The organism is Lysobacter tyrosinilyticus, from assembly GCF_054779815.1.
In genome coordinates this window covers 1-57,300 of record NZ_BAAGXN010000005.1, presented here as the reverse complement: position 1 = coordinate 57,300, position 57,300 = coordinate 1, and the positions used below count along the sequence as shown (strand labels likewise).

The 57,300-nt window shown below is 65.0% G+C and carries 50 protein-coding genes; 16 read left to right on the top strand and 34 right to left on the bottom strand.

What is annotated here, in order from left to right; all coding sequences use genetic code 11:
* Positions 1–112: 112 nt before the first annotated feature.
* Positions 113–511, top strand: a complete 399-nt coding sequence (locus ACYVGK_RS13500) for a type IV pilin protein (RefSeq protein ID WP_460734557.1) — start codon at positions 113–115, stop codon at positions 509–511.
* A 42-nt stretch (positions 512–553) separates the two neighbouring features.
* Here ACYVGK_RS13500 and ppnN read toward each other — a convergent pair whose 3' ends face one another.
* The 5 genes from ppnN to grxD form a co-directional block, all read right to left on the bottom strand.
* The gene (ppnN, locus tag ACYVGK_RS13495) at positions 554–1,945 is read right to left on the bottom strand and encodes a nucleotide 5'-monophosphate nucleosidase PpnN (protein ID WP_460734555.1); all 1,392 of its coding nucleotides are present in this window, start codon (positions 1,943–1,945) and stop codon (positions 554–556) included.
* 111 nt (positions 1,946–2,056) lie between these two features.
* Positions 2,057–5,479, bottom strand: a complete 3,423-nt coding sequence (locus tag ACYVGK_RS13490; protein WP_460734553.1) for a TonB-dependent receptor — start codon at positions 5,477–5,479, stop codon at positions 2,057–2,059.
* A 228-nt stretch (positions 5,480–5,707) separates the two neighbouring features.
* The gene (locus ACYVGK_RS13485) at positions 5,708–6,307 is read right to left on the bottom strand and encodes a MarC family protein (RefSeq protein ID WP_460734551.1); all 600 of its coding nucleotides are present in this window, start codon (positions 6,305–6,307) and stop codon (positions 5,708–5,710) included.
* A complete protein-coding gene (locus ACYVGK_RS13480) occupies positions 6,304–7,047 on the bottom strand; it encodes an SDR family NAD(P)-dependent oxidoreductase (RefSeq protein ID WP_460734549.1) in 744 nt (247 codons plus the stop codon). The genes ACYVGK_RS13485 and ACYVGK_RS13480 overlap by 4 nt, the downstream gene beginning before the upstream one ends.
* Positions 7,044–7,364, bottom strand: coding sequence for a Grx4 family monothiol glutaredoxin (gene grxD / locus ACYVGK_RS13475; RefSeq protein ID WP_460734547.1), 321 nt, complete (start codon positions 7,362–7,364; stop codon positions 7,044–7,046). Before grxD ends, ACYVGK_RS13480 begins: the two co-directional genes overlap by 4 nt.
* Before the next feature lie 158 nt (positions 7,365–7,522).
* On the opposite strand from grxD, the gene sodB reads away from it, so the two are divergent.
* Positions 7,523–8,101, top strand: a complete 579-nt coding sequence (sodB, locus tag ACYVGK_RS13470) for a superoxide dismutase [Fe] (protein WP_460734545.1) — start codon at positions 7,523–7,525, stop codon at positions 8,099–8,101.
* 79 nt (positions 8,102–8,180) lie between these two features.
* Here the strand turns inward: sodB and ACYVGK_RS13465 are convergent, their stop codons facing one another.
* Positions 8,181–8,765, bottom strand: a complete 585-nt coding sequence (locus ACYVGK_RS13465; RefSeq protein WP_460734543.1) for a urate hydroxylase PuuD — start codon at positions 8,763–8,765, stop codon at positions 8,181–8,183.
* A 198-nt stretch (positions 8,766–8,963) separates the two neighbouring features.
* On the opposite strand from ACYVGK_RS13465, the gene ACYVGK_RS13460 reads away from it, so the two are divergent.
* Positions 8,964–9,434 (top strand): hypothetical protein, encoded by a 471-nt coding sequence (locus tag ACYVGK_RS13460; RefSeq protein ID WP_460734541.1) that lies wholly within the window; start codon positions 8,964–8,966, stop codon positions 9,432–9,434.
* Between the two features lie 59 nt (positions 9,435–9,493).
* Here the strand turns inward: ACYVGK_RS13460 and ACYVGK_RS13455 are convergent, their stop codons facing one another.
* Positions 9,494–10,633, bottom strand: a complete 1,140-nt coding sequence (locus tag ACYVGK_RS13455) for a 5-(carboxyamino)imidazole ribonucleotide synthase (protein ID WP_460734539.1) — start codon at positions 10,631–10,633, stop codon at positions 9,494–9,496.
* Positions 10,634–11,137, bottom strand: coding sequence for a 5-(carboxyamino)imidazole ribonucleotide mutase (gene purE, locus ACYVGK_RS13450; RefSeq protein WP_460734537.1), 504 nt, complete (start codon positions 11,135–11,137; stop codon positions 10,634–10,636).
* A gap of 58 nt (positions 11,138–11,195) precedes the next feature.
* Here purE and ACYVGK_RS13445 point away from each other — a divergent pair, with 58 nt between their 5' ends.
* Together ACYVGK_RS13445 and nadC are read left to right on the top strand one after the other, a co-directional pair.
* The gene (locus ACYVGK_RS13445) at positions 11,196–11,465 is read left to right on the top strand and encodes a Trm112 family protein (RefSeq protein ID WP_460734581.1); all 270 of its coding nucleotides are present in this window, start codon (positions 11,196–11,198) and stop codon (positions 11,463–11,465) included.
* On the top strand, positions 11,462–12,343 hold the full coding sequence (nadC, locus tag ACYVGK_RS13440; protein ID WP_460734535.1) for a carboxylating nicotinate-nucleotide diphosphorylase: 882 nt from the start codon (positions 11,462–11,464) through the stop codon (positions 12,341–12,343). Before ACYVGK_RS13445 ends, nadC begins: the two co-directional genes overlap by 4 nt.
* Before the next feature lie 87 nt (positions 12,344–12,430).
* Here nadC and ACYVGK_RS13435 read toward each other — a convergent pair whose 3' ends face one another.
* The gene (locus ACYVGK_RS13435) at positions 12,431–13,213 is read right to left on the bottom strand and encodes an FHA domain-containing protein (RefSeq protein ID WP_460734534.1); all 783 of its coding nucleotides are present in this window, start codon (positions 13,211–13,213) and stop codon (positions 12,431–12,433) included.
* Positions 13,214–13,281: 68 nt separating this feature from the next.
* Here ACYVGK_RS13435 and ACYVGK_RS13430 point away from each other — a divergent pair, with 68 nt between their 5' ends.
* Entirely contained in the window at positions 13,282–13,605 is a 324-nt protein-coding gene (locus tag ACYVGK_RS13430; protein ID WP_460734533.1) for a DUF3301 domain-containing protein, read from the top strand.
* Positions 13,606–13,830: 225 nt separating this feature from the next.
* On the opposite strand, the gene ACYVGK_RS13425 is transcribed toward ACYVGK_RS13430, so the two are convergent.
* The 6 genes from ACYVGK_RS13425 to ACYVGK_RS13400 form a co-directional block, all read right to left on the bottom strand.
* The gene (locus tag ACYVGK_RS13425) at positions 13,831–14,319 is read right to left on the bottom strand and encodes a ClpXP protease specificity-enhancing factor (protein WP_460734531.1); all 489 of its coding nucleotides are present in this window, start codon (positions 14,317–14,319) and stop codon (positions 13,831–13,833) included.
* 82 nt (positions 14,320–14,401) lie between these two features.
* Positions 14,402–15,037 (bottom strand): glutathione S-transferase N-terminal domain-containing protein, encoded by a 636-nt coding sequence (locus ACYVGK_RS13420; protein WP_460734529.1) that lies wholly within the window; start codon positions 15,035–15,037, stop codon positions 14,402–14,404.
* 178 nt (positions 15,038–15,215) lie between these two features.
* Positions 15,216–15,965 carry a cytochrome c1 gene (locus tag ACYVGK_RS13415; protein ID WP_460734527.1) on the bottom strand — a complete coding sequence of 250 codons (750 nt, stop codon included), beginning with the start codon at positions 15,963–15,965 and terminating at the stop codon, positions 15,216–15,218.
* Complete coding sequence (locus ACYVGK_RS13410) at positions 15,958–17,238, bottom strand: cytochrome b (protein WP_460734525.1); 1,281 nt, start codon at positions 17,236–17,238, stop codon at positions 15,958–15,960. The genes ACYVGK_RS13415 and ACYVGK_RS13410 overlap by 8 nt, the downstream gene beginning before the upstream one ends.
* Before the next feature lie 3 nt (positions 17,239–17,241).
* On the bottom strand, positions 17,242–17,847 hold the full coding sequence (petA, locus tag ACYVGK_RS13405) for a ubiquinol-cytochrome c reductase iron-sulfur subunit (protein ID WP_460734523.1): 606 nt from the start codon (positions 17,845–17,847) through the stop codon (positions 17,242–17,244).
* 169 nt (positions 17,848–18,016) lie between these two features.
* Positions 18,017–18,955: a lytic transglycosylase domain-containing protein gene (locus ACYVGK_RS13400; protein ID WP_460734522.1), complete on the bottom strand. Its 939-nt coding sequence runs from the start codon at positions 18,953–18,955 to the stop codon at positions 18,017–18,019.
* A 168-nt stretch (positions 18,956–19,123) separates the two neighbouring features.
* Here ACYVGK_RS13400 and miaB point away from each other — a divergent pair, with 168 nt between their 5' ends.
* Together miaB and ACYVGK_RS13390 are read left to right on the top strand one after the other, a co-directional pair.
* Positions 19,124–20,578, top strand: a complete 1,455-nt coding sequence (gene miaB / locus ACYVGK_RS13395) for a tRNA (N6-isopentenyl adenosine(37)-C2)-methylthiotransferase MiaB (RefSeq protein ID WP_460734520.1) — start codon at positions 19,124–19,126, stop codon at positions 20,576–20,578.
* Positions 20,571–21,233, top strand: a complete 663-nt coding sequence (locus tag ACYVGK_RS13390; RefSeq protein WP_460734518.1) for a phosphatase PAP2 family protein — start codon at positions 20,571–20,573, stop codon at positions 21,231–21,233. The genes miaB and ACYVGK_RS13390 overlap by 8 nt, the downstream gene beginning before the upstream one ends.
* 26 nt (positions 21,234–21,259) lie before the next feature.
* On the opposite strand, the gene ACYVGK_RS13385 is transcribed toward ACYVGK_RS13390, so the two are convergent.
* The 4 genes from ACYVGK_RS13385 to ACYVGK_RS13370 are packed head-to-tail and all read right to left on the bottom strand — an operon-like array spanning position 21,260 to position 24,960.
* Positions 21,260–22,369 (bottom strand): ABC transporter permease, encoded by a 1,110-nt coding sequence (locus ACYVGK_RS13385; RefSeq protein ID WP_460734516.1) that lies wholly within the window; start codon positions 22,367–22,369, stop codon positions 21,260–21,262.
* Positions 22,366–23,319 carry an ABC transporter ATP-binding protein gene (locus ACYVGK_RS13380; protein WP_460734514.1) on the bottom strand — a complete coding sequence of 318 codons (954 nt, stop codon included), beginning with the start codon at positions 23,317–23,319 and terminating at the stop codon, positions 22,366–22,368. Before ACYVGK_RS13380 ends, ACYVGK_RS13385 begins: the two co-directional genes overlap by 4 nt.
* A gap of 7 nt (positions 23,320–23,326) precedes the next feature.
* Positions 23,327–24,277: an HlyD family secretion protein gene (locus ACYVGK_RS13375; RefSeq protein WP_460734512.1), complete on the bottom strand. Its 951-nt coding sequence runs from the start codon at positions 24,275–24,277 to the stop codon at positions 23,327–23,329.
* Entirely contained in the window at positions 24,274–24,960 is a 687-nt protein-coding gene (locus ACYVGK_RS13370; protein ID WP_460734510.1) for a TetR/AcrR family transcriptional regulator, read from the bottom strand. The genes ACYVGK_RS13375 and ACYVGK_RS13370 overlap by 4 nt, the downstream gene beginning before the upstream one ends.
* Positions 24,961–25,197: 237 nt before the next feature.
* On the opposite strand from ACYVGK_RS13370, the gene ACYVGK_RS13365 reads away from it, so the two are divergent.
* From ACYVGK_RS13365 to ACYVGK_RS13335, 7 genes are all read left to right on the top strand, one after another.
* Positions 25,198–26,184 (top strand): PhoH family protein, encoded by a 987-nt coding sequence (locus tag ACYVGK_RS13365; protein WP_460734508.1) that lies wholly within the window; start codon positions 25,198–25,200, stop codon positions 26,182–26,184.
* Between the two features lie 39 nt (positions 26,185–26,223).
* Complete coding sequence (gene ybeY / locus ACYVGK_RS13360) at positions 26,224–26,706, top strand: rRNA maturation RNase YbeY (protein WP_460734506.1); 483 nt, start codon at positions 26,224–26,226, stop codon at positions 26,704–26,706.
* Between the two features lie 103 nt (positions 26,707–26,809).
* Entirely contained in the window at positions 26,810–27,673 is an 864-nt protein-coding gene (locus ACYVGK_RS13355; protein ID WP_460734504.1) for an HlyC/CorC family transporter, read from the top strand.
* 43 nt (positions 27,674–27,716) lie between these two features.
* Entirely contained in the window at positions 27,717–28,949 is a 1,233-nt protein-coding gene (locus ACYVGK_RS13350) for a lipoprotein N-acyltransferase Lnb domain-containing protein (protein WP_460734502.1), read from the top strand.
* A 122-nt stretch (positions 28,950–29,071) separates the two neighbouring features.
* Entirely contained in the window at positions 29,072–30,094 is a 1,023-nt protein-coding gene (gene corA, locus ACYVGK_RS13345) for a magnesium/cobalt transporter CorA (RefSeq protein WP_460734500.1), read from the top strand.
* A gap of 266 nt (positions 30,095–30,360) precedes the next feature.
* Positions 30,361–32,433, top strand: coding sequence for a carbon starvation CstA family protein (locus ACYVGK_RS13340; protein WP_460734498.1), 2,073 nt, complete (start codon positions 30,361–30,363; stop codon positions 32,431–32,433).
* 8 nt (positions 32,434–32,441) lie between these two features.
* A complete protein-coding gene (locus ACYVGK_RS13335) occupies positions 32,442–32,636 on the top strand; it encodes a YbdD/YjiX family protein (RefSeq protein ID WP_460734496.1) in 195 nt (64 codons plus the stop codon).
* A 37-nt stretch (positions 32,637–32,673) separates the two neighbouring features.
* On the opposite strand, the gene ACYVGK_RS13330 is transcribed toward ACYVGK_RS13335, so the two are convergent.
* The 3 genes from ACYVGK_RS13330 to ACYVGK_RS13320 all read right to left on the bottom strand — a co-directional run bounded on the left by ACYVGK_RS13330 (position 32,674) and on the right by ACYVGK_RS13320 (position 37,203).
* Complete coding sequence (locus tag ACYVGK_RS13330) at positions 32,674–32,853, bottom strand: hypothetical protein (RefSeq protein ID WP_460734494.1); 180 nt, start codon at positions 32,851–32,853, stop codon at positions 32,674–32,676.
* A gap of 163 nt (positions 32,854–33,016) precedes the next feature.
* On the bottom strand, positions 33,017–35,092 hold the full coding sequence (locus ACYVGK_RS13325) for a S9 family peptidase (RefSeq protein ID WP_460734492.1): 2,076 nt from the start codon (positions 35,090–35,092) through the stop codon (positions 33,017–33,019).
* A gap of 107 nt (positions 35,093–35,199) precedes the next feature.
* On the bottom strand, positions 35,200–37,203 hold the full coding sequence (locus tag ACYVGK_RS13320) for an OPT family oligopeptide transporter (RefSeq protein ID WP_460734490.1): 2,004 nt from the start codon (positions 37,201–37,203) through the stop codon (positions 35,200–35,202).
* 136 nt (positions 37,204–37,339) lie between these two features.
* Between ACYVGK_RS13320 and ACYVGK_RS13315 the strand changes: the two genes are divergently transcribed.
* Entirely contained in the window at positions 37,340–39,298 is a 1,959-nt protein-coding gene (locus ACYVGK_RS13315) for a peptide MFS transporter (protein ID WP_460734488.1), read from the top strand.
* Positions 39,299–39,460: 162 nt separating this feature from the next.
* On the opposite strand, the gene ACYVGK_RS13310 is transcribed toward ACYVGK_RS13315, so the two are convergent.
* From ACYVGK_RS13310 to ACYVGK_RS13255, 12 genes are all read right to left on the bottom strand, one after another.
* Complete coding sequence (locus ACYVGK_RS13310; protein WP_460734486.1) at positions 39,461–41,443, bottom strand: alpha/beta hydrolase family protein; 1,983 nt, start codon at positions 41,441–41,443, stop codon at positions 39,461–39,463.
* Between the two features lie 105 nt (positions 41,444–41,548).
* Positions 41,549–42,433: a dTDP-4-dehydrorhamnose reductase gene (gene rfbD, locus ACYVGK_RS13305; RefSeq protein WP_460734484.1), complete on the bottom strand. Its 885-nt coding sequence runs from the start codon at positions 42,431–42,433 to the stop codon at positions 41,549–41,551.
* 5 nt (positions 42,434–42,438) lie between these two features.
* Positions 42,439–42,996 (bottom strand): dTDP-4-dehydrorhamnose 3,5-epimerase, encoded by a 558-nt coding sequence (gene rfbC / locus ACYVGK_RS13300; protein WP_460734482.1) that lies wholly within the window; start codon positions 42,994–42,996, stop codon positions 42,439–42,441.
* Positions 42,993–43,880, bottom strand: a complete 888-nt coding sequence (gene rfbA, locus ACYVGK_RS13295; protein ID WP_460734480.1) for a glucose-1-phosphate thymidylyltransferase RfbA — start codon at positions 43,878–43,880, stop codon at positions 42,993–42,995. The genes rfbC and rfbA overlap by 4 nt, the downstream gene beginning before the upstream one ends.
* 44 nt (positions 43,881–43,924) lie before the next feature.
* Complete coding sequence (gene rfbB / locus ACYVGK_RS13290; RefSeq protein WP_460734478.1) at positions 43,925–44,980, bottom strand: dTDP-glucose 4,6-dehydratase; 1,056 nt, start codon at positions 44,978–44,980, stop codon at positions 43,925–43,927.
* 69 nt (positions 44,981–45,049) lie between these two features.
* Positions 45,050–45,541, bottom strand: coding sequence for a single-stranded DNA-binding protein (ssb, locus tag ACYVGK_RS13285; protein ID WP_460734476.1), 492 nt, complete (start codon positions 45,539–45,541; stop codon positions 45,050–45,052).
* 533 nt (positions 45,542–46,074) lie between these two features.
* Positions 46,075–49,191, bottom strand: a complete 3,117-nt coding sequence (locus ACYVGK_RS13280) for an efflux RND transporter permease subunit (RefSeq protein ID WP_460734474.1) — start codon at positions 49,189–49,191, stop codon at positions 46,075–46,077.
* Position 49,192: 1 nt separating this feature from the next.
* Positions 49,193–50,380: an efflux RND transporter periplasmic adaptor subunit gene (locus tag ACYVGK_RS13275; protein ID WP_460734472.1), complete on the bottom strand. Its 1,188-nt coding sequence runs from the start codon at positions 50,378–50,380 to the stop codon at positions 49,193–49,195.
* Between the two features lie 24 nt (positions 50,381–50,404).
* Positions 50,405–51,367: a TauD/TfdA family dioxygenase gene (locus ACYVGK_RS13270; RefSeq protein ID WP_460734470.1), complete on the bottom strand. Its 963-nt coding sequence runs from the start codon at positions 51,365–51,367 to the stop codon at positions 50,405–50,407.
* A gap of 94 nt (positions 51,368–51,461) precedes the next feature.
* A complete protein-coding gene (locus ACYVGK_RS13265; RefSeq protein ID WP_460734468.1) occupies positions 51,462–53,240 on the bottom strand; it encodes an ABC transporter ATP-binding protein in 1,779 nt (592 codons plus the stop codon).
* Positions 53,237–54,829: an MBL fold metallo-hydrolase gene (locus tag ACYVGK_RS13260; protein ID WP_460734466.1), complete on the bottom strand. Its 1,593-nt coding sequence runs from the start codon at positions 54,827–54,829 to the stop codon at positions 53,237–53,239. Before ACYVGK_RS13260 ends, ACYVGK_RS13265 begins: the two co-directional genes overlap by 4 nt.
* Positions 54,830–54,838: 9 nt before the next feature.
* A partial coding sequence (locus ACYVGK_RS13255; RefSeq protein WP_460734464.1) for a non-ribosomal peptide synthetase occupies positions 54,839–57,300 on the bottom strand: 2,462 nt, incomplete at its 5' end.

Here is a 57,300-nt window from a genome sequence, read left to right as displayed (position 1 = left end):
TGGATGGCGTCGGCAAACGGCGCATTTTCCCCGCCGGTGATAGCATTCACCGAAAACGCCATCGGGGGCCAGTGATATGCGTTTCCAGCGGGGATTTACCTTAATTGAACTTGTGATCGTCGTCGCAATGGTGGCGATCCTGGCGACGATCGCGTTGCCTGCGTTTAACGAGCAGGTGCGCAAGGGCCGTCGTTCGGAAGCCATGCAAGCCCTTTCCGATCTGCAGCTGCGGCAAGAGCGCTACCGCGCCAATCACGCGACTTACACCACCACGTTTGGCGTAGGCGGTCTCGAAACCACCAACACCATTCCCAGTGGGTACTACACCTTTACAGCCACTACTCCAGCGGGTGCCGGCGGCTGTACTTGCACCACGGGCTCCTGCTACGAATTCACCGCGACTGCGGCCGGCGCCCAGGCCAGCGATGCGAAGTGCGCCACCATGGTTCTCACGAACAGGTGCGGCGTGACCGCAAAATCCTCGACCGGCGGCGGTGAGTGCTGGCGCTAAACGTATTGACGGGCGGGCGTCATGCCCGCCCGTCATGATCCTTCAGCCGGTCACGCGATAGCAGGGCTTGTATTCGCCTGCGATCTTCATCCTTCGCTGCTCCACGAACGCACGCAGCAGCGCATCCAGCGAATGCATGATGTCCGGGTCGCCGTGGATCTCGAACGGTCCGCGCTCCTCGATCCGGCGCATGCCGTCTTCCTTGACGTTGCCCGCAACGATGCCTGAAAAGGCGCGACGCAGATCGGCGGCCAGTTCGTGGGGCTTGCGACCATGATGCAGATCCAACGAAGCCATGGCTTCGTGAGTCGGAACGAAGGGTCGCTGGAACGCCTCGGGAATTTCGATCGACCAGTTGAAGAAGAACGAATCCTTCTGCGCGATCCGGTATTCGCGGACCTTGCGGACGCCGGCCGTCATGCGCTTCGCGACCTCGGCACTGTCGCCGGTAATGATCTGGTAGCGACGCGTGGCTTCTTCGCCGAGCGTCAGACGGATGAAACGATCGATCTGCTCGAAATAAGGCGCCGAAGTCGACGGGCCGGTAAACACCAGCGGGAACGGCACATCGGCGTTTTCTTCGCGCAGCAGGATGCCGAGCAGATACAGGATTTCTTCCGCGGTACCCACGCCACCCGGGAATACGATGATGCCGTGGCCGAGGCGCACGAACGCTTCCAGGCGCTTTTCGATATCCGGCATGATCACCAGATGATTGACGATCGGGTTCGGTGATTCGGCCGCGATGATGCCCGGCTCTGTGATGCCGATGTAGCGCGTATTGCGCTTGCGTTGCTTGGCGTGAGCGATGGTGGCGCCCTTCATCGGCCCCTTCATCGCGCCGGGGCCGCAGCCGGTGCAGATATCCAGGCCGCGCAGGCCCAGCTCATAACCGACCTGCTTGGTGTAGACGTACTCTTCGCGCGAAATCGAATGCCCGCCCCAGCAGACCACCAGGTTTGGATCGGCTGGACGCAGCAGACGCGCATTGCGCAGCAAGCCGAAAACCGAATCGGTGATGCCGTCGCTGCTCAGCAAGTCACGACCGGCCTCCTCGCCCAGCTCGATGGCGATGTAGGCCAGATCGCGAACCGCCGCGAACAGCAACTCGGCGACACCATGAATGATTTCACCATCCACGAATGCCATCGCCGGCGCGTTGCGCAGATCGATGCGCACTCCGCGATCCTGCTGCTGCACTTCGATGTCGAAATCCGGATACAGCTCGCGCGCGGCGCGCGGATCGTCGGACGCGCTGCCGCTGGTCAGCACGGCCAGCGCGCAGCGGCGCAACAGGTCGTGCATGCCGCCGGCGGAAGCGTCGCGCAGGCGCGCCACTTCCGAGCGCGACAACACGTCCAGCCCACCGCGCGGGTAAATGTGGGTATTCACCGTCGGCAGACGGGTATCGATCGCTTCCAGGTTCGTCTTCATTCCAATCTCTGTCTTCTTCATTGTCCGCCCCGACTCTAGCGCAGCGGCGCCCACAAAAAAACGGCCGGGTTTCCCCGGCCGTTTTTGGTCTTGCGCAGATCCGATGACGGATCAGAACTCGTACTTGAAGCCCACCTGCAGCGACCACTGCGAAACGCCGTTGGTCTGGTTGTCGGAGTTGGTCGGAAGGCCCTGGGCGGTGGTCTGTCCGAACTCCGGCGTGCCGGAAGGCGAGTTGCCACGGTAGCTGTACACGTACTTGCCGCCGTTGATACCGACCAGGGTGGCTACCGGGTTGTTCGCAAAGAAACCGTAGTCGATGACATGACCCCAGTCCTTGTTGAGCAGATTGCCGACGTTCTGGATATCCACCCAGACCTTCGACTTGTGACCATTGAAGAAGCCCGGCAGTTCCTGGCTGATGCGCAGATCGAACGTGTTGACCCAGGCAGAGCGGAAGCCGTTTTCAGGTGCGAACTGGCCGCGGTAACGCTGCAGATCGGGGTGGGCGTCCATGAAGCGCCAGAAGTCCGCTTCCATCTGCGCGTTCGGCGTGAATACACCGGTGGCGCTGATGGTGCCGAACTTCACGTCGCCCGGGCCGGCCGGCACGTAGAACAGATCATTGAGGGTACGGTTGTCGCCGTTGGCGTCGCCGCTGAAGATGTAGCTGTACGGACGGCCGCTGCGGCCTTCGTAGACCAAGCCCACCTGGGTGTTGTAAGAACCGAAGAACGCGTGCTTCCAATCCAGCGAGCCGCTGAAGCGGTCCTTGATCTCGTAGCGGGCGGTGCTGCTGGTCGGCTCGTTGATGTTGAAGCCCAGCTGCGAACCGAAGCCCGAGCCGGCCGTCGAGCTGGTCAGGGCGGCCACTTCCTCGGCGTTGGTGTAGGTGTAGCCCAGCGTCCACGACCAATCGCTGTTGTTGTCGAACGGCTTGGTCAGCGAGACCGTGAGCTGCTGGCCCTTGCCCTTGTTGGTGTTCTCGATCAGGAACACGTCGCCGAAGTAGGCGTTGCGGCCGAAGCGCGCACCGTTAGCCGGAATGCCGCCGGTGGCGGTGGTGTTGCCGAACGGACGCGGGCTGTTCGGATTCCAGTACAGGGTGCGGCCGTACGCATCGGTGTAGCCCGGGCCCACGTTGAGTGTGCGGTAGAACAGGCCGTTCTTGACATCGGTCAGCAGCACTTCGGCCGAAGCGACGATGCCGTACCACGGCAGTTCGTGATCGAACGCCAGGTTGGCCTTCCACACCGACGGCAGCTCGAAGTCGTCGGCGATCGCGTTGACGTTACGCACGCCAGTACCCGCCGCCGGAATCGACGGATTGAGGCCGTCCGCGGTGAACTGCACGCCATTGTCGCAGCGACCGTCGGCAGGCGTCGTGTCCACGCAGACCAGGTTCTGGAACGACGTGTAGTTCATGCCGGTGCTGCTGTAGGCATTGCCGACCCACACCTGAGGCGCATCGCCCTGGAACAGGCCGACGCCACCGCGCAGCTGCGTGGGGCGTTCGCTGTCGAAGGTGTAGTTGAAGCCGAAGCGCGGCTGGACGATGAAGCTGTCGCTGTAGGTGCGCGTGTTGTCGATACCGAAGCCGCCCGTGTAACCCGCGCCACACGCCGCGTTGGCGGTGCCCGGAGCCGCCGCGAAGCAGGCGTTATACGGCGGGGCCGGAGACGCTTCCGGACGATCCGCACGCACGCCCATGGTCAGGGTCAGGTTGGAGTTGACATACCAGGTGTCTTGCAGGAACAGGCCGAGGTTCTTGCTGGTGTAGCGCGCCGCGATCGCGTTCGGATTGGTCGGATTGGTCTGCAGGTCGTAGTCGAAGTAACGGCCGTTGATCAGGTTGGCGAAATTCGACGTGCCCGTCGGACCAGCAGGATTGTTCGGCACGTAGAAGCTGTAGTTGCCCCACGCGTCCTGCAGGAAGAAGTTGTAGACGTCGTTGTCGCTGTACTCGCCGCCGAACTTGACGTCGTGGTCACCCAGCGTCCAGGTGCCCGAAGCGAAGTAGTTCCAGGTCTTGGTCGTCAGCGCGTTGCCCATCGAGCTGCGCTCGGTGCCGATGCGGATGAAGTCAAGGCCGGAGGTACTGTTGTTGTTGGTGCCGACCGGATTGTCGTTGCCGTTGCCGACGATGCCGTCGTCAAAGAAGATCTGGATGGTCGGCGCGTGGGTCGGGTTGACGCGGATCGCGGAGTAGTCGCGGTACGAGACCTTGAACTCGGTCGAGAAGTTGTCGGACCAGTCGCTGAACAGCTGGCCGACGTAGCTTTCCACGGTCTTCTCGTGGTTGAACCAATTGGAGCTCAGCGACAGGCCGCTGGCGCTGGAAGCTTCCGGACGCACGCGGGTCTGGTCCAGCTTGCTGTAGCGCAGGCTGGCACGGTGGTTGTCGTTGATGTTCCAGTCGACCTTCAGCGCCTTCTCTTCAAGCTCGGTGTCGCCACCGGTCAGGCCACCTGCGTCGAAACCCCACACGTCGCGCGCGATGCGCTGCACTTCGGCCACGTCCGCGGCGTTGAAGTCGGCGCCCGCCGACAGCGGATTGGTGCCCGTGCTGCCACCGGCGGGACCGATCTTGGTCTGCTTGAGCTTTTCGTAGTTGGCGAAGAAGAACAGCTTGTCCTTGACCAGCGGACCGCCGAAGGTCGCACCGTAGGTTTCTTCCTTCTTGTATTCGTCGAACGGCAGGCCGGTGACGTCCAGCGAGCTACCCGCGACGCGGGCCGGGTAATCGCCGAACCAGTCGCCGTCACGATAGGTGCCGTAGATCGAGCCGTGGAACTCATTGGTACCCGACTTGGTGACGGCGTTGACGTTGGCGCCGGCGGCGCCGGCGACGGTCACGTCGTAGCTCGACAGATCGATGTCGATGGCTTCGATAGCTTCCATCGAGACCGGCTGGCGCAGGGTCGGCATGTTGTTGCCTTCCAGGCCGAAGGTGTCGCTGGCGGACACGCCGTCGATGGTGATCTTGTTGAAGCGCGGGTTCTGGCCGCCGGCGCTGATGCTGCCCGAGGCGCGATCGGTGAACGCCACGCGCGGGTCGAGGCGCATGAAGTCCTGGATGTTGCCGTTCATCGACGGCAGAGCCTGGATGTCCTGCTGGGTGACGCTGGTGCCCGAACCCATCTTGTTGGCGCTGAACACCGAGGCGCCGGAGATGGCGACTGCCTTGACTGCTTCGAGGGTCGTCACATCACCGGCCAGATGCGCATCCACAGTGGCGATCTGATTCAGCGGCAGATACACGCCGTCTTCAGTATCGGTGCCCGAGCCAGACTTGGTCACGATGATGGTGTACGGACCACCGACGCGCAGACCACGCGCGTTGTAGCGACCGCTCGCGTCAGTGGTGGCGCGGCTGACCGTGCCGGATTCAACGTGGGTGATGGTGACCTCAGCGCCAACGACTGGTGCGCCATTGGCGTCGGTGACCATGCCGCCAACACCGGACGAGGTGCTCTGCGCGAACGCAGGTGCGGTTGCAAGGACGGCAAGCAGGCCGAGCGTGAGCTTGGACATGCGAACGCGATTCGAATGAGCCATGTTTTTGGATGCCTCGAAGATGAAGAAACGATGACAAGCGCCGACGGCCCGCGTCCTGCCGGCCATATTTCGAAAATTTATTGGTAACCCCTGGACCCGCCGTGCTTAGCCGGGTTAACGCCAGTTTAACCCATACTATGGCGGATAGATGGCAAACCTGTGACGACCGCCATGATCTCAGCTTGACGTGAGCCGACTACGCGCCTAGGCGGCCGGGGCAATCTTCAGGTAGGCGGCGACACCGTCCAGCAGCATCTGGACCGAAATAGCCACCAGCAGCATGCCCATCAGGCGCTCCACCGCCGTCAGCACCCGGGTGCCGAGCCATTTGTAGAGATAAGTCGCGCTGAAGAGGATGGCGGCGGTCGCCCCCCAGGCCAGCAGGAGTGCCAAGCTCCAGTCCATCAGGCGGGCTGGGTCATTGCTGCCCATCAGCATGACGGCCGCCATGCCGGATGGGCCGGCCACCAGCGGGATGGCCATAGGGACGATGAAGGGTTCGCCCTCGGGAATCTCGCCCATCAGGCCTTCCGGCGGCGGGAAGATCATGCGGATGCCGATCAGGAACAGCACGATGCCGCCGGCGATCGACACCGACTCCTGGCGCAGGTGCATCAATTCCAACCCGTACTTGCCGCCCCACAGGAATGCCATGAGCACACCCAGGGCGATCACCAGCTCCCGCGCCAGCACTACCCGCTGCCGCCGCGCCGGCAGCCCGCGCAGCAGGCTGAGGAACACGGGGATGTTGCCCAGCGGATCCAGGATCAGGAACAGCAGCAGGGCAGCGGAAGCGATCGTCACGGAGTGGGCGCCCAGATCTCGCCGCGATGGGCGGCGCCCGCCGGGGAAAGCAGCGTAACGCAGGACTCCGCGTAGACCTCGGGATCCCTGGCGATGCGATCGTTCTCTTCGAGATAGGCCTTGGCACGAAGCGGAGTGCGCATCGGGCCCGGCTGCAGGCCAGAGACGCGGATCTTCGAGCCAGCGAGTTCGGATTGCAGCATGCCGACCATTCCGGCCTGGGCCTGCTGGGCCAACCCGTACCCACCCCAATAAGCGCTACCCACGCGGGCGAGATCGTCGAGCACGAAGACCACCGCTGCATCGTCGGCCTTGGCCAGCAACGGCAGGCACGCCTGGGTCAGCCACCAGCGCGCCGTCAGGTTGACGTGGATCGCACGGGCGAAGGCCGCAGGATCGGTCTGCTGCAGCGGCGTCAGTCCTGGGAAATTCGCCGCGCAGTGCAGCACGCCATCGAGGCGACCGAGCTCGCTCCCGATGCGCTCGGCCATCTCGGCGTAGTCATCGGCCGATGCGCCTTCAAGATCGAGCGGATAAAGCAGCGGCTCCGGGCCTACCGCGGCGGCGCTGTCGTAAACGCGGTTCAACCGCGGCGTCTTGCGACCGAGCAACACCACGGTCGCGCCTGCGCGCGCGCAAGCAATGCTCGCGGCCGTTCCGAGGCCACCGTGCGCGCCGGCGATGAGCACGACGCGATCCTTCAATGCCGACTCTGACACCGGCGTAGCAGTCGAACTCACTGCTGCTGCGCTTCGCTGATCATGCGACCGAGCTCACCCGACTCAAACAACTCAAGGGTGATGTCGCAACCGCCGATCAGTTCACCGTTGATGAAAAGCTGCGGGAAGGTTGGCCAATTCGAATAACGCGGCAGGTTGGCGCGGACTTCCGGATCTTCCAGCACGTTGATCGTATGGAGCTGGTTCGCGCCGGCGGCCTTCAGCGCCTGCACGGTGCGGCTGGAAAAACCGCACATCGGGAACTGCGCGGTTCCCTTCATGAAGAGGACGATCGGATGGCCTTCGACTTCGGCCTGGATCCGTTCCATAACGCTCATGGACTGCTACTCCTGCACTGTTGCATTGGTGTGTTGCCGACGCGTGAGGCCAGGCAACGGGACGTGGGGCTACAATGCGCATTGTAAGCCTCCTCCAAGCCGCCGCGTTCGCGGACCGGCACCCCACCCAGAAACCCTCAGCCCGCAAGGAGCCAGCCTTGGCTATTGAACTGCCCGCCCTCCCCTACGATCGGACCGCGCTCGAGCCGCATATCTCGGCCGAGACCATCGATTACCACTACAGCAAGCACCACCAGACCTACGTCACCAACCTCAACAACATGATCGCGGGCACCGAGTTCGCCGACATGTCGCTGGAGGAGATCGTCCGCAAGTCGCAGGGCGGGATGTTCAACAATGCCGCGCAGGTGTGGAACCACACGTTCTACTGGAACTGCCTGAAGCCCAACGGCGGCGGCGAGCCCACCGGCAAGCTGCTGGAAGCCATCAACAAGGCTTTCGGCGACTTCGCCAAGTTCAAGGAAGAATTCACCAAGGTGTCGGTCGGCACCTTCGGTTCGGGTTGGGGCTGGCTGGTGCAGCGTCCGGACGGTTCGCTGGCCCTGGTCAGCACCTCCAATGCCGCTACGCCGCTCACCGGCGAAGACAAGCCGCTGCTGACCTGCGACGTGTGGGAACACGCCTACTACATCGACTACCGCAACGCGCGTCCGAAGTACATGGAAGCGTTCTGGAGCCTGGTGAACTGGGACTTCGTGACTTCGAATCTGAAGTAAGTCGCGACGCCGCTTCACCAAGGAAAACGGCCGGGAATTCCCGGCCGTTTTTTGTTGCTGCCGGCAGTGTCGCTACCGCTCAGAGACCGCCATTCTGCTGCGCCACCATGCAGTAGAGCATCGGGATGGAAAGCATGGTGTTGAAACGCGAAGTCAGCATCGCCATGCGCGCCGCCTTGGTCTTGGCTTCGGGCTCGACCTGGACGATGCCCAACGCCTTCTTCTGGTTGGGCCAGATGATGAACCACACGTTGAACGCCATCAGCAGCGCCAGCCACATTCCGATGCCGATCGCCTTGGCCGGAGACTGGATGCTCAGCGCCTGCACGAGATAGCCCGACAGCGCGGCGAGAGTCAGGCCAGTCACGACGGTCGCGAGTGCGGCCCAGCGGAACCAGAACAGCGCCGTCGGCGCGATCACCTTGCTGATCGCCGGCTTCTGCTCGTCCGGAATCTTGGGCATCGACGGAATCTGGACGAAATTGAAGTACCACAGCAGCCCGATCCACAGCACGCCGGACAACACGTGCAGCCAACGGGTGAAGAACATCCAGTAGAAGCTCTCGCCCATATTGCCGAAGGTGCCGGCAATGGCGAGGATGACCGCAAGAATCACCAGCCCCGCGACGATCGTGCGGCCGAGCGATTGAAAGATTGCTCCCATCGAACCCCTCCTCAGTAGTTGCCGTGGCCCGGACAGGCCCGACCCGGGCAAAAGGGGGCGCCATTTGGCTGCCAGTGTCAATGCGCGGTGCAAAACGAACTGACCTTCGGCACGTGGATGAAGCCGGCGCGAATGGTTAGGCTGCCGCGTCCTCAACCCCGGTCAGCCGCCATGCCTGCCCAAGCCCTTCCTGCCCTCATGCCCTACGCGCTGACCGCCGGCATCGGCCTGATGTATTACCGCCGCATCCGGCGAAACTTCGGGCGGCAGGCCTGGCAGCCGCGTCGAACGATCGCGCGGGCCGTACTGCTGGCATTGGTACTGCTGATGCTGCTAGTCGCGGCCGTCTTCATTCCCGGCGCGGGATGGGCGGTGGGAGCTGGCATCGTCGCGGGCATCGGCCTTGGCGCCTTCGGCATAGCGCACACGCAGGTCGATTCCATAGACGGCGTGCGCAGTTACGTACCCAACCCGTGGATCGGCGGTGTCTTGTCGGTATTGCTGCTCGGCCGGTTGGCATGGCGCTTCATGCACGGAGGCTTCGTGCAGCAACAACAGACCAGCGCCAGCCCGTTGACCCTAGCCTTCGCCGCAGCACTGATCGGCTACTACCTCACATACTCGATCGCCTTGCTGCTGCGGATGCGCCGGCTGTCCCTGCCAGCATGAATCGATAAGAAAACGGCCGGAAATCGGCCGTTTTCGTGTACCTGGATCCGCTTCGACGGTCAGCGCAACGCAGCAATGACCGGAGCAACCTGCGCCTCACGCTCCAGCGAAGCGCCGACACGCTGGAGGGTTGCCGCCAGATCACCGGCGGAATCGGCGCGCAGCGTCGCATGGCCTACCTTGCGACCGGCACGCGGCTCTTTTCCGTAGTCGTGCCAGTGACCGCCGGCTTCACCCAGCACGGCATTGGCATCCGGCATCGCGCCGATCCAGTTGAGCATGCAGGCCAGGCCTACCATGCGCGTATCGCCAAGAGGCAGTCCGAGCACGGCGCGCAGATGGTTCTGGAACTGCGAGGTCTCGCTGCCCTCGATCGTCCAGTGCCCGGAGTTGTGCACGCGCGGCGCTAGTTCGTTGGCAAGCAATACGCCGTCGCGGCAGAACAGTTCCAGCGCGAACACGCCGACGTAATCCAGCGCCTCGGCGAGCTTCTTCGCGTAATTGAACGCCGTTTCGGCCATCGCCGCATCGACGCGTGCCGGCGCCAGGCTGGCCGAGAGGACGCCATCGACGTGCCAGTTCTCGGTCAGCGGCCAGGTGCGGAATTCGCCGTCGCGGCCGCGCACGGCCACCACGCTGAGTTCGCGCTCGAAAGCGACGAAGCCTTCCAGAATCAGGCCCACCGTCTGCGCCTGCGCGCCAAGCGCGGCCCATGCGGCATCGGCATCGGCCGGTGTCTTGATGCGGAACTGACCCTTGCCGTCGTAACCCAGGCGTCGGGTCTTGAGGATGCACGGCGTGCGGAGCTGCGCGATGGCGGCGTCGAGCTGCTCGCGCGAAGCGATGTCGGCGAAATCCGGCACCGGGATGCCGAGCTCGCGGAACAGCGTCTTCTCGGCCAGCCGATCCTGCGCCACGCCCAGCGCGCGCGGATTCGGGAATACCGAAACATGCTCGGTCAGCCAGTGCGCGGATTCGGCCGGGACGTTCTCGAAGTCGAAGGTGGCGACATCGACCTTCGACGCGAATTCGCTCAGCGCCTTTTCGTCACGCCAGTCGCCAACGATCAATGGCGCGAACTGACCCGCGCAGGCGTCGGACACGGTATCCATGACCAGGAAACGCAGGCCGAGCGGCGCGCCGGAAAGCGCCATCATGCGGGCCAGTTGCCCGCCTCCGAGAATGCCGACTGTGGTCATTTACTTGCGCGGATCGTCGTTGGCCATCACGTCTTCGGTCTGCCTGGCGCGGAAGGCATCCAGCGCAACACCGATCGTGGGGAATTCGTTGGCGAGCATCGCCGCGGCGAACAAACCGGCATTCGCGGCCCCGGCATTGCCGATCGCGAACGTGGCGACCGGGATGCCTGCCGGCATCTGCACGATCGAGAGCAGCGAATCCATGCCGTTGAGCGCCTTGCTCTGCACCGGCACACCCAGCACGGGCACGGCGGTCTTCGAAGCAAGCATGCCCGGCAGGTGCGCCGCGCCGCCGGCGCCCGCGATGATCGCGCGCAGGCCGCGCTGCGCCGCGGTTTCCGCGTAGGAGAACAGAACGTCGGGAGTGCGATGTGCGGACACCACGCGAATTTCGTGCGGGACGCCGAGCGCCTCCAGCCGCGCTGCGGCGTGTTGCATCGTCTCCCAGTCGGAGCGCGAGCCCATGACGATGCCCACCAGCGGGGCTGCTTCGGTTGCTGTCATGACGGATCCAAGCGTCAAAACGGTATTCTACCGGCCTTCCGCCGTGCCTTCACCGCCAATGGACCGCAAGCTGCTCGATCTCCTCGTCTGCCCCACGACCCGCCAGCCCCTGGCCCTGCTCGACGGCCGTGGCCTCCAGGCCGCCAACGCGGCGATTGCGGCCGGCAATGTAATGCGGGGCGATGGCAGCGCCCAGGTCGAACCGCTGCGCGAGGCGCTGGTCACCCGTGACCGCAAGACCCTCTACCGCATCGACGACGGCATCCCCGTCCTGCTGGCCGAGGAAGCCATCGCTGCCGCGCAGATCGACGGTTTCCCGCAGGCATGAGCATTGCCGCGGACGCCGTCCTGCCGCCGCCGGCGGAAGTGATCGAAGCCGACGTCGCCCGCGCCCTGGCCGAGGACATCGGCACCGGCGACGTGACCGCGACACTGCTGCCGGATGTGCCTGACAGCGCCTACCTTCTGTGCAAGGAAGACAGCGTGGTCTGTGGTCGCCCGTGGTTCGACGCGTGCCACCGAGCGCTCGATCCGGATGTGCGTATCGACTGGCGCGTGAGCGAGGGCGAGCACGTGCGCAAAGGCATGGTGCTGGCGACGCTCCAGGGCCGGACTCGCGCGCTGGTGAGTGCCGAGCGTGCCTCGCTCAATTTCCTGCAGACCTTGTCCGGCACCGCGACGGTCACGGCGGGTTATGTCGAAGCCGTGCGTGGCACCGCTACCCGGATCCTCGACACCCGCAAGACCATTCCCGGCTTGCGTCTTGCGCAGAAGTACGCGGTACGCGTGGGCGGAGGCGTGAATCACCGCATCGGGCTGTTCGACGCGGTGATGCTCAAGGAAAACCATGTGCGTGCGGCCGGCTCGATCACCGCGGCCATCGACGCCGCGCGCGCGATGCATCCGTCGCTCCCGCTGATCGTTGAAGTCGAATCGCTGGCGCAGCTTGAAGAAGCATTGCGCGAGGGCTGCGACCGCATCCTGATCGACGATTTCGATGCGGAGATGCGACGCGAAGCCGTGCGCATCGCGCATGCGCCGCCCTTCAACGGCGCGATTCCGCTGGAAGTGTCCGGCGGCGTGGACATGACCACATTGCGTGCCATCGCCGAAGACGGCGTCGACTGCATTTCGATCGGCGGCCTGACCAAGCATGTGCACGCCATCGATCTGTCGCTGAAGCTGGGACCGCCACCGGCCAACTGAGGCGCCGCTCGCGCCCGGAATTCATCGCGCAAGAAAAAGGGCGGGCCCACGTGGGGCCTGCCCTTACGCAATATGCGCGCGCTGCGCCTAGTTGCTGAGAACGATCGTGATCATCGCCGCCGCTACCGCGACGACCAGTCCGGACCACAGCCAGGTGTTGTTACGTGGTGCCGGTCGCGGCGCTCGCGTCGCCTGGATATGGACCGGTTCCTGGCCCGCACCGCTGAGGCGGAAGCGCAGCTTGTCGAATCCGATTTCATCGCCCATGCGCGCCTTGTCCTTCGTGACGCGACGGTCGTTGAGGAAGGTGCCGTTGGTCGATTCCAGGTCTTCGATCCTGACGCCATCCTCGGTCGGCACCAGCCGCGCATGGATACGCGAAAGGCCCAGATCATTGATATGGATGTCGCACTCGGGCGAGCGCCCGATCGTCAGTGGTCCCTGCAGCGGGTAGCTGCGTCCGAAGGCACCGCCGGTAACGCCGCGCAGTACATACATCGGCATCGCTTGACGCACCGCGGTGACTCCGGGGTCGTCGTTGGCCGCATGCGGGTAACCGTGCGCACCGTCGTGCGACCGCGCGGCGAGGCTGTCGACCGAGGCCAGACGCGCCAGCACGTGGTCGAAGGTGACGCTATCGCCTGGGCGCAGCGCGATCAGGCCGGCGACATGACGACCATTGACGCTGACGAGCGTGCCTACCGGCACTTCGAGCATCACGCCGGTGGCGCTCACGTGCAGCTGGCAGTGCTGGGGCAAGACCCCAGGGGTATCGAGGACGATGTTGGACTGCGGATCAGAACCGACGCGATTGACGCCCGGCCCAAGAAGCACCTGTGGGTGTTCGCCACCCGGAAATACCAATTTCATCGACACTCGCCCCTCCCCGGCGAAAATCTGAACTTGTGGCGCGCGTCCGGCGCCACTACCTTGCAACGATGCTGACTCTAATCATCCTGATGGTCGCGTCTGCGATGGTGTTCGCGTTCTGGAATGCCGGTCGCGCCGCCGCTGAACGCGCCGAAGCCCTGGGACGTGACGCCTGTCGCATTGCCGGGGTGCAATGGCTTGACCAAAGCGTCCATGCGATCGGACTTCGCATCTGCCGCCAGGAAAGCGGCTGGCTCGGGTTCGAGCGGACGTTCCGCTTCGACTATTCCCACAATGGCGAGGATCGCCAGATTGGGCGGCTGGTACTGCGCGGGGACAGGCTCGTTTCTTTCACCGGGCCCGTCCTCCCCAATCTTTCATCGATCGACTAAGACAAAGCCACGCGGGCGGCTGATAACGGCGAACAACCGCCTTCGAAGATTTTGCGTTGAACCTGTGGACGTCACTCACGCAACCCGACGCGTCACTTCTCGATCGCAACTCCCAGAGTGCCGAGCAGGCTCGGCACTACAAGAGCAGCGGAGCAAGCTCCGCTCTACAAGGCCGGTAGTCGTTGGGAAGATGAGACCAGGCGAGACTGTGTCAAAGTAGACCGATTACTTCACGATCCGCAAATGCCCGCTGCGACGCGGCGTTGGCGGTGACGGATTGTCGTCATCCGGCGTTGGATCGCTCGGCACCGCGCTCAGCGACGGCGTGGTGTCCTCGCCCTCTTCCTCGATCGCCAGCTCCTCGTCTTCGGCTCCGCTGGCGCTCACATCTTCCGGCAGCGCCATCCCCTGCCCGGTCTCGCGCGCGTAGATCGCAAGCACCGCGGAAATCGGCACCGAGACCGCATGGCTCACGCCGCCGAAGCGGGCGCTGAAACGAATCACGTCGTTGCTCATCTGCAATCCGGCGACGGCACGTTCCGCGACGTTCAAAACAATACGGCCGTCCTTTACGGCATGCGCCGGCACCTGGACGTGCGGACGGGTGGCGTCGACCAGCAGGTGCGGAGTCATGCCGTTGTCGGCGATCCATTCGTACAGCGCCCGCAGCAGGTACGGGCGGTGGCTGGTCATAGTGTTGCTGTCTTCAGTCATGTGGGCAGTTTAGCTCCCGTCCCTTCCCTAGAACGCGAAAAGGCCCGGAATTCCGGGCCTTGTCCGCCGCGCCCCGTACCCGTCAGGCCGGAATTTCGCGCAGCTTGCGCTCGGCGTCGGTCAGGCTGCGGGTGAAACCGGGGTTGCGGAAAATGCGGTTGCCGTAGTCCTCGATCACCTTGCCGTCCTTGGGCAGCGGCACCCCGAGCGACGGCAAGCGCCAGATGATCGGCGCCATGGCGCAATCGGCCAGGCTCATTTCCGGATTGAGGAAGAACTTGCTGGCCTTGAACAGCGGTACCGAGGCGGTGAGCAATTCCTTCAGGCGTTTGCGGCCGGCTTCGGCCTGGACCTTGTTGCCCAGCTGGATGGCCTGGACCTGTGGCACCCAATCGTGTTCCAGACGCAGCATGGCCAGGCGCAGACGCGCACGCGACAGCGGGTCGACCGGCATCAACGGCGGATGCGGGTAGCGCTCGTCAAGGTATTCGCTGACCACGCTGGCGGCGTAAAGAACCAGATCACGCTCGACCAGCGTCGGGACCGAGTGATACGGATTGAGATCAACCAGATCCTCGGGCGGATTCTGAGGATCGACCGCGATCAGGTCATAGGTGACACCCTTGGCCGCCAGTACCAGCCGCACGCGATGACACAGCACGCAGTCGGTGGACGAAAACAAGGTCAGGGCATTTCGCATACGTGGACTTGCCGCCATCATCGATTGCTCCCGCATTCGGACTCGACCGGCTCTCCGGCCGGGCTATGGACACGCCCACCCCCTGTGGACGATCGCCCAGTTAGCCGAGACTAGCGTTACTGCCTGTAAAAGTCGCCCCCCGGCCGCCATATGCAAAACGCCCGGCAAAGGCCGGGCGTTTTGTCTGGCGAGACGCTTAGTGCACGTCCTTCCAGTATTCGTGCTTGAGCATGTACGCCATGAGCGTGAAGAACGCCAGGAACAGGACCACCCACACACCCAGCTTCTCGCGCTTGAGGACCGCCGGCTCGCCGGCGTACTCGAGGAACGTGGTGATGTCGCGGACCGACTGGTCGAACTGCTCCGGCGTCTGCGTACCCGGCGTGGCCACCTTGAGACCATGCACCGGACGCTCACCCGTCGCCTTGTCCGGCTCACCGTACTCGGCGTGCTGCAGGCCCTGCATCTGCCACAGCGGGTTGGGCATGGACGCATTCGGGAACAGCTTGTTGTTCCAGCCCAGCGGGCGCGACTCGTCCAGGTAGAACGACTTCAGGTAGGTGTAGACCCAGTCGCTGCCACGAACGCGTGCGATCAGGCTCAGGTCCGGCGGCATCTTGCCGAACCACTTCTGCGCATTTTCTTCGGTGAGGCTGACCTGGACCTGGTCGCCGATCTTGCCGCCGGTGAAGTTGAGGTTCTGCATCACCTCTTCTTCGCTCAGCCCCAGATCTTCGCCGATACGCGAGTAACGCAGGTACTTGAGCGAGTGGCAGCCAGAGCAGTAGTTCATGTACAGCTTGGCACCACGCTGCAGCGACGCGCGGTCGCCCAGATCGGTACCCGAGTGCAGCAGGTCGCCGCCTTCGTTGGCGAACGCCGAAGCCGAAAGCACCAGACCTGCGGCGAAGGCGACCAGGGAGCGGACGAAATTCTTCTTAGTCATGCGTCGTCACCCGTGCCGGCACCGGCTTGGTCGAGTCGATCTTCGTCCACACCGGCATGGTGATGAAGAAGGCGTAGTACAGGAAGGTCAGCACGCGACCAATGATCGCTTCCACCGGATCCGTACCCGGACCGGCGCCGATCTTCATCAGCCACAGGAAGCTGACAGTGAAGATCGCCAGCATCAGCCACGACAGCTTGCCGCGGTAGCGGAACGACTTGACCGGCGAGCGATCCAGCCACGGGGTGAGGAACAGCAGCACGATGGCGCCGAACATCACCAGCACACCCCACAGCTTGATTCCGAAGAACGACGGAATCACACGCAGCATTGCGTAGTAAGGGGTGAAGTACCAAACCGGCTTGATGTGCGACGGCGTCACCAGCGGGTTGGCCGCGGTGAAGTTGTCGTGCTCGAGGAACCAGCCACCAAAGGTCGGCGCAAAGAAGATGATGAACGCCGCGAGGATCAGGAAGAAGCCAACGCCGAACAGGTCCTTCACCGTGTAGTACGGGTGGAACGGAATGCCGTCGGCCGGCTTGTTCGCATCCCAGCGGTTGCCCTTCGGACCCTTCTTGATGTCTACGCCGTCGGGGTTGTTCGAACCCACTTCATGCAGCGCACCCAGGTGCAGCACGACCAGCAACAGCAGGACGAGCGGCAGCGCGATCACGTGCAAGGCGAAGAAGCGGTTGAGCGTCGCGTCGGACGGGATGTAGTCGCCCATGATCCATTCGGTCAGGCCCGTTCCGATGTACGGAATGGCGCCGAACAGCGAAATGATCACCTTCGCGCCCCAGAACGACATCTGGCCCCACGGCAGCACGTAGCCCATGAAGGCTTCGGCCATCAGCACGAGGTAGATGACCATGCCGAGGATCCACACCAGCTCGCGCGGCTTCTTGTACGAGCCGTACATCAGGCCGCGGAACATGTGCAGATAGACGACGATGAAGAACAGCGATGCGCCCGTGCTGTGCATGTAGCGGATCAGCCAGCCCCACGAAACGTCGCGCATGATGTACTCGACCGAGGAGAACGCTTCCGCGGCGCTCGGCTTGAAGTGCATCGTGAGGAAGATGCCGGTGACGATCTGGTTGACCAGCACCAGCAGTGCGAGCGAACCGAAGTAGTACCAGAAGTTGAAGTTCTTCGGCGCGTAGTACTCGGTCATGTGCTTGCGGTACGCCGGCATCATTGCCGGTGCACGCTCGTTGACCCAGTTCATAACGCCAGTGGCGCCGCGACCGATGCGGTCGATGATGTTAGCCATGGCTTACGCAGCCCCCTTCGGATCCACGCCAATGACGATCGTGTCGTTCTCGAAATGGTAGGGCGGCACCGGCAGATTCGCCGGGGCAGGCATACCCTTGAAGACGCGACCGGCCGAGTCGTAACGCGACTTGTGGCACGGGCAGAAGTAACCACCCTTCCATTCCGGATCGAACGGTTCCGGCTTGATTTCCGGCTTGAACTCCGGCGCGCAACCCAGGTGGGTACACACCGCGATCAGCACCATGATGTCCGGGCGGATCGAGCGGGTGTCGTTCTTCGCGTACTTCGGCTGCTGGTCGGCGTTGTCCGACTTGGGGTCGAGCAGGAGGCTGTCGAGCGTGGGCAGCACGTCGAGCATCTTCTTGGAGCGACGAGCCACGTACACGGGCTGACCGCGCCAGGCGAGCGTCAGCTGCTGGCCTTCCTGCAACGCACTGATGTCCATGGACACCGGCGCACCAGCCTGCTTGGCTCGTTCGCTGGGACTCCAGGACTTGATGAACGGTACCGCCGCAAATCCGACTCCGACCGCACCGACCACTGCGGTCGAGGTAGTCAGGAAACGGCGGCGGCCCTGGTTGACGGGGTGGTCCCCTTGGTTTGCCATCCGGCACTCCGCAAAGCTGAAAAACGAAGTTCATCGCAGGCCGTCACCACTGGCGACGGCTCGCGGCTCAAAAAGACGGCGAAGTGTAACGGAAGGGTGAATGACCCGACAATCCGGCGAAACCGGAACGACTGCGTGATTCCGAAGGCCGGGCGGAGCTTTCCGCCGCTCAGCGCGAGCCGGCCGCGCCTGAACCCGACGCGGCCACCACGGAGCTGCTACCCGAATTGCGATAGCGCTCGGCCAGCACGGCCACGCGTTGCACGTAACGCTGGGTTTCGGCGTAGGGCGGCACGCCGTTGTACTTGGCGACAGCCCCCTCGCCCGCGTTATAGCCGGCGGCCGCGAGCTTGACGTCACCGTTGAAGCGCTTCAGCAGCCAGCCCAGGTACTGCACGCCGCCGCGGATGTTCTGAACCGGATCGAAGGCATTGCTGACGCCGAAGCGGCGCGCGGTCGCCGGCATGAGCTGCATCAGACCCTGGGCGCCGACCCGAGAGAGCGCACCCGGGTTGTAGGACGATTCGGCGTGGATGATGGCCCGGACGATCGCCTCTTCGACCCCGTACTGGGCCGCGGCGCTGGAGATTTCCGAGCTGTAGGCCGTGGTATTGAGGCGGATCCGGCCGAAATTGACACCCGGCAACGCCGCGCAGGCATAGCAGTTGTCGATCTGGAAGATCGGGAACTCAACCCGGGTCATCTTGACGTTGGTGACGCCCTTGGGCCGGCGATTGCTGTAATTCCGCACGCCGCTGGCGTCGATATACGAATAGGTCACCGTCGAGCCCATTCGCAGGAACCGCGCCTTCATCGGCGCATCGCCGACCGGCTTGGGCGCGACGACCGCAGGCGAGCCCGCCACCTGCATCGCGGGGGTGGCGGTTCCGGCGTTGCTTGGGACGGTCGAGGCAGGTGCAGCGGCGGTCGGCGCCGCCTTCGGCTTGTCCGCGTGGTAGCTGATCACCACGCATTTGGCACCCGGCACGCGCTTGCCCGAGTAGGCACGGGTCCCGTCCGGGCTTTCGCAGCGGTAAAGCGAGCCCGCCCACGCCGGCGTCGACGCCAGCGCACCCAGAATGACCAGAATTCCCCATGCCCCCTTCATAGCGCCGGACTATCCCCTCAATCGAAAACCTTTACAAGCCTTTGATTTACTTGAACGGGACACTCGTCGCGTTTAGGTCAATGAAGTACAAGCGGGTGTGGCGGCCCCTCGCTACAATGCGCGCCCCGGTGCGGAATAACCGCCGCCCTCCCGGCATAGAACGAGCCCATGACCGACCTGACCGTCGCAGACGACGCGACCACCCTTCCCTCTTCCGCACCCCAGCCTGCCGAAGCCTCGGCTTCGGTAAAAAGGCCCGTTGGCAAGCTCTTCATCGAGACCCACGGCTGTCAGATGAACGAGTACGACTCGGCCAAGATGGCCGACGTCCTCGCCGCCAGCGACGGCCTGGAACTGACCACGAACGTCGAGGAAGCCGACGTCATCCTGATCAATACCTGCTCGATCCGCGAGAAAGCGCAGGAGAAGGTGTTCAGCCAGCTCGGCCGCTGGAAGACCCTCAAGCAGGGCGGCAAACCGGTCGTCATCGGAGTCGGCGGCTGCGTGGCCTCGCAGGAAGGCGAGGCGATCATCAAGCGCGCGCCCTTCGTCGATCTGGTCTTCGGCCCGCAAACCCTGCATCGCCTGCCGGAGTTGATCCAGGCCAAGCGCGAGACCGGCCAGCCGCAGGTCGACATCAGCTTTCCCGAGATCGAAAAGTTCGACCGCCTCCCCGAGCCCCGCGCCGAAGGCCCCTCGGCCTTCGTCTCGATCATGGAAGGCTGCAGCAAGTACTGCTCGTTCTGCGTGGTGCCCTACACCCGCGGCGAGGAAATCAGCCGCCCGTTTGAGCCCGTGTTGATCGAAGTCGCCGACCTGGCCGCCCAGGGCGTGCGCGAAGTCACCCTGCTCGGCCAGAACGTCAACGCATATCGCGGCCCGATCATGGGCGACGACGGCCAGCCGACCGGCGAAATCGCCGACCTCGGCCTGCTGATCCGCGCCATTGCAGAGATCGAAGGCATCGGCCGCATTCGTTTCACCACCTCGCACCCGCTGGAGTTCTCCGACTCACTGGTGGAGGCCTACCGCGACGTACCCAAGCTGGCCAGCTTCCTGCACCTGCCGGTGCAGGCGGGCAGCGACCGCGTGCTCGCCGCGATGAAGCGCGGCTACACCGCGCTCGAGTTCAAGCAGAAGATCCGCAAGCTGCGCGCGGTGCGTCCGGACATCTCGATTTCCTCAGACTTCATCGTCGGCTTCCCCGGCGAGAGCGATGCGGATTTCGAGAAGACGATGAAGCTGATCGAGGACGTCGGTTTCGACCAGTCGTTCTCCTTCATCTACTCGCGGCGCCCAGGCACGCCCGCCGCGGACCTGGAAGACACCGTCACCAGCGAAGAGAAGCACGCCCGCCTCTCGCGTCTGCAGGCCACCATCAACACCAAGGCGCGCGAGATCAGCGACGCCATGGTCGGCAGCGTGCAGAGCGTGCTGGTCGAAGGCCCGTCGAAGAAGAATCCGAACGAACTCACCGGCAAGACCGAGAACATGCGCTCGGTGAATTTCCCGGGCCATCCGCGCCTGGTCGGCCAGTTCGTCGACGTAGTGATCACCGAGGCGATGTCGAACTCGCTGCGCGGCCGGGTCCGCACCGGCGAGGACGAGGCCGCGCTTGCCTGACGGCGCATCGCAGCGCGACGGCGTCACCGCCGCGCTTGCCGTGCCGTTCCGCATCCGCCTGCTGGCGGTGACCACGATGGTCACCGTCAACACGCTCATCTATCTGCTAATCAACGCGAATCCGACCCGCACGCCGGCGCTGCTGCCGGTGACATGGCTCGATCACGCGCTCGGTCGTCACGCCTGGACGATCTGGCCGTACTGGCTGTTGCTGGTGATCAACCCGTTCTTCGCTGTCGCCATCCGCGAACGCACGATCTTGCTGGCGTCGTTGCGCGCCTACGTGGCGGCCATGGGACTGAACATCGTCGTGTGGCTGGCATGGCCGACCCGCATCTTGCGCGAGACGTTACCGCAAGGCATGGACTCGCTCACGCAAGGCGCCTGGAACCTGCTGTATGCGCTGGACGCGCCCAACAACTGCTTTCCGTCGGGCCACATCACCATCCCCTGCGTGGTCATGGCCGGTTTCGTCGCGCAGTACCCGGACGCGCGCCGCTGGATCTGGATAGTCGCCCTGCTGTTTCCGGCCATCATCACCACCGGGCAGCACTACGCCATCGACCTGTTCGCGGGGATGCTGACCGCCGTGGCCGGCATCGCACTCGCGGGCCTGCCGGCGCTGATGCGTTTGCGGCGCCCGGCTATCGCCTGACGCAGCATCGGCTCCGGGCTGCGTGATCAATCCAGTCGCTTGCGGAATCGGCTGATCGCCAGCGCCATCATCGCCGCCGTGAACCCCACCAGGGCGAGCACATCGGGCCAGAGCTCGAACAAGCCCGCGCCACGCAACATGACCCCGCGCACCAGCCGCAGGAAATGCGTCAGCGGCAACACCTCCGCCAGCCACTGCACCACCCGCGGCATGCCCGAATACGGAAACATGAAGCCGGAAATAAGGATTGAGGGCAGGAAGGCGAAGAACGACATCTGCATCGCCTGGAACTGCGACTTCGCCTTCGTCGAGATCAACAGACCAAGCGTCAGGTTGGCGAAGATCAGCAGCACCGCCGCCAGATAGACATCCAGCAGACTGCCGCGGATCGGCACCTTGAACAGGAACAGGCCGAGCGCGAGCACCACGGTGGTCTGGATCAGGCCGATCACCGCGTACGGCAGGACCTTGCCTATCATCAATTCGCTGCGCGTCAGCGGCGTGGCGATCAGCAGCTCCATGTTGCCGCGTTCGCGCTCGCGCACGATCGCGACACCGGTGAACAGCACCATGGTCATGGTGAGGATCACCCCGATCAGCCCGGGCACGATATTGACCGCCGAACGCCGCTCCGGGTTGTAGAAGCTGACAACGCTGATCTGGTGCGAGGTGACTTCGCGCGTCCCGGTCGCCTGGGCGACATAGCCCGAACTGTCGAGCGGCATCTGCGCCAGCTGGATCGCGGCGCTCTGCACCACGGTGTCGCTGCCATCGACCAGTACCTGCACCGCTTCGCGTCCTTCCGCGCGACGCCGTTCGAAGTCACTCGGCACGACGACGCCGACGCTGATCCGTCCCTGCTTCAGCAAGGCCATCGCCTCCTGTGGCGTGGCGGCTTCGTGCGTCGGTCGGATCACGTCGGTGGCGAGCATGTCCATGATCAGCGCGCGCGAAGCGCTGGTGCCGGCCTGATCGACGATGACGGCGTCGAGCCCGCGCAGGTTGAGGTTGATCGCATAGCCGAACAACACCAGCTGCATCACCGGAATTCCGACGATCATCGCCAGCGTGATGCGATCGCGGCGCAACTGCCGCAGCTCCTTGAGCATGATCGCGCCGAGTCGTCGCCAGCTCATGCCGCGTCCACTCCCGCTTCTTCGCGGCCGCGGGTGGCCGAGACGAAGACGTCTTCCAGGTTGGCCTGCACCGCTTCGACCTCGCCCTCCACGCCTGCCGTCGCCAAAGCGCTGCGCAGACGCGGCGCGGCATCTCCGTTGGCTTCGGTGAGTACGCGCAAGGTGTTGCCGATCTGGGCCACACTGATCACACCGGACTGCTGCAACAGCACAGCCTGCGCGCGTCGAGGTTGCGATGCATGCACCACCAGCGTTCGTCCGGCGAGCTCGCCGGTGAGATTGACCGGCGTACCGTCGGCTACCAGCACGCCGCGATCGAGGATGGCGAGGCGATGGCAACGCTCGGCCTCGTCCATGTAGTGGGTCGACACGAGAATGGTCGTACCGGCATCGGCCAGCTCGAACAGCTTTTCCCAGAAGTCGCGGCGCGACTCGGGGTCCACCGCGCTGGTGGGTTCATCAAGGAACAGCAATTCCGGCTGATGGATCACCGCGCCGGCCAGGGCGAGGCGTTGCTTCTGCCCGCCGCTCATGGTGCCAGCAAGCTGGTTCTGGCGATCGGCGAAGTGGTAGCGCTCGACCAGCTCGTCGATCCGGCGCGCGGTCTGCAGTTTCGAGAGGCCCTGCACGGCGGCGAGGAATTCCAGGTTCTCGCGCACGCTTAGGTCCTCGAACAGCGAGAACTTCTGGGTCATGTAACCGATGCGGCGCAGCAGCGCCTCGGACTGTTCCGGTATGCGCAGGCCCAACACTTCGATATCGCCCGCGGTCGGTGCGAGCAGACCGCACAGCATGCGGATGGTCGTGGTCTTGCCCGAACCGTTGGGGCCAAGGAAGCCGTAGACATGCGCTTTCGGCACGGTGAGATCGACGTGATCGACCGCGGTGAGCGCACCGAAGCGCTTGGTCAGGCCGCGCGCGCGGATCGCGATGTCGCCATTCGTGCTCATGTCGTGCTCATCGTTCGAATTCGACCCGCACCGGCAGTCCCGCAGGCAGCTCGCCCGCCGACGGGTCGAGCTGGATTTCGGCGAGATAGCTCAAGCGAGCCGCGTCCTTGCCGATGAGCGCGTAGTACGGCGTAAAACTGGCTTCGCTGCGGATCATCCGTACCTTGCCGGTCACAGGCTGGTCGCGTCCCTCGATGAAGACGCGTGCCGCCTGTCCGACTTTCACATTCACGCGGATCGGCTCGGGCACATACACGCGCGCATAGGGCACTTCACCCGCCAGCAGGATGGCCAGCGGCGCGCCGATCGGCGCCTGGTCGCCGAGCCGGTACGGCAGGCTGTCGACGCGACCGACGCGCGGCGCCACCACCGTGAGCTTTTCCAGGTTGACCTGCTGCGCGCTGGCCTGCGCCTCCGCAGCGCGCGTAGCGGCTTCGCCCTGCGCGATGCGCTCGCTGCGTGTGCCGTGTTCGAGCTCGAGCAGCGCCGCCTGCGCGGCCCGCACCTGTGCATCCGCACTATTGGCGGCAGCGCGCGCACGGTCCACTTCGGCGGCGGCGATCAGCTTGCGCGTACCGAGCGGCTGCACGCGGGCGTAGTACGCACGGGCGTCGCGCGCCTGCGCCTGCGTGGCGGCGAGCTGCGCACGCGCCTGTGCGATGGTTTCGCTACGCGCACCGGCTTCGAGTTCGCGCAGGGCTTCGCGCTGCGCTGCGGCCTGCTCGCGTGCGGCACGCGTCGTGGATTCGATCCGCGTGGCTTCCAGCTTCAGCAGTTGCTGACCCGCGGCGACCTTCTGCCCTTCGCGCACGTTGATTTCGACGATGCGTTCAGCGGCCGGCGCAGGCAAGGTGATGCGGTCGTATTCCAGCGTGCCCAGCGCCTGCGGTGGCGACTCATGGCACGCCGTCAGTGCAACGGCGAGCAAAACCAGTGCAGTAGTGCGTTTGAGGATCATGCGTTCTCCAGATTCAGTCCGCGGCCCAGCAAGGCGATGGCGTGATCGCGGATGCGGGTGCTGTCGATGTCGCCGGCGCCGAAGATGGCGCGCCAGATCGGCGCGCCGGCCGCGGGAAACATGGTCAGGCCGATCAGCGAGACCACCAGCAATCGCGGGTCCAGATCGGCGCTCAATCGCCCTTCCTTCTGCGCCTGCGCAAAGCGTTGCGCCAACAGCTGCGGCAGCTGCGGGCCGACCCGGGACACGATGAGTTCGCGCAGCACCCCGCCTTCGCAGAGGACTTCGCGCACCCACAATGCAGGCCACCATGGGTAGCGCTGGATCAGCTCGCTCATCTTGGTCACGAAGCCGATGACCAGCCCACCCACATCGTTGTCCCCTTCCAGCACGCTGCGCATTTCCATGAGCACCGGCCCCAGCCGCTCGGCGACGATCGCGTTGACCAGCTGATCCTTGTCGCCGAAGTAGTAGTGGAGCAGCGCCGGAGTAACCGCAGCCTCACGCGCGATCGCCCGCAGCGACGTGCCGGCGATGCCGTCGCGGGTGAAGCAGGCAATGGCCGCGTCGAGCAGGTGCACGCGCAGATCGGGACCGTCGCCCGCGGGGCGTCCCGGGGTGCGCTTGCGCGCGGGTTTGGCGCGTGCGAGCGCAGGAGTCTTGGATTTGGGCGTGCGGGCCATGGCGCTTAAATTAATTATCTAGTAAATTATTTCAAGTGGAAGCCGACGAGCGGTTCCGTTCCTCGTCTTTCACTCCATCCGAACCCGGCCGCAGGCAATGGTTAGCCGAACAGTGATCGCGGCCGATACACCCTGCTTCTCTCCGACGACAGCAACGCGCGGCATGGCTTTGCGAAACGCCTTCCGCAGGCGCAAGCTTTCTTCCTGCCGCGGAGTACTTTCAAAGACATCCCCCTGATGCCAGCCCGCACCGTTTCAGAATTCGCTCTCGACCCCGCCGAAGCCGAGCGCCTCGCCAATCTCAGCGGCCCTTTCGACAGTCACCTGCGCATGATCGAACTGCGCCTGGGCGTGGAGATCGCCAATCGCGGCAACGTGTTCCGGGTCGATGGCCCGGAGCGTTCGGTGCACCAGGCCGAGAAGCTGTTGCGCACGCTGTGGGACGAAGCCGGCGACAACACGCTGACCGAGCCCGACATCCACCTGCACCTCACCGAGTACGACGCCGACGAACCGGGCATCGACGACTTCGAGCCGCAGGAAGTCGTGATCCGGGTGAAGCGCGGCATGCTGCGCGCGCGTGGCGCCAACCAGGCCAAGTACCTGCATGCGATCGCCACCCACGACATCAACTTCGGCATCGGCCCGGCCGGCACCGGCAAGACCTTCCTCGCCGTGGCGATGGCGGTCGAGGCCTTGAACGAGGCCCGCGTCCAGCGCCTGATCCTGGTGCGCCCGGCGGTCGAAGCCGGCGAGAAGCTCGGTTTCCTCCCCGGCGACCTCACCCAGAAGGTCGACCCCTACCTGCGCCCGCTCTACGACGCCCTCTACGAAATGCTGGGCGTCGAAAAGGTGGTCAAGCTGCTGGAAAAGAACGTCATCGAGATCGCGCCGCTGGCCTACATGCGCGGACGCACGCTTAACGATGCGTATGTGATTCTTGATGAAGCGCAGAACACCACGATCGAGCAGATGAAGATGTTCCTGACCCGCATCGGCTTCGGCAGCACGGCCGTGGTGACCGGCGACATGACCCAGGTCGATCTTCCCAAGCACCAGAAGTCGGGGCTCAAGGACGCGCTCGATGTGCTGCGCAAGGTCAACGGGATCAGCTTCACCTTCTTCGAATCGCGCGACGTGGTCCGCCACCCGCTGGTCGCGCGGATCGTCAACGCCTACGATGCGCGAGATTCAGCGGACGCGCAGACCGGGCCGGCTTCCTGAGCCCACGGTCGACCTCCACCTCATGAAAGGACCAAGCGCATGACCGTCGGCCCGGTTCGTCTCGATGTCAGTGTCAGCTACGCCATTCCACGCGTGGGCGTTCCGTCCGCGGTGAGCTTCCGCAAATGGGTGGCCGCGGCCCTGAAAAGCCGCATTCGCGAAGCGGACCTCGCCATCCGCATCGTCGGCACCAAAGAGGCGCGTGCGCTCAATCGCCATTTCCGCGGCAAGGATTACGCGACCAATGTGCTGAGCTTTCCGGCCGAATTGCCGGAGGGCCTGCCCAAGGGAGTGAAGGTGCCGCTGCTCGGCGACGTAGTGCTCTGCGCTCCGGTGGTGGCGCGCGAGGCCAAGGAGCAGAAGAAGGCGCTGGTCGACCATTACGCGCATCTCACCGTGCACGGCGCGTTGCATCTGCTCGGCTGGGATCACGAGAACGAGGCCGACGCGATCTGCATGGAACAGTTGGAGCGCGAAATTCTGGCGGGATTGGGGATCGAGGATCCCTACGTCGTAGCGTGATTCCCGCCGAGTCGCGGGCATGAGACCCCACTGTCAGCGCCCTGCCCCGCTTCCGCGCTAGACTTCAGGGGTCCGCCCACCCCACGGGCGTTGCCGAAACACCATGTCTGAGGACGACAGTAGTACCCCGCAGGAGCACCCGGAGCGCCGCCGTGGTTGGCTGGAACGCATCAGCACGATGCTCTCCGGCGAACCCAGCACCCGCGAGGATCTGGTCGAGCTACTGCGCGATGCCCAGGCCGATGGCCTGATTGCCGCCGATACCCTGCGGATGATGGAAGGCGCCATTGCCGTGTCCGACCTCACTGTCGGCGACGTGATGATTCCGCGCGCACAGATGGTCGCCCTGCCCGCTGAAGCCTCCCTGCTGGAACTGATGAAGCGGGTGGTCGAATCCGGGCATTCGCGCTTCCCGGTACACGGCGAGGACAAGGACGAGATCCTGGGCATCCTGCTGGCCAAGGACCTCCTGCGTGGCGTGGTTGCCGACAACGGCCCCGCGAGCATCCATGCACTGCTACGACCCGCGGTGCTGATCCCCGAATCCAAGCGCCTGAACGTGCTGCTGCGCGAATTCCGCCAGTCGCGCAACCACATGGCGATCGTGATCGACGAACACGGCGGCGTCGCCGGCCTGGTCACGATCGAAGACGTGCTGGAACAGATCGTCGGCGACATCGACGACGAGCACGACGAAGCCGAGGATCCGCAGGCGCTGATGCGCGCGCAGGCCGACGGCCTGTTCGTGGTCGATGCGCTCACGCCGATCTCCGACTTCAATGAGCGCTTCGACGCCGACTTCGACGACGACGAATACGACACCATCGGCGGTCTCGTCACCGCGGCGATCGGTCATCTGCCCGAAGCCGGCGAGGAACTGTCGCTGGGTCGCTTCGTATTCCGCGTAGCCTCGGCCGACGTGCGCCGCGTGCACGCCTTCCACGTCGACGTCCTGAGCAATGCATGACGCCATCCTCCCCGCCCGCGCCACGGGCGGACGGGCGCATCGCATGACGCGTTGGCTGGCGGTCGGCCTGCTCTGGCTCGCCTCGCTGCCGGTTTTGGCACAGGGTGCACCGCTGCCCGCCGCTGCGAAACCAACGGAAGCCGCGACGCTGGCGGAACCGGCGCCCCGCATCGGCATCATGGTGATGGAGCCGGGCGAGATCTTCTGGGAGCGCTTCGGCCACGACTCGGTACTGGTCGTCGATCCACGCACGGGCGACGCGATCTCATACAACTTCGGGTTCTTCGATCCGAGCGATCCGGATTTCATTTCGCGCTTCGTCTACGGCGACATGCGCTATCGCCTCGCCGCCGTGCCGTATGCCGACGACCTGGTGCTGTACCGCGAGGAAGGTCGCGGCGTCGGTGTGCGCTGGCTCGATCTGGATGCCTCGCAAGCGCGCGGCATCGCGGCAGCGCTGGCCGAGAATGCCAAGCCTGAAAACGCCTTCTATCACTACGACTATTTCAGGGACAACTGCTCCACTCGGGTGCGCGATGCGATCGACCGCGCCTTGGCCGGCAGTTTGCAAAAGCAGGTCATCGGGCGCTCGCAGGGGCTGACGTGGCGCGACGAAGCGGTGCGCCTTGCTTCGCCCGCGACCTGGATGTGGCTGGGCTTCGACATCGGCCTGGGACCCGCAGCCGACCAGCCGATGACGCTGTGGGAGCAGGCATTCGTGCCGCGCCGGCTATCCGACATCCTGACCCAGGCGAAGAACGGCGAAGGCCGGCCGCTGGTGCAGGAGCGCCAGGAAATCCTGCCGCATCGCATCGATCCCGAACCGCAGGCACAACCGCTGCGCTGGTGGTTGTGGGGCCTGTGCGGCATTGCCATCGGTATCGCAATTGCATGGCTCGGCCGACGCGATATCGGCGCGCGGCTGCTCGGTGCAGCGTTGTTGCCGTTCTGGCTGATCGCGGGCGCGGTGGGATCGCTGCTGCTGTTCCTGTGGTTCGGTACAGCGCACGTAATGGCCTGGAGCAACCACAATCTGTTCCTGCTCAATCCGCTGGCCTGGCTGGCACTTCCGGGCGCGTGGAGGTTGCTGCGTGGTCGTGCCCCGGGTCGCTGGGCAACGTCGATCACGCTGGCCATGACCGGCTGTGCACTCGCCGGCCTCTTGGCCCATTGGATCACCGCGCAACCGCAGGCGAACGCGCATTGGATCGCGCTGCTGCTGCCCGTGCATGCCGCCATCGCCCTGATCTTCGCCCGACGCAACCGCGCCTTGTAGAGCGGAGCTTGCTCCGCTGCCTTTGAGTACAAGAAGGACCTGAAGCAGCGGAGCAAGCTCCGCTCTACAAAGCCGGTTCGGCCGGCTTGCCGCCGCAGGCCGCAAAGCGCACGATGCGGCGCATGAAGGATTCCGCTTCCAGCAAACACGACTCCGGCAAGCATGGCCTGCCCGAGTGCGTGGTCAACTGCGTCGCCTACGATCGCGACGGCCAACGCAGCGAGATCACGCTCGATGCAATCAGCGATGTACTCGCGGTCGATGATGGCAGCTTCGTCTGGGTCGGGCTGTACGAGCCGGATGAATCCATCCTCGACAAGCTGCAGGAGGAATTCGGCCTGCACGACCTCGCGATCGAGGACGCGCACAACGCGCACCAGCGGCCCAAGATCGAGTCCTACGGCAATTCGCTGTTTGTCGCAGTGCATACCGCGCAGACCGTCGACAGTCACATCCGCTTCGGCGAAACCCATCTGTTCGTTGGCCCGCGCTACCTCGTGACCGTGCGCCACGGCGCATCCAGCAGCTACGCCTCAGCGCGCGCACGCATGGAACGCGAACCGGAGATGCTGCGCCATGGCCCCGGCGCCGCGATGTACGCGGTGCTGGACATGGTGGTCGACAACTACATGCCGATCGTCGACGAGTTCAGCCACGAGCTGAACGAACTCGAGCAGGACGTGTTCGCGGAAGACTTCCGCAAGGACACGGTGCACAAGCTCTACAACCTCAAGCGAGAGTTGACCCGCCTGCGCATGGCCGCCTCGCCGCTGCAGGATATCCTTGGTCAGCTCGCGCGAGCCCGTACGACGCTGATCGACGAGGAGATCCAGCTGTACTTCCGCGACGTGCACGACCACACCGTGCGCCTCAATGAAGCTACCGACACGTTGCGCGAAATGCTCACCGCGGCGATGACCGTGAACCTTTCGTTGGTGACCGTGCAACAGGGCGAGACGGTGAAACGGTTGGGTGCATGGGCGGCGCTGCTGGCCGCGCCGACGCTGGTCGCGAGCTGGTACGGCATGAACTTCACCCACATGCCGGAACTGGCAGGACGGCACAGCTATTGGATCCTGATCGGTCTGGTCGCGGTGATATGCGTGGTGCTGTACTGGATGTTCAAGCGGGCGAAGTGGCTCTGAGACAGCCCTTGTAGAGCGGAGCTTGCTCCGCTGCTCGTCCGGGACTCAAGGAAAAGCCAAGCGGAGCAAGCTCCGCTCTACAAAGCCGGACGGCCGTTGCACGCCGGGCCGCAACCCGCAGCGCCGGGCCTGCGCGACGCGATCTCCGATCTACAGACGGCGCACCGCGCAGGCGCGGCGCTATAACGATCGGCCCGAATCCCAAGCTTCGTCATTGACCTGCGCCTAACGGCGGGCGACGCTTCGTCCTCCTCCGGAGGGACGTCATGCAGCGCTTTTCCTGGATCATCTGGTTTCTTGTGACAGTGGTCGCCGTCGCGAGCCTGGGCACGCTCGCCCTGCATCGCGGCGAAACCATCAGCGCCATGTGGCTGGTGGCCGCGGCGATTTCGGTATTCGCCATCGCGTATCGCTTCTACGGGCGCTACATCGCGAACCGGGCATTGGGAGTGGATGCGACGCGCGCCACACCCGCCTGGCGCCGCAATGACGGGCTCGACTACGTACCCACTGAACGCAGCGTGCTGTTCGGCCACCATTTCGCCGCGATCGCCGGTGCGGGTCCGCTGGTGGGACCGGTGCTGGCCGCGCAGATGGGCTATCTGCCGGGCACGCTGTGGATCCTTGCCGGTGTGGTCTTCGCCGGCGCGGTCCAGGACATGCTGGTGCTGTTCTTCTCCACTCGCCGCGACGGCCGCTCGCTCGGCGAGATGATCCGCGCAGAACTCGGCAGCGCCGCCGGTGTGACCGCGATGGTCGGCATCCTCTTCATCATGGTCATCCTCCTCGCCGTGCTGGCGCTGGTGGTGGTGAAGGCACTAGCGCAGAGTCCGTGGGGCACGTTCACCGTCGCGATGACCATCCCGATCGCGGTGCTGATGGGTTTGTACCTGCGCTTCTTCCGCCCCGGCCGCATTCTTGAAGTGTCAATCGTCGGCCTGGCGCTGTTGCTGCTGACGATCTGGCTTGGCGGCAAGGTCTCGCTCGACCCGCACTGGTCGGCGGTGTTCCGTCTGGAAGCGACGACGCTCGCCTGGCTGCTGATCGGCTACGGCTTCATCGCCGCGGTCCTGCCGGTGTGGCTGCTGCTGGCGCCGCGCGATTACCTCAGCACGTTCCTGAAGATCGGCACCGTGCTGCTGCTCGCCGTCGCGATCTTCATCGCCATGCCTGACCTGCAGATGCCGGCGATCTCGCGTTTCGTCGACGGTACCGGGCCGGTGTTCAGCGGGAAATTGTTCCCGTTCCTGTTCATCACCATCGCCTGTGGCGCCGTGTCGGGCTTCCACTCGCTGATCAGCTCCGGCACCACGCCGAAGATGCTGTCCAGCGAGGCGCACATCCAGCCGATCGGTTACGGCGGCATGTTGATGGAAGCCTTCGTCGCGGTGATGGCGCTGGTGGCGGCGTGTGTGCTGCAGCCGGGCGTCTATTTCGCGATGAACGCACCGGCCTCGCTGATCGGCACCACGGTGGATTCGGCAGCAGCGGCGATTTCCAACTGGGGCTTCGTCATCACGCCTGATGTGCTCGCCGCGACCGCCAGGCAGATCGGTGAAGAAACCCTGCTCTCGCGCAGCGGCGGCGCCCCGACGCTCGCGGTCGGCATGGCGAAGATCCTGCACGGCATCGCCGGCGGCGAAGGGATGATGGCGTTCTGGTACCACTACGCGATCCTGTTCGAAGCGCTCTTCATCCTCACCACGCTCGATGCCGGCACGCGCGTCGCGCGTTTCATGATCCAGGACATGCTGGGCATGGCGCACCCATCGTTGGCGCGCACAGAGAACTGGGTCGCGAACGTGCTGTGCACGGGATTGGCGGTCACTGGCTGGGGCTGGTTCCTTTATCAGGGCGTGGTCGATCCGCTCGGCGGCATCAACACGCTGTGGCCGCTATTCGGCATCGCCAACCAGATGCTCGCTGGTATTGCGCTGGTGTTCTGCAGCGTGGTGATGGTGAAGATGAAGCGCGAGCGCTATCTGTGGATTCCGCTGCTACCCACCGCGTGGTTGCTGCTGTGCACGCTGACCGCGGGCTGGCAGAAGATTTTCCATGACGATCCCAAGATCGGTTTCCTCGCCAACGCGCGCAAGTTCACCGATGCGATCGCGCGAGGTGAAGTGGCAGCGCCCGCGAAGTCGATCGAGGAAATGCAGCGGCTGGTGTTCAACTACCACGTCAACGCGGTGCTGTGCGGACTCTTCATCGTGGTGCTGCTGGCGATGGTCTTCTTCGGCCTGCGCGCGGCGCTCGCGGCGCGGCGTGCAGCGGCACCGACGACGCGCGAGAGCGACTACGTGCCCTTGCAGACCTTCGCCGTGAAGCCCACGCCATGATCACGAGCATGAAGACAGCGCTGCGGGACGCATGGAGTAATGCGATACAGGCGGCGCGGCTGGCGATCGGCGTTCCCGACTACGAAACCTATGCCGCTCACATGCGCTGCCACCACCCGCAGCAAGAGCCGATGGATCGCGACACCTTCTTCCGCGAACGGATGGACGCGCGCTACGGCAAAGGCCGTTCGCGCTGCTGCTAGATCCTGATGAGGCCCGGTCTCGATCCGGGCCAACCACCTAGCGGACGCCGTCCCAGCCGTTGCGCTTGCGCCGGTCCTTGCCGCTGCGGCGGTCTTCCTTGGTCAGCTCGAAGCGGATCATTTCGCGCCGGTCATTGCCCTGACGCCGGTCCCCGCCCTTGCGGCGTTCCGGCCCCTTATACGGCTCAGGCGGCTTGCGGAAAATATCGTCGACCATCGTAGTCCCCCTCCCCGGGCACCCCGGCCTGCAGCATACGCCCAGGCGCTGCGGTAGCTCCAGCCGGAGCCCCACTAGCAAAAACGCGCGTGCCTGGAAAATCCGGGCACGCGCGTTCGAGGGCCGCCTGCTGGCCGCGGAACGGGCCGCGGCCATGGCGTTGTTACTGCCCGATGTGCTGCTTCAGCCAGCCATTGACCGTGTCGTGCCACTGCACGGAATTCTGCGGCTTCAGCACCCAATGGTTCTCGTCGGGGAAGTACAGGAACTTGGATTCCACGCCCTTGCGCTGCAGCGCGCTGAACAACGCGATGCCCTGCTCGGCCGGAATGCGGAAGTCCTGCTGGCCGTGGATCACCAGCATCGGCACGCGGAAGTTGGCGACGTGGTTGGCCGGGTTGTACTTCTGGTAACCCTGCGGATTCTCGAACGGCGTGCCGCCGTTCTCCCACTCGCTGAACCACAGTTCCTCGGTGGCGTAACCCATGGCCTGGTTCTCGAACACACCGTCGTGGCTCACCAGGCACTTCCACGGCTCGTTCCAGTTGCCCGCGATCCAGTTGACCATGAAGCCGCCGTAGCTCGCGCCCAACGCACAGGCCTTGCTGCCGTCGAGGAACGCGTACTTCTGCTGCATCGCAGCCCAGCCCTTCTGCAGGTCTTCGAGCGGGCGGTCGCCCCAATGCTGGCTGATCGCGTCGGTGAACTTCTGGCCGTAGCCGGTGGAACCGTGGAAGTCGATCATCACCACGGCATAGCCCTGGCCCGCATACGTCTGCGGATTCCAGCGATAGCTCCAGCCGTTGCCGAAGCTGCCCTGCGGACCGCCGTGGATCAGGAAGGCGACGGGATACTTCTTACCTTCTTCGTAATTCCACGGCTTGACCACGTAGCCGTGCACGGTCTCGTTGTTCCAACCGGCAAACGTGAACTGCTCGTAGTCGCCGAAGCTCACGTCTTTCAGCATCTCACCCGCGCTCGGCGTGATCGCGCGCTGCGGCGCCGAACCATCCGGACTGGTGACGAAAACCTGGTCGCCGCTCTTGAGCGTGGCACGCGTGAACGCCAGCGTCGGGCCGGCCAGCGCGAACGCCGACACCGAACCCTGCGGGCCGGAGATGTTGCTCACTTCACCATTGGCGATCGACACCGCGAACAGCGGATCCTGGCCGAGTTCCTGCGCCGTGGTGTAGATGCGCTTGCCATCCGCGGACAGGTTGATGCCGTTGGCCGAGGCATCCCAGCGCGACGCGATCTCACGCGACTTGCCCGAGGCGAGATTCATCGCCATGAGCGCGAAACGGTCGGCTTCGAAGCCCGGGCGCTTCATCGCGCGGTAGTACAGCGTCTTGCCATCGGCACTGAACACCGGCGTGGTGTCCCAGGCGGGATTCGACGCGGTGAGGTTCTTCGCCGCACCGCTGCCATCGGCCTTGACCAGATACAGGTCGAAGTTGGTCGACCACGGTTCCTGACCGTCGGCCTTGCGCACGCTCAGCACGAGTTGCTTGCCATCGGGCGACCATTCGTATTCACCGGCATCGCCGAACGGCTTGGACGGCACATCGCCGATGACATCGCCGCCGACCAGCGTCGCGGTCTTCGGCATGTCCTTGCCCTTGCCCAGATCGGTGACGAACACGCGATTGAGGCGACCGTCGTTCCAGGTATCCCAGTGGCGGATGAACATGCGGTCGAAGACCACGCCGGTGTTCTTCTGCTTGCCGCGCTCGTCCATGCGCTTGGGGCTGCAGGTCAGGTTGCTGCCGCAATCGATGAAGGCGTCGGTGCTGAAGGCCAAACGCTTGCCGTCCGGCGAGAACTTGTAGCTGCCGATGTCACCCGGGAAATCGGTGAGGCGCACGGGCTCACCGCCCTGCGCGGCGATCGAATACAGCTGCATCGATCCCGACTTCGCGCTGAGGAAGTACACGGTGCTGCCGTCCTTCGAGAAGGTCGGCGAATTGACGTTCCAGCCTTCCGGCGTGAGGCGCTTGGGCGGTGCGGCATCGCGCGCGAACAGGTCTTCGATCCACAGCGCCGTGGAGGACTTGTTGGCGGCGAAATCGACCACGCGCTTGGCGAACACCAGCTGGCGGCCGTTCGGCGACAGCGTGGGCGCGGAAACGCGATCCAGGGTGGCGAGGTCGCGGACTTCGAAGCCGCGCGCGGCGTCGGCATCGAACGAAGGCAGAGCCGCCGCGAGGAGCAGCGGCAGGACGGCGTGGCGCAGGTTCATCGGAACTCCGGGAGCGGAAGGACGAAAGTCCCGATGGTAGGCGGCGGGCCCCGTCCGCCGCAAAGGGCGGCAGTCACGGGGCCCGGAAGTGCAAAGTCCGCGGGGCGTCAGGCGTCGGCGGTACGGCGCGAAAGACCCTCGATCCAGCGGTACAGCGCCACGATGGCGATAACGAAGGCGATACCGCCGATCCACTTGGCCGGCCCGGCGAACTCGTCGCCGACCAGCGCCATCGGGAACAGGTTGAAGGCAACGACGCCCGCGATCACCACGCCGATCAGGCCTTCGCCGACGATCATGCCGGAGGCGAGCAGGACGCCGAGCTGCTTGGCCGAATCAGGATTAGCGCTGCGTTCCGCACGCTTGTCGTAGATCCAGCCCACGATCGCGCCCACCACGACCATCAGCGTCGCCGAGGTCGGCAGGTAGATGCCCAGGCCGACCGCGAGGGGCGATAGGTGCGCGCCCTTGGTGGTGCGGCGCAGGATTTCGTCGAGGGCGATCAGGACGATACCGATGCCACCGCCAATCAGGATCAGGCTCCAGTCGATGTTGTTCTCGATCACGCCCTGCGCGAGCGCGGAGATCAGGCCCGCCTGCGGCGCCGCGAGCGCGATCTTCGGGTCGACGCCCGGCGCGCCGGTGAAACCGTAGGCCTTGTTCACGATGTCGAGGATCACAGGAATGATCGCCGCACCGGCGATCACGCCGATCACCAGCGCCCACTGCTGCTTCGACGGCGTGGCGTCGACCAGCTGACCGGTCTTGAGATCCTGCAGGTTGTTGTTGGCGATCGCCGCGACCGTGAATACCACCGCCGTGACCATCAGTGCGAACGCGACCAGCCCCTTCTCGTGGCCCGGTTCCGTCAGCGACTTGATGCCGAATACCAGCAGCAGCGCCGCACCGATCACCACCAGGATGCCGATGCCCGAAAGCGGGCTGTTGGACGAACCGATCAGGCCCGCCATGTAGCCGCACACCGTGGAGACCAGGAAGCTCATCACCACGATGTAGATCAGGCCGCCGATCACCAGCGGGGTGGTATGCGCGCTCAAGCCGGTTTCATTGCTGAACTGGACCAACAGGAATGCCAGCGGGATGAAGCAGGCCACCATCACCATGCCGACCACACCGATCGGAATGTCGTGCTCGGTACGCGGCAGCGACGCGAGATTGCCGGCAGCGCGGACCTTGGCCGCGGCCATCGCCGACGTCAGCCCGGTGATCACCGGCTTGACCAGCTTGCCCAAGGTCCAGATCGCCGCGACGCCGATCGTACCGGCGCCGACGAAGCGCACTTGCTGGCTCCACGTCGCGCCGGCGAGGTCCTCGGGGCTGCCGGGAAGCGCTGCGGGAAGCGCGGCGGCGAGCGCGGAGAAGTGTGGAACACCCCAGACCCAGCCGATCAGCGCGCCGAGCAGCATGGCGATGCCGACCCACAGGCCCACGAGATGGCCCACCGCGAAGAGGGCCATCGACAGCGCGAAGTCGAAGCCAGTCACGCCTTCGCCGACCTTGAAGTAGGACTTCACGTCGCTCGCGAAGACGCGCGTGGCGACGACCACGGCAAACACGGCGGCGACAACCGCACCCCAGATGACGGCCAGCAGGCCGACACGGCTTTCCTCGGCGCCATGTGCGGTGCCTTCAGCGCCGGGACTGCCCACCTTGAGCACTTCGGCGCAGGCCACGCCTTCGGGATACGGCAGATCCGAATTCGTCACCAGCGCGCGCCGCAGCGGGATCGAATACATCACGCCGAGGATGCCGCCGAGCGCGCAGATCGCGAACGAGACCCAGTAGGGAAAGCCCGTCCACCAACCAATGATGATCAGACCGGGCAGGACGAAGATCACCGAAGACAACGTGCCCGCAGCCGATGCCACGGTCTGCACGATGTTGTTTTCCTGGACCGTCGAATTCTTGAAGTTGCGCAGCAGCGCCATCGAGATGACGGCGGCGGGAATCGACGTGGCGAAAGTCAGACCGGCCTTCAGGCCGAAGAACACGTTCGCCGCGGTGAACGCCACGGTGATGATCACACCGAGGATCAGGCCGCGAACGGTTAACTCGGTGCGCGGAGTGGCCAGGGAGTCTGGTTGGTTCACTGGTGGAGTTCCCCCAAGGATGGACGGCCCAGTATCGCAGACCGTTCATGGTCCGGGCACGGCCGGCTTTGGCGGTGCGTGGCTATACTCGGCCCCCAATTGCGCAGGGACGGCGCTCAAATCCAGGGGGTTCCGCTTGTCAGTCCTTTCCACCGCCGTCGCAGGCCGTCCGCTCACCACTGCCGCAACGGACGACTTCCTCGGTCATCCCAAGGGCGTCTACGTCTGCTTCTTCACCGAGATGTGGGAGCGCTTCTCCTTCTATGGAATGAAGGCGCTGTTGCTGCTTTATCTCCTGGAGCACCACAAGTTCGGCGACCGCATGGGACTCGACGTGCTCGGCGCATACGGTGGCCTGGTGTATTGCCTTCCGGTGATCGGCGGCCTGTTGGCCGACCGCTTCCTGGGCATGCGCAAGGCCGTGATCTTCGGCGGCCTGTTGCTGGTGGCCGGCCATGCAGGCATGGCCATCGAAGGCCATGCGGCGACCATGGTCAACGGAGTCATGGTGCGCGATGAGGGCGCACTGCGCGCCTTCTATATGTCGCTGGCGCTGATCATCATGGGCGTGGGCTTCCTGAAACCCAACGTGTCCACGATCGTCGGCAAGCTGTACGCGGAGAACGATCCGCGCCGCGATTCGGGCTTCTCGCTGTTCGTCGCTGGCATCAACCTGGGCGGCCTGTTCGCCTCCATCGTGTGCGGCTATCTCGGCAAGGCCTATGGCTGGAAGTACGGCTTCGGCGCGGCAGGCATCGGCATGCTGCTGGGCCTGGCGCAATTCCTCTGGGGCCGCAAATACCTACGCGACATCGCCGAGCCGCCCAAGCCGCTGAGCCGCAAGCGTGAGTGGACGATCTATGTGCTGGGCGTTCTCGGCTTGTTCCCCGTGGCTTGGCTGATGGAAGCGGTAACCACCTTCAAGCTCGGTCCGGACACCGTCCGCTGGACGTACTACGTCGTGGTCATGGCGCTGGCCGGCATCGTCTGGACGATGTGGCACGGCATGCGTCGCGACGACGCACGCAAGCTGCCGTTGAGCGCCTACCTGCCCTCGCTGTCGGTCTTCGCGCTGATTGGCGTCGCCGTGATCTGGCTGTCGCAACGCTCGGGCGTACTCGGGTTCTTCGTCGAGGAAGCCACGATCGCGCTCGTGCTGATGTCGGTCGTGTTCCTGATCGTCGGCTTCTGGTATTTCGGCTTCGTCACCCGCGGCTGCACGAAGATCGAAGCCCAGCGCATGGGCGCGATGATGGTGCTGATCTTCGCCGCGCTGGTGTTCTACACCCTGTACGAACAGACCTACGGTTCCTGGGTCACCTTTACCGATCGACTGCTCACCAAGGACCTGATTCCGTCGCTGGTGGTACGCGACGGCACGCCGTGGCCCTGGTCGATCGTGGCGCTGCTGCTGGCGCCCATCGCCTTCATGGTCGCCTCGACGTTTTCCGAACGCGATCCGTCCTCGTCGATGCCAAAGGTGCTGTTCTGGGTGTCGATCATCGTCATGATGATCGGCCTGTTGCGGGACGCTCTGATCCTGCCGCAGAACGCGGGTTCGCTGAATTATCTCGGCTCGTTGTTCATCGTGCTGTTGGCCCCGCTGTTTGCCGTCATCTGGGCGTGGCTGGACAAGCGCGGGCTGGATCCGTCCAAGCCGACGAAGTCCGCGCTCGGCCTGCTGTTCGCCGGATTGAGCTTCCTGCCGCTGATGTGGGCGGCCCAGCACGCAGGTGCGACGGGCGGAATGGCGAGCGTGTGGTGGCTGGTGGCTGCCTTTCTGATTCTCGAAGTGGGCGAGATGTGCCTCTACCCGGTCGGCCTTTCCGCGGTCACGCAGTTGTCGGTGCCGCGTGTGGTCAGCCTGATGATGGGCACCTGGTTCCTCGCCACCGCATTCTCCGAAACACTGGCGGCGCTGCTGGGCAAGCTTGCCGCGATCGAAGTCCCTGAAGGCGAGACCATGAACTTCGCCGAAGCCGCCACGAAGTATGCCGATCTGTTCACGCTGCTGATGTGGATGGGTATCGGCTGCGCCGTCGTGGCGCTGCTGGTCTCGCCGCTGCTGCGGCGGATGATGCACGGGGTCAAGTAGTCGGCGCGAAAGTAGGCACCCTTCGTCCCAGTAGCTTGGTTTGGACAATTCGTTCCGGTTCTATCCAAGCCACCAGAAAGCAAAACGGCGCCAGTTGGCGCCGTTTTGCTGCTTGACCACCATCTCATCGCCGACTGACTCGGCGAGATGAGCGCAATCAAATCACTTGCCCGGCTGCGCCGCGCCAGTCGGAGCGGCCGCCGTTTGGCCGCCTAGATGCTTGCCAAGGAAGGCCAGCAAGCGGGTGTAGTACTCCAACTGATGCGCCTCCAGATAGAAGCCGTGGCCTTCCGTGTCGTAATACAGCGTCTCGACCGGAACGCCAGCTGCCTTCAGTGCGGCTTCCATTTTCCTGGAGTGCTCGATCGGTGCGCGTTCGTCCTCACCGCCTGCAGCAAGGAACACCGGCACCTTGATCCGATCAGCCATGCGATTGGGCGATACGGCACCGAGCTCATCGCGTGCGCCGATCCATTCCTTCAGATAGGTTTCGCCCGATCCGCGCTGCTGGATATCGCCATGTGTATGCATGGTCGGCAGGTCGTACACGCCGACGTAACCAGCCGCGCACTTGTACAGCGTCGGCTCCTTGGCGACCCCCATCAGCGCGGCATAGCCCCCGTAGCTGGCTCCGTAGATACAGATCCGCCCAGCGTCGGCAATGCCTTGCTGAATCGCCCAACGGGTCGCGTCGGTGACGTCGTCCTGCATCGTGCCGCCCCACTGCTTGGCGCCGGCGGATTCAAATGCCTCTCCGTATCCGCCGGAGCCGCGGAAATTCAGCTGCAACACGGCGTAACCCGCGCTGGCCAGCAACTGCGGCTCCGTATCGAACCCCCACACGTCCTGGATGCCAAATGGCCCGCCGTGAGGCATGACGATCAAGGGTAGGTTCTTGTCGCCGCCGGCCGTCGGTAGCGTGAGATAGCCATTGAGCGTCAACCCGTCGCGGGCCTTGAGCTGGATCGGCTTCATCGACGCCATCTTCGCCGGATCGAACCAGTCGCGGCGGCTGACCTGGTGCGCGGCCTTCTTGGTCGTCAGGTCATAGGTGTAGTAGTCGCCGGGATTGCGATCGCTGCTTACCTGGAACAGTACGAGCTTTCCGTCGGCGGTCTGGGACGTGATAGTGACCGTTTCACCGGGGAACGCAGCTTCGAGGCTGCGGTAGGTGCGCGCTTCCGGCGAGGCGTCATCCAGAAACGCCGTGCGCGGCTTGCCATCCATGAAGACGGCGCCCACGGGAATGCGGGTTCCATTGCGATAGATGATGCGCGCGGGATCGGCGTCATCGTCGCGCAGCACGGTGGTGCGCTTGCCCGACTCCACATCGTAGGAAACGATCGCATCCGGGCCGGCCTTCTGCTCGGCCTGGAAATAAGCCAGCTTGTCATCCGCGGAAAAACCGATCGGATGTTCAACCAAGCCGGTGGTGCCCTCGTCATTGATCAGCTGCCAGTCGGCACCGTCGCCCTTGCGGTAGTACAACTTCGAGACGTTGTCCGCGCCCGCGCCGTGGGCAAAACGCACGACGCCCTTGTTGTCGGTAGTGAAATCGGCACGGCGGACCGGGGCGCGTGCCAATAGGGCTCGCCGGCCGGTGTAGACGTCCATCTTTTCAGCGCGCGTGTAAGGGTCGTCGCCCCAGGGCCAGACCTGGATGATGATGTTCTTGTCGTCGGAAGGCAGGTCGTCCACGACAAAGGCAGAGACGGCTTCCTCCTTCTTGGGCTGGATGTGCGATCCCGCCCTGCCCTGCACGCGATATCCGACCAGATTTTCTGTGTGGCTGCCGTCGGCGTTTACGGCGTAGAGCTCTCCCGTCGCCTGCGGCCTGTCCAGTGCGCCGAATTTCTCGGCGATGCTGGCCACCACTCGTTCGGGGCTCACCCACCAGAAGTCATCGACGACGGTGTTCTTGCCTGCCCCGATGTTGGCCGTCAACTTGTTGTCGGCCCGACGGATGACCACCAGCGCCGTGCGATCCTCCAGCTTGACCGTGGCGGCATAGTAGTCGCCGTTCGGCGACAGCTGGACGTCATTGAATGCGTCCTTCTTGACGTACGCACCTACATTGACAGCCGCCGTCGCAGGAACGGCCGTAAACCCGGCCCCCAGGGCCAGGATGAGTGCCAATTGCTTCATTGTTATCCCCAAACTCCGAATAGATTGCGATCCGGACATCACACACGGAATCAGCCGGGCAAAGCCCGCTACAGACTATCATTGGTCGGCATCGATGGCCGCTAGTCAGCCCAGCGTTTTGGCCAGCCCGCGTTGCCAATCCGGAAGATCCAGCCCGTACTCATTGCGCAATTGCGAGGTATCCAGCACGGAATAGGCCGGGCGCCGAGCGCGCGTCGGATAGTCGCCGGTGCCGATGGCTTCAACACGCGGACGTCGGGGGATGAGTCCACGCGAATGCGCTTCCTGGAAGATGGCTTCAGCAAAACCGAACCAGCTCGTCTCCCCACTGGCAACCAGATGTCGAACACCTGAACTCTTCAGCCCCTGGCGAAGAATTTCCGTCGTCACATCTGCGATCAGCCATGCCGGCGTCGGACATCCATGCTGGTCGGCGACCACGCGCAGCTCGTCGCGTTCGGCTCCAAGGCGCAGCATGGTGCGCAGGAAGTTGCTGCCTCGCGTTGCATAGACCCATGCCGTACGCAGGATCAGATGTTGCGCACCACTGGCCTGGATGAGCTGTTCGCCGGCCAGCTTGCTGGCGCCGTACACGCCCAGCGGCGCGGTGGCGTCGTCCTCGCGATACGGGACGCGACTGCTCCCGTCGAAAACATAGTCGGTCGAGTAATGCATCAGCGTTGCACCCCGCGCCGCGCACAGGCGCGCGAGTTCGCCCGGCGCTTCGGCATTCGCGCGGAAAGCCAGCTCCGGCTCGTCTTCCGCGCGATCTACGGCGGTGTGGGCAGTGGCGTTGACCACGACATCGGGCATGACGCGATCAAACAGCGGCGCAAACGTCTCCGGTGCGTACAGGTCGAGCGATTCGCACGCAGTGCCATCCGGCAGCTCGCCGCTGCGTGTGGTGACGGTCAGCTCTCCCAGCGGAGCCAGACTGCGCTGCAGCTCATGGCCGACCTGGCCGTTGCCACCCAGCAACAGGATCTTCATTGGTTTCAACCCAGGTAAATCGGCAGCCGGTCTTCCGCGACTTCTGACAACAAGGGCGCGCGTGCGTCCTTGTCGGAAAGCTGCGGCTGGCTGATCGGCCAGTCGATCCCCAAAGCAGGATCATCCCAACGAATCCCCGCATCGGCCTTGGCGTCGTACGTAGCGGTGCACAGATAGGTGAATACGGCGCGCTCGCTCAGCACTGCGAACCCGTGCGCGAAGCCTTCGGGAATCCAGAAGTGGCGCTTGTTTTCCGCGCTCAGCACGACGGCCGCCCACTTCCCGAAGGTCGGTGAACCACGGCGGATATCGACGGCGACGTCCCAAACCTCGCCTTCGATGACCGACACATACTTGCCCTGCGGATTCGGCCACTGGTAGTGCAACCCACGCAGCACGCCCTGAGCGGATGACGAGACGTTGCCCTGCACGAACTTCGGGTGCAGACCGCTCGCTGCAAGCTTGTCGGTGTTGAACGATTCGAAGAAAAACCCGCGCGAGTCGCCAAACACCTGCGGCTCGATCACTACGCAGCCGGGCAGGTCGGTTTCAATGATTTTCATGCAACAGGGCCGTGCTCGAGGATGCTCAACAAATATTGTCCGTACCCGTTCTTGGCCAATGGTTTGGCCAGATCGCCCAGCTGCGAAGCATCGATCCACTTGTTGAAGTAGGCGATTTCCTCGGGGCAGCACACACGCAAGCCCTGGCGCTTCTCGATGGTCTCGATGTAACTCGAGGCTTCCACCAACGACTCGTGCGTACCGGTGTCGAGCCAGGCGAAACCGCGCCCCATGCGTTCCAATTGCAGCGAACCGTCCTCCAGGTAGCGACGATTCAGATCGGTGATTTCCAGCTCGCCACGCGGGGACGGCTTGAGGTCGGCGGCGAAGTCGCTGGCTCGCCCGTCGTAGAAATACAGACCGGTGACGGCGTAATTCGACTTGGGTTGCGCGGGCTTTTCTTCCAGCCCGACCACCTTCCCACTCGCATCGAACTCGGCGACGCCATAACGCTCGGGGTCCTTCACCCAATAGCCGAACACCGTCGCGCCGTGATCGCGCGATGCGGCGTTCTTCAACAACTGGGTCAGGCCATGTCCGTAGAAGATGTTGTCGCCCAGCACCAGGCAACTGGGCTGTCCGGCGACGAAATCGCGGCCGATCAGATACGCCTGCGCCAGGCCGTCGGGGCTGGGCTGCACGGCGTATTCGATCTTCATGCCCCATCGCGAGCCATCGCCCAGCAGGTTCTTGAACAGCGCCTGCTCGTGCGGCGTGTTGATGATCAGCACTTCGCGGATCCCCGCCAGCATGAGCACGCTGAGCGGGTAATAGATCATCGGCTTGTCGAAAACCGGCAGCAACTGTTTGCTGATGGCCTGGGTAATCGGATACAGCCGCGTGCCGGAGCCGCCGGCCAGGATGATGCCTTTACGTTGGGTCATGGATTCCACTTCGGTAATGCGCACGTCATTGTGCCCGCGCGCCCTCAGGCCGCGGCACCGATGCGTTCGAGGCGATAGCTGCCGTCCAGCACGCGCGTCACCCACGGCTGGTTGTTGAGGTACCACTCGACCGTGCGGGCGATGCCCTGCTCGAAGGTGACCGTCGGCGCCCAGCCCAGTTCGCTCTGCAGCTTGCTGGCGTCGATGGCGTAGCGGCGATCGTGGCCCGGGCGGTCCTTGACGTAGGTGATCAGCGATTCGCGATAGCGCCCATCCGCCAGCGGGCGATGCTGGTCGAGCAGCGCGCAGATGGTCTTCACCACCACGATGTTCGGACGCTCGGCATCACCGCCGACGTTATAGGTCTCGCCCAGTCGGCCCGCTTCCAGCACACGACGAATCGCGGCGCAGTGATCGCCGACGTACAGCCAGTCGCGCACGTTCATGCCGTCGCCGTAGACCGGCAGTGATTCGCCGGCCAGCGCCTTGGCGATGACCAGCGGAATCAACTTCTCCGGGAACTGGTACGGACCGTAGTTGTTGGAGCAGTTGGTCGTCAGGACCGGCAGGCCGTAGGTGTGGTGGAAGGCGCGCACGAGATGATCGGAGGCGGCCTTCGACGCGGAATACGGCGAATTGGGCGCGTACGGCGTGGTTTCGGTGAACTTGCCGGTTTCGCCAAGCGTGCCGTAGACCTCGTCGGTGGAGACATGCAGGAAGCGGAACGCATCGCGCGCCGTGGCTTCGAGCGACTTCCAGTAATCGCGGGTCTTTTCCAGCAGGGTCAGCGTGCCGACCACATTGGTCTGCACGAACGCGGCGGGGCCATCGATCGAGCGGTCGACGTGGCTCTCGGCCGCGAAGTTGATCACCGCATCCGGTCGGTGCTCGCGCAACAGACGCTCGACCAACGCCGCATCGCCGATGTCACCCTGCACGAAAACGTGGCCAGGGTGCTTCTCGAGCGAGGAGAGGGTATCGAGATTGCCCGCATAGGTCAGCGCGTCGAGATTGATGACGCGCACTCCACTGCGCACGGCCTCCAGGACGAAGTTGCCGCCGATAAAGCCGGCGCCGCCGGTCACTAGCCATGTAGACACTCAAAAACTCCCTTTACCGCTGAGCTGATTTGAATACTGCGAATTCGTGTCCGCGCGATGACGCCGCGATCAGAACGGGATGTCGTCATCCGCGAAGTCGGCGCCGAAGTCGCTCGCCTTGGCCGGCGCCTGTTCGCGACGCGGTGCACCACCCTGCGGCTGCGAGGGGCGCGGCGAGCGCGATTCGCCACCGCCACCGAATTCACGACGCGGCGCGCCGCCTTCGGCACGGCCGCCGAGCATCTGCATCTCGTCGGCGATGATGTCGGTGGTGTACTTCTCGACGCCGTCCTGACCGGTGTACTTGTCGTAGCGGATGCTGCCTTCGACATACACCTGCGAACCCTTCTTAAGGTACTCGCCCGCGATCTCGCCGAGCTTGCCGAAGAAGGTCACACGATGCCATTCGGTACGTTCCTGCGTATTGCCGTCACGGTCCTTGCGCACGCTGGTGGTGGCCAGGCTGCATTTGGTGACCGCCATACCGCCCTGCGTGTACTTGGTCTCCGGGTCATTGCCCAGATTGCCGACCAGGATGACCTTGTTGATGCCACGTGCCATGGAATTACGGTCCTTTCAAAGAAGGTTCCCGGTAAACCGGGAAGGAAGAAAAACGGGTGCGCCGTCGCGCGGGCGTGAGCCATGCGGAAGGCAGAGCGATGACAGTATATCCGGCGCCCAGAGACCGTCAGGTCGCGCCGCAGTCTCGGGTAGGAAATTCCTGATTCATCAGGAAAAAACGCCCGGCCCACCCCGAAGGGTGCCGGGCGCAAGGCGGATCGCCTGGCGTTTCGGGGGCTAGTGCGTGGCCAGGGCGGGTTCGGCTGATTCGAGGTCCTGGGCCGCCTGCTCGTGGCGTGCCCGCCAGGTCGAGGCGGTTTCCCCGTGCCAGGCCTTGAACTGTCGCGCAAAGCTGCGGGGGTGAGCATCAGACCGAGGGTGACCCCGGCTTCGCCCGCCTGGACTTCCGGCATCGACCCGCGCTCCAGCGCGATCCACTCGCCGGCCCGCAGGGTGAAGCTGCCTTCGATCGCGCTGATCTGGGCGCTGCCGCGCAGCTGCAGCCACCGGCGCGCGGACGCGCTGCGACGTGGTCACGCCGGCGAGCCGTCATCTGAGGCTGGCGACGTAGCAACGGGCTGCGCATGGCCTGGCGGACGATCGGAATAGTCGCGACGCCAACGCTGCAGCAGCCAGCGCTCGAAGTCGTCGACCACCGTGAACGCCGCCGGGACGACGACCAGGCTCAGCGCAGTCGACGAGATCAGGCCGCCGATCACCGCAATCGCCATCGGCGCGCGGAAGCCGGAATCGGCTGCGAAGCCCAGTGCGATCGGCGCCATGCCCGCGCCCATGGCGAGTGTCGTCATCAGCACCGGCCGCGCACGCTTGCGGCAGGCGTCCATCAATGCCTCGTGCCGACTCATGCCGAGCCGGTCGCGGGCGATCACGGCGTAGTCGACCAGCAGGATCGAGTTCTTCACCGCGATGCCGATCAACATGATCAGGCCGATCAGCACCGGCAGCGAGATGTCTGTGCCGGTCACGAGCAGCGCCGCGACCGCGCCGGTGGCCGCCAGCGGCACCGCGACCAGGATGGTGACAGGCTGGCCGACGTGGTTGAACAGCAGCAGCAGGACCGCGTAAACGCAGAAGATGCCGGTGAACATGGCGATGACGAAGCCGAGCATCATCTCGACGAACACTTTCGAATTGCCGGCCGGTTGCAGCGACACGCCCGGCGGCAGGTCGCGCAGCGCCGGCAACGCGTGGATCGCATCCTCGACCTCGCCCATCGGCCGGCCGTTGAGGTCGACGGTGATGGTGACGTTGCGCTTGCGGCCGAAGCGGTCGATCTGCGACGGACCGCTGTCGGCCTCGATCTGCGCGACCGCCGACAACGGCACGGCATCGCCCGACACCGTAGGCACGCGCAGTTGCGCGAGCAGTTCCGTATCGGAGAGCGCGCCGCCGGCGAGCTGCACGCGGATCGGCACCTGCCGGCCAGGCAGGTTGAGCTTCGCAAGGAACTGGCTGTAGTCGCCGCGGGTGGCGACGCGCGCGGCCGCGGCGATGTCGGCCGTGGAAACGCCGAGGTCGGCTGCACGGTCGGCATCGGGGCGGACGATGATCTCCGGCCGCACGAGCGCGGCGGTCGAGGTGACCGCGCCCAGCCCCGGCTGCTGCCGGATCGCGCGCTCGACCTCGCGTGAGGCGCGGGCTAGCGTCGCCGCATCATCGCCGGCGAGCACCAGTTGCAACGCGCGTCCCGGCTCGCTGCCCTGGAACCCCACGCGCACACCGGGCAGGCCGCCCAGTCGCTCGCGGACTTCGGCCTCCAGCGATTGCAACGTGCGGTCGCGGTGCGGGCGCCATTGCACGGCGAGCGTGGCGCGGCGCACTTCCTCGACGCCACCACCGCCCTCGCCGTCGCCGCTGCCGGCCCCGGCGGTGACGAACACATGGGCCAGCGCGGGCATCGTGGCGATCCGCTGCCGCGCGTCCTCGGCCACCGCCCGGGTCACCGACAGCGAGGTGCCAGGCGGGAGTTCGAGCACGACACTGCTCTGGTTGCCGTCGTCGGGGGGAATGAACGTGGTTTCCAGCAACGGCACCGCAGCGATGGCGCAGAAGAACAGCGCCACCGACAACCACAGCGTCCGCCTGCGATGACGCAACGCGCGATCGACCCAGCGCAGGTACCAGCGCATCGTCGCGGTGTCTTCCCGCTTCTCCGTCGTCGCCTTCAGCATGAAGGCCGCCATCATCGGTGTGATCAACCGCGCCACCAGCAGCGAGAACAGCACCGCGGTCGCCGCGGTCCACCCGAATTCGCGGAAGAATCGTCCCGGGATGCCGGGCATGAACGCCACCGGCACGAACACCGCGGCCAGCGCGCACGAGGTGGCGACGACGGCAAGCCCGATCTCGTCCGCGGCTTCTAGCGCCGCGGACCGCGGTGTCTTGCCCATCCGCAGATGTCGATCGATGTTCTCGACCTCGACGATCGCGTCGTCGACCAGGACCCCGACCACCACCGCGAGCGCCAGCAGCGTGACCACGTTGAGGCTGAAGCCCAGCCAGTGCATCGCGGCGAAGGTGGGAATGATCGACAGCGGCAGCGCGACCGCCGAGATGAAGGTGGCGCGCCAGTCTCGCAGGAACCACCACACGACGAGCGTCGCCAGCAGTGCGCCTTCCCACAGCATCGCCATCGACGAGGCGTAGGAAGCTTCGACCTCCGGCGTGGTGGACGCGACCTCGGTGAAGCGCAGCCGCGGGTAGGTCTTTTTCAGCGCCCGCACCTCGGCGCGCACGGCGTTTCCTACGTCGACCTCGCTCGCGCCGATCGTGCGCTGCACGGCGAAGCCGATCGCCGGCCTGCCGTCGAGGCTGGCGAGTTGCGACGGCTCCGCGGCGCCGTCGTGCACGTCGGCGATGGCGGACAGCCGCACCGGACGATCATCGGGCGTGAAGATCGTGAAATCGCCGAGGTCGGCGGCCGTTGCCACCGTGCCGACGGTACGCACCGCCTGCTCGTTCCCGCCGACCGTGGTACGGCCGCCGGGCTGCTCCTGCTGGAGATCCGCGAGCTGCTGCGACAGCGTCGCCGGGCTCACGCCCAGCGCCTGCAACGCGTCCGGCCGCAGGTCGACGCGGATTTCGCGATCGACGCCGCCGATGCGGTGCATCGCACCAACGCCGGCCACGCCGAACAGCCGCTTGCCGACCGTATCGTCGATGAACCAGCTCAGTTCCTCGTCGCTCCAGCCGTCGGCCGCCACGGCGAAGGTGACGACATCCTCGCCGTCGACGTTCGCCAGCGCGATGACGGGGGCTTCGACTTCCTTGGGCAGATCGGCGCGGATGCGATCCACCGCGTCGCGCACTTCGTCCTTCGCGACATTGCCGTCGCGATCCAGCTCGAACTTGACCGACGTGACCGAAACGCCTTCGTTTACCGTGGACCGCATCTCGTCCACGTGCGGCACGCTGGCCAGCGCATCCTCGATGCGCCGGGTGACCTGCGTCTCCAGCGTGCTCGGCGACGCCCCGGGCAGGCCCACGGACACGGTGACGACCGGGACGCTGATGTCCGGTAACTCCGAGATCGCGAACCGGAAGAAGCCGAGGCCGCCCGCCGCGACGAGCAGGATGAACGCCAGGATTGCGGGCAGCGGACGGCGGATCGACCAGGCGGAAATGTTCATATCAGAGCGCCGCCTGGGTCGACTTCGCCGCCCCGACCGCGTCCGGGGCGACAACGCGGACGAGATCGCCGTCGGCCAGGAAACCCGCACCGCGGGAGACGACACGGTCGCCGGGCTGCAGTCCTTCGCTGATGTCAATGCTGGCCCCGACGCTGCTTGCCGTGCGGATGCGTCGTTCGCGGGCGTGGTCGCTGCGGTCGACGACATAGGCATAGGCACGGCCGTCACGGCGCACCACGGCATCGATCGGGATCACCAGCCCCGGCGCCTGTCCCAGCACGATGCTGCCGGCGTGGAACATGCCGGCGCGAAGTGGCCCCGGCTGCGGCAGATCGGCATAGACGATCCCGGTCATGCGCCGCGCATCGACCGCCGGCGACACCTTGCGCACGCGGCCCTCGATCGTCGCGCCGCCGGCCCCGACCAGGCGCACGGGCATCCCGGGCGCCACCCGCTCCAGATCGGACCCGGTCACTTCGGCCCGCCATTCGAGGCGGCCATCGCGGATCATCCTGAACAGATTGTCCGAAGCCCCCGTCACCTGCCCCGGCTGCACGTTGCGCGCGGAAATGGCCCCGTCCTGCGGCGCCCGGATCTCGGTGAAGCCGAGTTCCACCCGCACCGCCTCCAGTGCGGAACGCATGGTGCGCAACTGCGCCTCAGCGTTGAGTGCCTCCGCTTCGGCCTGGTCGGCATCCTGGCGCGACACGAAATCTTGGGACGCCAATTCACGGGTCCGCTTCGCCCGCTTGGCCGCGACGGCAGCACTCGCCTGCGCCTGCGCGACCGCGGCCTCCGCCTGGGCCACCTTCGCACGCTGGGTGCGCGCATCCAGGCGCACCAGCAGATCTCCGCGCCGCACGGTATCGCCGACTTCCACGGCGACCTCGGTCACGCGCAGGCCGGACACCTCGGCACCGATGCCGATCTCCTCCCACGCCGCGATCGTGCCGGAGGCCCGCACCGCGCGGGGCACCGCCTGCACTCGCGGCGACACCACTTCGACCGCCTGCCCGGCGACGACGGGCGCCTGGGCGGCCGGAGCGTCGCAGGCCGCCAGCGCGGCTGCAAGCAGGAGGCAAAGCCCCGTAGCGGCCGCGCCATGCGCCATCGACCGCCATCGGGCCGCACCGCATCGCGAAGCGACTTGCATCGGCATGGATTGTTTCAGCCAAGACATCAGGACCATCGCTCCCACCTTTTCCGGCACGCGTCAGGCGCGCCCATGGACCTGGCCCATGCCGACCAGGATCTTCCTCGGACCGGAGAACGGCTGCCGGCCATGCGTGTACAACATGTTGTCGAGCAGGACGATGTCGTCCTTCTGCCAGTCGAAGTGGAACTTCACATCGTCGTAGACCGCGCGGATGCAATCCAGATCCGCGGCGTCGATCGGCGACCCGTCGCCGAAATAGACGTTCCGCGGCAGGTCTTCCTCGCGATAGACCGACAGCATGTCGCGCGCGACGTCGCTGGCCAGCCCCGATACATGGAACAGGTGCGCCTGGTTGAACCAGATCTTCTCTCCGGTCACCGGGTGGACCTCGGTGGCCGGCGTCAGCTGTCGCGTGCGCAGGCCGTTGTCGCTGGTCCACTCGAAGGCGATGTCGTTTGCCGTGCAGAACGCTTCGACCTCCGCCCGATCGTCCGTCTGGAACACCTCGCTCCACGGCAGATCGACCTTGCCGTAGTTGCGCACGTATTGCAGCTGCTTCGTCTCGAATTTCTCGACGAGCGCTGCCGGAAGCCGGGCCAGCACCTCGCGACTGTCGGCCAGCGGTGTTGCACCACCCAGGCCCGGGCCCGGCGGCAGCATGCAGAAGAAACCGATCTGCATTGGCCACACGTTCGCGTACGCGGATTCGTTGTGCTGGGGGATGATTTCGCTCGGATGGTATTCCGTCGCGGTGTAGACATTGCCGCCAAGCCTGGTGCGCGGCGTGGAGCGATAGGTGTATTCGGCCAGGTCATTGCCGAACACCTCTTCGAGGAACTGGCCGAACTGCTTGGTGCCGTGGAAGCGCAGGCCGCGGATCAGCAACGCACCCTGCTCACGCAAGAGTTCGCGCACTTCGTCCTTGTGCTGGCTGGCCCAGGCCATCGACGGGGTCTGTGGCCTGGCCTGGACGAGGATCCTGCGCCCCGCCACGTCCTGCAATTCATCGCGCATATGCATCTGGGATGTCCTTTTCCTGGAAAGATCGAAAACGTTCCGTCGTCGGCATGCCTCAGGTCGACGACGACGGCCGCCATGACCGCTGCGTAGCGCCTCAGACCGGGTCGGCTTCGGGCACGCGTTCTTCCGCCTGCTGACGGGCGGGATTACGGAACTGGCGCGCTACCAGGCGCGCGTAGTGCGCGTTCGAACGCAGCAGTTCCTCGTGGTTGCCCTCGCCGGAGATCCGACCGCCGTCGAGGAAATAAATGCGGTCGGCATGGATGATCGTGGAGAGCCGGTGCGCCACCACGATGTTCGTGCGCCCCTGCATCAGCGCATCCAGCGCCAGCTTCACCTGGTGTTCGGTCTCGCTGTCGAGGCTCGATGTAGCTTCGTCGAGAATCAGAATGTCCGGGTTGCGCAGGAACATGCGCGCGATCGCGATTCGCTGTCGCTGCCCGCCGGACAGGTTGGCGCCCTGCTCGCTCAGGATGGTGTCCAGCCCTTGCGGCATCTGGCGGATGAACGCCAATGCACCGGCCTTTTCGGCCGCCACGCACACCTGGTCGTCGGAAAACTCGCCAGTCAGCCCGTACAGGATGTTGTCGCGCACGGTGCCCGGCATGATCGGTGCGCTCTGCGCCACGTAGCCGATGCGTTCGCGCCACGCGGTCAGTGCGTAATCGTCGATCGGGCGGCCGCCATAGAGGATGGCGCCACCGCTCGGTGCGTAGAACCGCAGGATCAGCGATAGCACGGTGGTCTTGCCGTTGCCGCTGGCGCCGACCAGCGCGGTCGTGGTCCCAGGTCGGAAGGCCAGGTCGATGCCGTGCAGCACGGTGGTGTCACGCCCGGGGTAACGGAAGGCGACGTCGCGGAATTCCAGTGCCTCGTGCGTGCCCAGCAAGGCATCGCCGCCGACGGGTTCCTCTTCATGCACCAGCAGCGCGGCGATCCGCGAGGATGCCCCGCGCGCCTTCTGCAGTTCCTCGAGGAACGTGGTCAACTGGATCATCGGCACGGCGACATTGACGATGTAGAGGATGAACGCCGTGAGCGTGCCGATGCTGATGCTGCCGTCGCTGACCCGCGAGCTGCCATAGACCAGGATCACCAGGATGGCCGCGGTCAACGACAGGCTGGTGAGCGGCGCCAGCACCGAACTGACCTTCGCCACCTGGATGCCAAGCCGGCGGATGTCCTGAATCTCGCGCCGGCTGCGCTCGCGCTCGCGTTCCTCGGCTGTGAACGCTTTCACCAGGCGGATCTCGGACAGCACGTGCGTGAGGATGCCCCCGAGGCGCGCAGTGCGGTCCTGGATGCTGCGCGCCAGCTTCTCGAGCGCGGTGATCAACGGGATCACGATCGCGAACGCCAGCGCCACGCAGCCGAGCATCGTCAGCGTGAGCCGCGCATCGAGGAACAGCAGCACCACGATGGCGCCGAACAGCATCAGCGCGCCGCTGAGCAGGTTGGCCGCCTGCCGCGTCGCCAGTTCGGAGATCAACTGGCAGTCGTTGAGCACGCGGCTGACGCGCTCGCCGGTGCTCTCCTCGTCGAAGGAAGCCACCGGCAGTTTCAGCAGTTTTTCGACCAGCATGCCGCGCAGGACGGCGATCATGTCGTAGCCGACACGATTGAGCAGGAACGCCGACAGCGCGGATGCGACCGCGACGCCGACCATCACCGTCGCCAGGGCCATGACGCTGGACGGATCCAGCGCACCTGCCGACAACTTGTCGACCATGCCCTTGGTCAGCATCGGGAAGACCAGCGTTCCCGTCGCGGCCACCAGGGTCACGGCGGCTGCCGTCACCAGCAGCGGCCCGGACGGCCGTGCCATCCGCATCAGCCGCCACAGGGCTTGCAGTGACGAATTGCGATCGTTCACAGCACCAGCTCCCGCTTTCCGTACAGCACTTCCGCTTGGCGACCCTGCGCGCGCACGGTTGATTCCAGGATCCGCGCTTCCTTGAACTGCGGCAGCTCCTCGGAGTACAGGATGCTGGTGATGTGTGTCAGCCAGGGTTCCGCACCCATGGCATAGACGAAGATGTGCTCGGGATCGAAGAAGCGGTGCATCTCCAGCGCCTTCGCGGCATCGCAGCCGTCGAGCCGGCGCGACTGGTCCTCCCCGCGCGTCAGCATCTTCTGCAGCAGCGGGCCGTAGAGCCAGGTGGCCGGTGCGCCGACGCACTCCATGCCCAGGAACAGGCAATCGATCTTCGGCATCATCCGTTTGAGCGGCTCGTAGAACTCCGCCATGGGTGGATTGGAGTCCGCGAAGAACACGCAATTCACGTCGTGCATCTGCACGCCGAACGCGAGTTTCGAGCGGATATCGAGATCGGCATGCTCGCCGTAGAACGGCGCGCCGATGATGCGTCCATTCTCGAACTCGACGGTCTCGTACTCGCCGAGCTCGATCACGCTGTTGAAGCCGCAGTGGTTCAGCATCAATTTGAGCGACACGTCCGGCAGGTGGCCACCGCCGCAGCGACCGACGACGACGTTTTCGACCTTGTCGCGCAGGCGCAGCAGGGTTTCCAGCACGACGTGGTCCTGGTGCGGATGGGTGATAAGCACGTAGTCGATGCGCGCCGGCAGATCGTCGAACGTGAAGTGGTCGAGTGTGGACTCGCCGGGGTAGCTGATCAGCGGGTCGACCAGCACGCTGGTGCCCGCGCATTCCACCAGCACGCAGGCATGGCCGAAATAGCGCACGCGCACGGCACCGGGGGCGAGATCGTCGGCCCTGGTTCGGGTCGGATGATCGATGAACATGCCTTCCAGGAACCGCATTTCCCCGGCGTCGCCGACGTGCGGACGCAGCATCTCCAGCAGCTCGCCGATCGTGTGCCTGCCGCTGCTCATGTGGTTCCACAGCGGGTCGCCGAACGGCAGGCGCAACTCCACCGAAGACGACTGGCGCTTGATCTGCGGCGTGCTCAGCACGAAGGTGCGCGGCTCGTAGGTGGCCGTCTCGAGGATGCAGGTCTGCAACGAGGGATCGTAGAGCGGGCTGCCGTACAGCACTTTCTCGATGATGCGCGCGACCGGCTGCTTGCAGACGTCGTAGGACAGTTCCACGCCGTGGCGGATCGACGGGTCGATCTGCGCATACAGGCCCGGCACGCCGACGCCCTTGGCTTGCGCCAGGATCATCTGGTACATCGCGTTGATCGATTCGGCGGCATACAGCTGGCGCGCGCATCGCTCGCGGGTCTGGTCGCGGAACCGCGCCATGTCGGTCGGATCACCGGTGTAGTTGATGAACGGACCGCCAATCAGCTCCGGAATCTTGATCGATTCCAGGTGCTGCGAGGGATCGTCAACGAAGGATTCGAGCAGGTCGAGGTGGTACTGGGTGTAATGACCGAAGGTCGATGGTGCGACCAGGTACATGTGGGCGAACCACGAATTGATCAGCGGGATGCTGCGGATCCCTGGCGCAAGGGATTTGAAGCTGTTCTGTGTCATGTCCTGTCCTTAGGAAAGGGAAAGATCGACGCTGCGCTCGGCAGCGGATGCGGGCTGGGGCGATGCCGCACCGGCATCGAGCAGCGCGCGGTTCATGGGGCTGGCGATGCGGGCAAGCAGGGTTTCGTCCTGCATCATCGCCATGTGGGTGCCACCGACCTCGATGACGTCCAGTCGCGGGCCGAGCAACGCCGACCAGCCGTTGCTGCGATCGTCGCGCACGGGCTCTTCCGCGCTGAAGAGGCTGACGTCGAGGTCAATCGGTGGCGGCACGTACTGCACGCTGGCACGTGCGATGTCGTTGGCGACGCGGAACCGGCGATCCATCTCGTGGCCGGTCACTTCCGGGCCGAGCCAGCCGTTGCGCTGGCACTCGGCCACCATCGCGTCGAGGTCGTCGAAGGCGAGCAGCCCGCGCAGCACCGCCGGCGACAATTCCGGGCGCAGGTACTGAAGGATGCGGATGAGGAAGTGCTTGGTCGCGGCGATGTCGCCTTCCATGTCCTCCGGCGACAGCCGGTAAGTGTCGATCATGCCGAGGTAACCGACCGATTCGCCGTTCTCGCGCAACTGGCGGGCGACTTCGTAGGCGATCAGGCCGCCGCCGGACCATCCGGCGAGGCGATAAGGCCCGGCGGGTTGCACGGCGCGGATCTGCCGGAGGTAGTCGCGCGCCATGTCGACGAGCGACCGGAAGACCGGCGGATCCTCGTGCATTGCCCTGGCTTCCATGCTGTACACCGGAACATCGGCATCGATGAAGCGCGCCAGCCGTTCATAGGCCAATACGCTGCCGAATCCTTCATGGAAACAGAACAGTGGGCGTCGCGATCCAGCGATGCGCACCGGGATCAGGCTGCTCTGCGCGTCCTCGTCCTGCCCACCCGGCGTGGCGACGGCCGCAAGGCCGGCGAGCGTAGGCGCATCGAACACCTGCCGCAGATCTAGCAGCAGGCCGCGTCGTCGGGCCACATCGATCAGGCGTGTGACGAGCAGCGAATGTCCGCCGAGTTCGAAGAAGTTGTCGTGCCGTCCGACCCGATCCACGCGCAACAGCTCGCGCCAGATCGCCGCCAAAGCGGTTTCGACCGGCCCTTCCGGTGCTTCGTACGCACGCTGCGCGTACGCCGCGCCCTCCGGCTCTGGCAGCGCGCGACGGTCCAGCTTCCCGTTCGGCGTCAGCGGCAACCGCTCCAGCGCCACGTACGCCGCCGGCAGCATGTACTCCGGCAGCGTGCGCGACAGCCCTTCGCGCAGCCGTTGCGGGTCCGGCGTTTCGCCCGTCGGCGCCACCACGTACGCCACCAGCCGCACCTCGCCCGGCGCGTCCTCGCGCGCGATCACCGCGGCTTCACGGATGCCGCGCTGCGCCGACAGCTGCGCCTCGATCTCGCCCAGCTCGATGCGCAGGCCGCGCAGCTTCACCTGCTGATCGTTGCGGCCCAGGTATTCGATCGTGCCGTCCGCTCGCCAGCGACCCAGGTCGCCGGTGCGGTACATCCGCGCACCCGCCTCGTCCGAGAACGGATCGGGCAGGAACCGCGCCGCCGTCAGTTCCGGGCGATTGAGATAGCCGCGCGCCACCTGCGCGCCGCCGATGTGCAGTTCGCCCGGCGCTCCCACCGGCACCGGCCGGCCGTGGCGGTCCAGCAGGTACAGCCGCGTGTTCGCGATCGGGCGACCGATGTGGATCACCGTGTCCTCGGGCGTGATCACGCCCGACGTCGCCACCACCGTCGTCTCCGTCGGACCATAGTTGTTCACCAGCGCGAACGGCAGGCCCGGCGTCGGCAGCCGGTTCAGGCGATCGCCACCGGTCAGCAGTGTGCGCAGGCCCGTGCGGCCCGACTGCCCCCGCGCCAGCGCCGCATCCGCCAGCGCCGTCACCAGGAAGCTGCTCTGCAGGTCCTGCGACTCCCACCAGTCCAGCAGCGCCGACGGATCGCCGGCCGTGTTCGACGGTGGCAACGCCAACGTCGCGCCCTGGCACAGCGCCGGCCACACCTCCCATGTGCAGGCGTCGAACGCCACGCCCGCCGTCGACGAAGTGCGCTCGCCCCGCGACAGCGGGAACGTCTCCGTGTGCCAACCGACCAGGTTCGCCAGATGGCGATGCTCCACCATCACCCCGTTCGGCTTGCCGGTCGAGCCCGAGGTGTAGATCACGTAGGCCAGCCGGTTCGGGTCCGCGACCGGCGCGATCGCGGCCGTCGTCTCCACCAGCGGCGGCAATGCATCCAGTTCCAGCACCTGCCAGTCGCCCGACAGGTCGACCTGCGCCGACAACCCGGACTGCGTCAGCACCACGCGCGGCGCACTGTCGCCCAGTAGGTCGCGCAGGCGTTCCGCCGGCGCGGCCGGGTCCAGCGGCACGTACGCACCACCGGCCTTCAGCACCGCCACCATCGCCTGCACCAGCTCCGGACCACGCCGCAGCAGCAGCGCCACCCGCGTCTCGGGCGCCACGCCCA

What these genes read in the sequence shown, in the direction of transcription:
- ppnN (WP_460734555.1), bottom strand. Translation starts at nt 1,945, where the DNA reads ATGAAGACGAACCTGGAAGCGATCGATACCCGTCTGCCGACGGTGAAT.
- ACYVGK_RS13490 (WP_460734553.1), bottom strand. Translation starts at nt 5,479, where the DNA reads ATGTCCAAGCTCACGCTCGGCCTGCTTGCCGTCCTTGCAACCGCACCT.
- grxD (WP_460734547.1), bottom strand. Translation starts at nt 7,364, where the DNA reads ATGAGCGTTATGGAACGGATCCAGGCCGAAGTCGAAGGCCATCCGATC.
- ACYVGK_RS13465 (WP_460734543.1), bottom strand. Translation starts at nt 8,765, where the DNA reads ATGGGAGCAATCTTTCAATCGCTCGGCCGCACGATCGTCGCGGGGCTG.
- ACYVGK_RS13460 (WP_460734541.1), top strand. Translation starts at nt 8,964, where the DNA reads ATGCCCTACGCGCTGACCGCCGGCATCGGCCTGATGTATTACCGCCGC.
- ACYVGK_RS13455 (WP_460734539.1), bottom strand. Translation starts at nt 10,633, where the DNA reads ATGACCACAGTCGGCATTCTCGGAGGCGGGCAACTGGCCCGCATGATG.
- purE (WP_460734537.1), bottom strand. Translation starts at nt 11,137, where the DNA reads ATGACAGCAACCGAAGCAGCCCCGCTGGTGGGCATCGTCATGGGCTCG.
- ACYVGK_RS13445 (WP_460734581.1), top strand. Translation starts at nt 11,196, where the DNA reads ATGGACCGCAAGCTGCTCGATCTCCTCGTCTGCCCCACGACCCGCCAG.
- nadC (WP_460734535.1), top strand. Translation starts at nt 11,462, where the DNA reads ATGAGCATTGCCGCGGACGCCGTCCTGCCGCCGCCGGCGGAAGTGATC.
- ACYVGK_RS13435 (WP_460734534.1), bottom strand. Translation starts at nt 13,213, where the DNA reads ATGAAATTGGTATTTCCGGGTGGCGAACACCCACAGGTGCTTCTTGGG.
- ACYVGK_RS13430 (WP_460734533.1), top strand. Translation starts at nt 13,282, where the DNA reads ATGCTGACTCTAATCATCCTGATGGTCGCGTCTGCGATGGTGTTCGCG.
- ACYVGK_RS13425 (WP_460734531.1), bottom strand. Translation starts at nt 14,319, where the DNA reads ATGACTGAAGACAGCAACACTATGACCAGCCACCGCCCGTACCTGCTG.
- ACYVGK_RS13420 (WP_460734529.1), bottom strand. Translation starts at nt 15,037, where the DNA reads ATGGCGGCAAGTCCACGTATGCGAAATGCCCTGACCTTGTTTTCGTCC.
- ACYVGK_RS13415 (WP_460734527.1), bottom strand. Translation starts at nt 15,965, where the DNA reads ATGACTAAGAAGAATTTCGTCCGCTCCCTGGTCGCCTTCGCCGCAGGT.
- ACYVGK_RS13410 (WP_460734525.1), bottom strand. Translation starts at nt 17,238, where the DNA reads ATGGCTAACATCATCGACCGCATCGGTCGCGGCGCCACTGGCGTTATG.
- petA (WP_460734523.1), bottom strand. Translation starts at nt 17,847, where the DNA reads ATGGCAAACCAAGGGGACCACCCCGTCAACCAGGGCCGCCGCCGTTTC.
- ACYVGK_RS13400 (WP_460734522.1), bottom strand. Translation starts at nt 18,955, where the DNA reads ATGAAGGGGGCATGGGGAATTCTGGTCATTCTGGGTGCGCTGGCGTCG.
- miaB (WP_460734520.1), top strand. Translation starts at nt 19,124, where the DNA reads ATGACCGACCTGACCGTCGCAGACGACGCGACCACCCTTCCCTCTTCC.
- ACYVGK_RS13385 (WP_460734516.1), bottom strand. Translation starts at nt 22,369, where the DNA reads ATGAGCTGGCGACGACTCGGCGCGATCATGCTCAAGGAGCTGCGGCAG.
- ACYVGK_RS13380 (WP_460734514.1), bottom strand. Translation starts at nt 23,319, where the DNA reads ATGAGCACGAATGGCGACATCGCGATCCGCGCGCGCGGCCTGACCAAG.
- ACYVGK_RS13375 (WP_460734512.1), bottom strand. Translation starts at nt 24,277, where the DNA reads ATGATCCTCAAACGCACTACTGCACTGGTTTTGCTCGCCGTTGCACTG.
- ACYVGK_RS13370 (WP_460734510.1), bottom strand. Translation starts at nt 24,960, where the DNA reads ATGGCCCGCACGCCCAAATCCAAGACTCCTGCGCTCGCACGCGCCAAA.
- ACYVGK_RS13365 (WP_460734508.1), top strand. Translation starts at nt 25,198, where the DNA reads ATGCCAGCCCGCACCGTTTCAGAATTCGCTCTCGACCCCGCCGAAGCC.
- ybeY (WP_460734506.1), top strand. Translation starts at nt 26,224, where the DNA reads ATGACCGTCGGCCCGGTTCGTCTCGATGTCAGTGTCAGCTACGCCATT.
- ACYVGK_RS13355 (WP_460734504.1), top strand. Translation starts at nt 26,810, where the DNA reads ATGTCTGAGGACGACAGTAGTACCCCGCAGGAGCACCCGGAGCGCCGC.
- ACYVGK_RS13350 (WP_460734502.1), top strand. Translation starts at nt 27,717, where the DNA reads ATGACGCGTTGGCTGGCGGTCGGCCTGCTCTGGCTCGCCTCGCTGCCG.
- corA (WP_460734500.1), top strand. Translation starts at nt 29,072, where the DNA reads ATGAAGGATTCCGCTTCCAGCAAACACGACTCCGGCAAGCATGGCCTG.
- ACYVGK_RS13340 (WP_460734498.1), top strand. Translation starts at nt 30,361, where the DNA reads ATGCAGCGCTTTTCCTGGATCATCTGGTTTCTTGTGACAGTGGTCGCC.
- ACYVGK_RS13335 (WP_460734496.1), top strand. Translation starts at nt 32,442, where the DNA reads ATGAAGACAGCGCTGCGGGACGCATGGAGTAATGCGATACAGGCGGCG.
- ACYVGK_RS13330 (WP_460734494.1), bottom strand. Translation starts at nt 32,853, where the DNA reads ATGGTCGACGATATTTTCCGCAAGCCGCCTGAGCCGTATAAGGGGCCG.
- ACYVGK_RS13325 (WP_460734492.1), bottom strand. Translation starts at nt 35,092, where the DNA reads ATGAACCTGCGCCACGCCGTCCTGCCGCTGCTCCTCGCGGCGGCTCTG.
- ACYVGK_RS13310 (WP_460734486.1), bottom strand. Translation starts at nt 41,443, where the DNA reads ATGAAGCAATTGGCACTCATCCTGGCCCTGGGGGCCGGGTTTACGGCC.
- rfbD (WP_460734484.1), bottom strand. Translation starts at nt 42,433, where the DNA reads ATGAAGATCCTGTTGCTGGGTGGCAACGGCCAGGTCGGCCATGAGCTG.
- rfbC (WP_460734482.1), bottom strand. Translation starts at nt 42,996, where the DNA reads ATGAAAATCATTGAAACCGACCTGCCCGGCTGCGTAGTGATCGAGCCG.
- rfbA (WP_460734480.1), bottom strand. Translation starts at nt 43,880, where the DNA reads ATGACCCAACGTAAAGGCATCATCCTGGCCGGCGGCTCCGGCACGCGG.
- ssb (WP_460734476.1), bottom strand. Translation starts at nt 45,541, where the DNA reads ATGGCACGTGGCATCAACAAGGTCATCCTGGTCGGCAATCTGGGCAAT.
- ACYVGK_RS13280 (WP_460734474.1), bottom strand. Translation starts at nt 49,191, where the DNA reads ATGAACATTTCCGCCTGGTCGATCCGCCGTCCGCTGCCCGCAATCCTG.
- ACYVGK_RS13275 (WP_460734472.1), bottom strand. Translation starts at nt 50,380, where the DNA reads ATGGTCCTGATGTCTTGGCTGAAACAATCCATGCCGATGCAAGTCGCT.
- ACYVGK_RS13270 (WP_460734470.1), bottom strand. Translation starts at nt 51,367, where the DNA reads ATGCATATGCGCGATGAATTGCAGGACGTGGCGGGGCGCAGGATCCTC.
- ACYVGK_RS13260 (WP_460734466.1), bottom strand. Translation starts at nt 54,829, where the DNA reads ATGACACAGAACAGCTTCAAATCCCTTGCGCCAGGGATCCGCAGCATC.